The organism is Lentzea aerocolonigenes (genome assembly GCF_000974445.1).
Classification (GTDB): Bacteria; Actinomycetota; Actinomycetes; order Mycobacteriales; family Pseudonocardiaceae; genus Lentzea; species Lentzea aerocolonigenes.
This window is the reverse complement of sequence record NZ_BBOJ01000027.1, coordinates 1-55,920: the sequence shown is the minus strand read 5'-3', so window position 1 is coordinate 55,920 and position 55,920 is coordinate 1. Positions and strand designations below refer to the sequence as shown.

Here is a 55,920-nt window from a genome sequence, read left to right as displayed (position 1 = left end):
GCGAGGCCGAACTGCGTGCGCTGGCAGCCGCGGGCGTGGTGCTCGGCGCGGACGACGACGGCCCGCGCGACCTGCTGGACGACGTCGACCGGGAAGCGTTGCGGACGGCGTTGCTCGGTGACGCCGGTGTCGGGGAGGTGCTCGACGAACTGTGGCCGCCGCTGACCCCGGCGGACGTGGTGCGGGGTCCGTGGAGCGCCGCGGACGTGCCGTTGCTGGACGAGGCCGCCGCGCTCGTCGGCGAGAGCGTGCCGGTGTTCGGGCACGTCGTGGTCGACGAGGCGCAGGAGCTGTCCGAGATGGCCTGGCGGATGCTGGTGCGCCGCTGCCCGTCGGGGTCGATGACCGTCGTGGGGGACCTGGCGCAGACCGGGAGCGCGGCGGGCGCGACGTCGTGGGAGCGGGTGCCGGGACCGCGCCGGCTCGCGCAGCTGACCGTCAACTACCGCACCCCGGCGGAGATCATGACGGTCGCGGCGGAGTTGCTCGCGCGGCACCACCCGGCACTGCGGCCACCGCGGTCGGTCCGGGAGAGCGGTGAGCTGCCGTGGCGTCTTCAGGCCGCGGACGTGCCGGGCGCGCTCGCCGCGGTGATCGACGAGCACACCGACGGTCAGCTGGCGATCATCACGCTCGATGCCGGCGGACTGGCGGACGCGCTGTCGTTGCCGGTGCCGCCGGACCTCACCGGCAAGGTCGTGCTGCTGACGCCGGACGAGGCGAAGGGCCTGGAGTTCGACGTGGTCGTCATCGCCGACCCCGCGGCCGTGCTCGCGGCCGGGCCCAACGACCTCTACGTGGCCATGACGCGGGCCACCCGGACGTTGGGCGTGGTGCACCCCGGGCCGGTGCCGCCCGAGCTCAGCTCGCTGGTGGTGCGGTGAGGCTCAGGACGCCACCTTGGTCAGCAGCTCCTCGACGCACGGGTCGTCGAGCGACTCCACGATGTGCTGCCACAGCAACAGGTTCGTCTCTGCCCACTTGGAATACGTCGCGGCGGCCTCCGCGTCGTAGAAGTAGTAGCCCTCGTCGGCCTTGGACACCTGCTCGCCCACGATCTTGTACGCGAGCTCCTTGAGCGTGATCCCGTTCTCCTGCAAGTACTTGTGCGCGAGCACGACCGGCGTGACGGGCAGCGCCTTGAACAGCGTGTCCGCGTCCGACAACGCCTGCGCCTCCAGCGAGATGTCCCTGTGGCGGGTGCGCATCTCGGCCTCGACGACGATCTTCTCGATCCACTCGATGTCGCCGAGACACACGCCGGAGACGAAGAGGATCTTGCGGCGCAACGCCTCGCCGTCGGTCGGCAGCGAGTTGCGGCGGACCATGTAGTTCAGGTCGTGCACCAGCGCGGCGACCTCGACGACGTCTCGCGCGGCGCCGTTGCGTCCGGCGAAGTGCACGGACTTGTCGCGGACGAAGCTCACGTGGTGCCAGCCGTGGAACTGCAGCTTCGCGGCCAGGTCCTCGCACAGCCGCCTCACGCGCTGCTCCACGTCCGCGATGACAGACCTCGGAATCGTTGTGCGCGTACGCATCATCAGCCCTCCCACCGGGTGGGCTGATGGTAGGCGTGTCACAGGCCCCCGCGCGGGGCTTCACAGGTGGTTCGTCAGATCCTCCAAGCGGTCCTCGACCGGCACGTGCCGGTGGCTGATCCCGGTGTCCGGGTCGTAGCTGAGGCTCCACGGCGTGACGGCGCGCGACTTGACCAGGAACGTCATGGTCCCATCCGCCGCGCGCGGGATGCGGTGGAACTCGTGCGCGAGCAACGTGCCGGTGGTGCCCTCGGCGCACTGGGTGCGGTCCGTGAGCTCCGTGGCGACGACCGTGCGGCCGCCGACACCGAGCCGGACTGCGAAACGTTCGTGCAGGTAGGCGCCACTCAGGATGGTGGTGCAGAAGTGGTAGCGGTGGTTGTGGACCGAGTCCGCGTACCCGGTCCGCCAGTCCGACAGCGGCTTGTACTCGTGCAGCCAGAACGTGAACGGTTCGTCCCGTTCGTCCCGCAGGCACCACGCGAAGTGCGTCGTCGTCTCCCGTGAATGCGCGATCACCCAGGTCGCCTGCTGCGGGGTGAGGCCGTCGATGTGCTCGCGCAGCTCCTTGCGCAGCTGCGGACGGGTCGCCCACTCGCGGAACCACGCGCCGACGTCGGTCCAGTGATCGACGACAGGGAATTCGGCGCGCTTCACCCGGGCGGCGAGCTCCTCGAGCGCGGACAACCCGGTGAACTCGGCTAGCAAGATCGATCAGCTCCTCAACTGAGCGGATGCGGAGAATTCGCGACGGAATGCGTGGAACTTCTCTTCGAGTTCCGCGAACCCGTCTTTGGTGAGTGTTTCGCCGGTGATCTTCTCGAACAACGCCAGGAAGTCGGTTCTCGTGGTTCCCGGCGTGATGACGAAGTGATAGCCGGCCTTGGAATTGCTGATCCGCAGGAACTCCGCGCGTTCCATCGCGTACAGGAAGGAGCTCTCGGTGAACCTGAGAGTCCGCGGATACGGCCTCGGGACTCCGGCGGTGTTGCTGTAGAGCGTGATCCAGGCGCAGTCGTCGAACAGTTCGAGCCGGTCCTGCGGCGGGTCCGAAACGATCGTGACGTCGATCCTGCTGCACCGGCTGCGCGCCACGAACAGCCCGACGAGCCCGATGCCGATCTGTTCCTTGAGCTGCGCGGCGATCTCGTCGTAGTCGCCGTCCGCGCCCGCGTTGCGCAGGAGGTACCGCGCGCGCCCGCTGATCGCGTTGTCGTCGCGCGGGTCCGCCAGCACGGCCCTGAGCTCGCATTCCGTCTGCGACAACAGGACCCTGCCCGCCGCGTACCGCCCGGCGAACCCGCGGAAGCAGTACAGCCGCGTCCGCTCCAGGTCCTGCATCATCAGCTGGTTGAAGACGGGAGACGGCTTGGCCGTCGGCTCGAACACGTGGCTGGGGAAGAACTCCCTGTCCAGCAGCCGGTACTCCTCGCTGAGCTCCTTGAGCGCCCGGCGGCTCTCCTCGACGACCGGCGCCAGAAGTGCCTTCTGCGCCGCTTTCGACGTGACGAGCGTCTGCGTGAAGCTCACGACCGCCGATATGAGCGTGCCGGTGCCCAGTGCGGTGAGGAAGTTTCTAGGTGCCCCGGAATCCATTTGACTGGAAATGGCCAGACACGTTCCCGACGTGACGACGAGTATGAGGAGGAGCAACCCGGTCCGAGTCCAGAACAACTCCGAGATCAGGTTGCTGCGGATGCCTCCGGCCTCCGCGGACACGTGTCCCACCTCCTGGGTCACCTCAACGGCCGCTACCCGAACGGACGAATGCAGTCGGTGTCCGATCAAGTGCGCGGAGTTACTGTACGCGTCGGTCAAAAGATAAGGAAGCTGCTATTCGTGCGACATTTAGTCCCGGAATAACCGCCCTTGAGCGCAGTCGTCGGCCCGTACTCGTGCGCTTCGGTGACACCCCGTCGCTGATCGCTGGAGAACGAGTCGGATGAGGGTGACCCGGCCCCTCGGAGCACCCACGCTGCGTAGGCCCGGCCCACGCAGCCCGGCCTGCTACACCCGGCTCACAACCATCCGAATACGCTCACCGACCATGCGTAATGTCCTGCTCATCGCGTCCCTGGCGCTCGTCGCGGCCGCCGGCCTGTCCGGCTGCGGCAGCTCGGCCCAGCCCTCCGCGGGCGCGCCGTCGGCCCCCTGCAAGGCCGACGACTTCAAGGTCACCGGTGCCTTCGGTGCGGCGCCCAAGGTCGAGATCCCGGCCTGCAAGCCCACCGACGAGCTCATCATCAAGGACCTGGTGCAGGGCACCGGCGCCGAGGTGAAGGCGGGCACGACGGCCTCGGTCAACTACCAGCTCACGACGTTCTCCGACAAGAAGGTGCTGGACAGCTCCTTCGAGCGCGGGCAGCCGTTCGACGTGGAGAACGTCGGCCAGGCGCCGGTCATCGACGGCTGGAACGAGGGCATCGTCGGGCTCAAGGAGAAGGGCCGGCGCCTGCTGGTCGTCCCGCCGGCCAAGGGCTACGGCAAGGGCGGGCAGGGCATCAAGCCGAACGAGACCCTCGTGTTCGTGATCGACGGCGTGAAGGTCACCCCCGCCGCGTAGACGTGCGACGGTTCGGGGGTCCGCAGGGCGCACCCCCGAACCACCGGCGCTAGTCCGGCACGATCTCCAGCTCGCTGTGGAACCCGCCGTCGGAGCGGCCGCACGGTCCGCAGAACATCGAGTAGTGGAACTGGAAGTTGAGGTTCGCGGTGCCCGGCCTGCCGCCGACCTGCACCCTGAACGTGCAGTTGCCCCACAGGTCGTACTTGATGTTCTTCACCAGGTTGCCCTGGACCGTGGAGTGCCAGTGGTAGTCCACCGGAATGTTCGGGTGCGAGTCGCTGTACGAAAGCTGGTTGTGGCCGGCCGTGCAGTTCATGGTGCTGGTGGCGATGGCCTGCACCGCCGCGGAGATTCGGAATGACCACGGCATCGGCACCGCACAACCCGCGTGCATGTTCGCCTGTGCGGTGAAGTGACCGTTGTTGTCGGTGGCCTCGAAGTACTCCGCGCTTTGCGTGAACGTGTGGTAGTGGTCCGCGCTCGCGGTTCCGGCCAGCAGCGTGATGGCGGCCAGCGCACTCGAAGCGATCGCGATCAGTTCACGGCTGAGTTTCCTCACTGTTCAGGTTCCCCTCCGACGATCTCACCCTGATGGCTCGCCAGCGGTATCCGTCCTGGTCAGCGCGCTCCGCCGTGAACTCGACGGCCTCGCCTTCCCGGAGGCTCCGATAGCCTCCGGTGGACGTGTTCCGATCGCCCGGGTCAATGCTCGAAAAATGAACCCAGACCGGACCGTCGAATTCCGGTGAAACGATTGCCCCCCAGCCTTCGTCCGCATGCCACTGAAGCACTCGGCCGCGGCTCGGCTGTTCCCCACTCGCCGTCATGCGGGCCGTTCTATGCTTCCGCCGGCTTCCCCGTGAACGAAGCTAACGGGCGGATGAGGGCAGTTCAACGAAAACGGGCGCGGCATCACTCGAACGTGGCACGTCCACGAAGGAATCGAGAAAGTTCTTCGCGTGACCGGAAATGCGAAACGGCCCTCCGGCGGTCGGAGGGCCGTTCCGGCGTGAAGTCACGGCAGGAGCAGCAGCTTCCCGGTCGTCTTGCGCGACTGCAGGTCCGTGTGCGCCTGCGCCGCCTCCTCCAGCTTGTACCGGCCGCCGATCCGCAGTGACAGCGTCCCGTCGGCGATCGCGGCGAACAGATCAGAGGCGCGCCACTCGAACTCGGCGCGGTCGAGCAGGTAGGCGCCGGTCGAGGGCCGCGTGAGGTACACCGACCCCGCCTGGTTCAGCCGCTGCGGGTCCACCGGCGGCACCGGCCCGGACGACGCCCCGAACAGCGCCAGCATGCCGCGCGGCTTCAACGACGCGAGCGACTGGTCGAACGTGTCCTTCCCGACCCCGTCGTAGACGACGTCGACCTTGTCGATCTGCGACGCGAAGTCGCCGTACCGCAGCACCTCGTCGGCCCCGGCCTCGCGGGCCAGCGCCTCCTTCTCGTCGGTCGACACGGTCCCGATCACGTGGGCGCCGCGCGACTTCGCCCACTGCGTCAGCAGCAACCCGACACCACCGGCCGCCGCGTGCACCAGCACCCGGTCGCCCTCCTTGACCGCGTAGGTCGAGAAGACGAGGTAGTGCGCGGTGATGCCCTGCAACAGCGCGGCCGCCGCCCGTTCGACGTCGAGCTCGTCCGGCACCTTCACCGCGGCCGACGCCGGCACGACTACCTCGGACGCGTAGCTGCCCAGCACGGACATCCACGCCACCCGGTCGCCGACGGCGAAGTCGGGGGAGTTCGACACGACGACCTCGCCCGCGCCCTCCAGTCCCAAAGCGGTGGGCAGCGGCACCTGGTACTGGCCGCTGCGCTGGTAGGTGTCGATGTAGTTGACGCCCGCCGCGCCCACCCGCACCAGCAGCTCGCCGTCACCGGGCACGGGCGACGGCACGTCCGTGAACTCCAGCACCTCGGGGCCGCCGGCCGAACGCACCACCACTGCCTTGGGCATCTGTCCTCCTTGATCGACTCACCCGGCTCAACCCCGGCCGTGACGACGTTGTTCCCGTTCCCACGACCTGGGAACCACGGTGCCGTCAGTCCTCGCCCAGCGCCACCCGGCGCGCGAGCCCGAGCGGCAGCGCGCCGGATCCCGCGATCCGGTCGTGGAAGTCGCGCAACGACCCCAGCCCCGCGGCGAGGTAGTCGTCCCGGATCAGGTCGATCTCCAGCGCGCCGGTCAGGTACGACGGCGCCTGCGTCGGCCACGCGCAGTACCTCTTCACCTCGCCCGCCGCCGTGCCCGGTGTCAGTGCCGTGCGCGCCACCATGAACGCCTCGGCCTCGTCCGGCGTCATGTCCCCGCAGTGCAGCGCGGTGTCGACGACCATCCGCGCCGCGCGGAACAGCCGCGCCTCGACGTGGCCCATCAACGCCCCTCGCGTCGTGTAGTAGCCGACCGAGCGCAGCAGTTTCTCCGAGTACAGCGCCCAGCCCTCGGAGAAGTACGGCGTGCGGAACACCTTCCGCAGCGGGTGCGCCGGGCCCTGCGCCGCGACCCAGGCGGAGTGCCAGTGGTGGCCGGGGTAGGCCTCGTGCACCGAGATCGTCGGCAGCTGCGAGCGCGCGTTGGTGCGCAGCCGTTGCGTGATCTGCTCGTCCGTCGCGTTGTCCGGCGTGTACGGCACGAAGAAGTAGCCGCCGCGGTTGGAGGTCAGCGGCGGCGGGCCGACGTAGCTCGCGACCGCCATGATCGCCCGCTGGAACGGCGGTGACGGCACCACCTGGCACTCCTCGCCGTCCGGCAGCGTCACGAGCGAGTGCTCGACCAGTGCCGCGCGGGCCCGTGCCGTCTCCGCCTCGTACTCGGCGCGCATCGCCTCCAGCGTCGGCGGGTGGTCGTCCTGCAACGCGCTCATCGCCGTGCGCCAGTCCGCGGAGCCCGCCAGCTCGACCAGCTCCGCCTCCAGCGCGGCGTAGGCGTCCTGCCCGCGCTGGTGCAGCTCCGGTGCGCCGTAGCCGAGCAACTCCTTGTCCTGCAACACCGTCGAGTAGAGCTTCTCGCCCATGCGCCAGTCGCCGGTCGCCCGCAGGAGGAGTTCGTCGAGGAACGCCGCGTACCGGTCGAACGCCTCGGCGGCGGGCACGGCGGCGTCCACCAGCTGAGCGCGCAGCTGGGGTGTGGACACCTGCTGCGGCAGCGAGTCCAGCACGAACGAACGCCCGGTCCGCACCTGGTCGCGCGCCCGCTTCACGACCAGCGGCGACGCGAGCGCCGGTCGAGGTTCGCCTCGGCGGCGGCGAACACCGACGGCACCTCGCGCAGCTTCGCGATCGCGGTGGCGACGAGCTCGTCCTCGGGCAGCAACCGGTGCAGGAACGGACCCAGCAGTCCGAAGAAGACCATCCCGGAGTACTCCTGGGGGTCGCGCCGCCAGCCGGGCCACGCCTCCAGTGCGAGCGATCCGCGCAGCACCGACAGCGCGAGATCGCGGTCGACCGACCTCGGCAACGGCTCCAGCCGCGCCATCCAGGCGCCCTTCTCCCTGGCCCGCTGCTCGAACGCCGCCGAGGAGAAGTCCCCGAACGTCGAGTAGTGCTCCAGCGAGCCGACCTGCGCCGCGTGAGCCGGGTGGTGGTCGAAGTACCACGAGAGGAACGACGTGAGCGTGTCGGTGGTCACCGCACTGAAGCTACCCGCTGGTTTTACAGTGTGGGGGTGTCTGATCAAACCACTCAGAAGCGCATCGCCGAGTTCGTGAAGGCCCACGGCAAGCCGGGTACGGCGGTCAAAGCGGTCGTGGAGCCGATCGGCAGGGCCGGCGCGCGGATCGTGCTGGTCGGTGCGGACGGCGCCATGGGCGACGTGATGGCCGCGGACGTCGAGTCCGCCACCAAGGCCGTCGAAGCCGTCGACAACGTCGAGCAGGCCGAATGGGACCGCGAGACGACCGCCGGCACCAAGATCGGTCCCGCGCACCGCCGCAAGATGGCCTCGATGCAGTCATGAAGGTGGTGCTGGCGTCCTGCGCCGCACTGCCGGAGGGTGACGGCGACGAGGCCGCGCTCATCGCCGCCCTGGTGCGCGACGGCGTCGACGTGACGTGGCAGCCGTGGGGCACCGACGTCTCGGGCGCCGACCTCGTCGTGCTGCGCACCACCTGGGACTACCCCGAGCGCCTCGACGACTTCCTGGCGTGGTGCTCCGCAGTGCCCGCGCTGGCGAACTCCGTGTCGGTGGTCCGCTGGAACACCGACAAGTCCTACCTGGTCGAGCTCGCGGCCCACGGCGTCCCCGTCGTGCCCACGGCCGTCGTCGAACCGGGCTCGTCGCCGGTGTGGCCGGACGGCGAGTTCGTGGTGAAGCCGGCGATCGGCGCGGGCTCGCGCGGGGCAGCCCGGTTCACCTCACCCTCCGCGGCCCAGGCACACCTCGAAGCCCTTGGCGTCAAAGCACTCGTGCAGCCCTACCAGTCCAGTGTGGACGAGCACGGCGAGACGGCACTCGTGTTCTTCGCGGGCGAGTACTCCCACTCGTTCCACAAAGGACCGATGCTGGCCCAGGGCCTGGCCGAGTCGGAGTCGGGCCTGTACGTCGAGGAGAGGCTGCGCGCGATCGAACCGTCCGTGCCGCAGCTCGAGCTCGCCGAGCACGTGCTGGACGTGGCCGCCGAGCTGCTCGCGTTGTCGCGCAAGGACTTCCTCTACGCCCGCGTGGACGTGGTCGAGGGTGCCGAGGGCGAGCCGCTGCTGCTGGAGCTGGAACTGACCGAGCCGTCGCTGGGGTTCAAGCACACCGGCGAGGAGGCCGCGTCGCGGTTGAGCGCCGCGATCAGGTCACGCGTCTAGGCAGGGTGCGTCGCGGGCGATGCCGGCCGGCGGGCCGCGCGGTGGTGGTTCGCCGTGGTCGGGTCACGCGCCCAACTCCGGTGTGCCGCGGGCGATGCCGGCCAGCACGTCCAGTGCGGTGGAGAGCCGGTCGAGAGGCGGGGACGCCAAGGCGAGCCGCACCGCGTTGGGTGCCTTGCCGACCGCGAACGCCGACGCCGGCGTCACCGCGATGCCCTCCCGCGCGGCGGCGGCGACGAACGTGTCGGCGCGCCACGGCGGTGGCAGCTCCCACCAGCAGTGGTAGGCGCGTGGATCGGCGCGCACGTCCAGCTTCGCCGCGACGAGCCGTTGCCGCGCCGTCGCGTCCGCTCTCTTGGCTTGCTGGATGGTGGCCGCGGTGCCGTCGGTGATGTGGTGCACCGCCACGTCGAGAGCGAACCGCGGCGCCGTCCAGCCGCCACCTCGCGCGGCGGCGGCGATCCGGTCGCCGAGCGCCGCTGGCGGGACGACGAAACCGAGCGTCAATCCCGGTGCGATCCGCTTGGACAGGCTGTCGACGACGACCGTGCGGTCCGGGGCGAGCGCGGCCAACGGCGGCTCGTCGCACAGGAACGTGTAGACGCAGTCCTCGATCAGGGGCAGGTCCAGTTCCTCCAGCACCGCGACGACTTCCGCCCGGCGTTCGGCGGGCATCGTGACGCCGAGCGGGTTGTGCAGGGCCGGCTGCAGGTAGACGGCCCGCACCGCCGCCGTCCGCACGGCGTCCGGCACCACCCCGTGGTCGTCCATCTCCAACGGCACCAACGTGATCCCCAGCCGACCGGCGATCGTGCGCACCACCGGATAGGTCAGGGCCTCGACACCGAGCCGCCCGCCGACCGGCACGAGCGCTGCGATGCTCGCCGCCAGTGACTGCTTTCCGTTGCCGGTGAACAGGATCTGTTCTGGTGACGGACGCCATTCGTCGCGTGCCAACAGCTCTGCGGCCGCGGCTCGGGCGGAGGGCGTGCCGGTCACCCCGCTCGGTCGCAACGCGTCCGCCAGGACGTCGGGCCGCAGGATCGTGCTCAGGCCGGCCGACAGCAGTGCCGCCTGCTCCGGCAACACCGGGAAGTTCAGCTGGAGGTCCACCGGCGCGCTACCGGGATCGGCGAGGGCGGGTTCCGCCGCGCGTGCCCGGACGAACGTGCCCCGGCCGACCTCGCCGGTGATCAGCCCGCGCCGCGCCAGCTCGCCGTACACCCGTGCCGCCGTGGAGTTCGCGATCCGGTGGCGCCTGGCGAACGCGCGTTGTGGCGGCAGTCGCTCGCCTGGCCGCAGCCGCCCGCGAGCGATGTCCGCGGCGATGGCGTCCGCGATCCGCCGGAAGTCGTCCACAGGCGCCCCAATTGCACCGAGAGCAATGTTTTGATTGTACCGAGCGAAGGTCCTGGTTACGGTCGGGATCATGACCACCGCGACCGTCAACGGCATCACCATCGGCTACGACGACGAGGGCGGCGGCGATCCGTTGGTCCTGGTCCACGGCCACCCGTTCGACCGCTCGATGTGGCGCCCGCAGGTCGAGCACTTCGCAGCGACCCACCGGGTGATCGCCGCCGACCTGCGCGGCTACGGCGAGAGCACGGTCGTCCCCGGCACCACGCCGCTGGACGTCTTCGCGACCGACATCGCCGCGCTGCTCACCCACCTCGGGATCGACCGGTTCGTGCTCGGCGGCCTGTCGATGGGCGGCCAGATCGTCATGGAATGCGCCCGCCGGTTCCCCGAGCGCATCAAGGGCCTGATCTTCGCCGACACGTTCGCCCAACCCGAAACGGAGGAGGGGCGCCGGAACCGCAACGCGATGGCGGACCGGCTGCTGCACGAGGGCATGTCCGGCTACGCGACCGAAGTGCTGTGGAAGATGGTGGCGCCGCACAACACCGCCGCCGGCGAGCACGTGTCGAAGATGATGCACAACGCACCGCCGGAGGGCGCGGCGGCAGCGCTCAGGGGCCGCGCCGAAAGGCCCGACTACACCGGAACCCTCGAAGCCGTCACCGTGCCGACCCTGATCGTGGTCGGCAGTGATGACGAGTACACGCCCGTGAAGGACGCCGAGTACCTGCGCGACAGGGTTCCAGGTTCGACGCTGGTCGTGGTCGACGGCGCCGCGCACATGCCGAACCTGGAACGCCCCGAGGTGTTCAACGAAGCGGTGGCGGGACTTCTAGCGCAGACCTGACCCGATGCCGGTCAGCCCGCGGACCTCCATCTCCGCCTGCTTCGCGGGGTCGGCGGGCTCCTTGCTGAGGATCGTGCCCAGGAACCCGGCCAGGAACGACAGCGGGATCGCCACGATGCCGGGGTTCGAGAGCGGGAAGAACGCGAAGTCGGCGTCCGGGAACACCGACGACTTCGAGCCGGAGATGGCGGGGGAGAAGGCGATGAGCAGCACGCACGAGGTGAGGCCGCCGTACATGCTCCACAACGTGCCGCGCGTGTTGAACCGCTTCCAGAACATGGAGTACAGCAGCGTCGGCAGGTTCGCGGAAGCCGCCAGCGCGAAGGCCAGAGCGACCAGGAAGGCAACGTTCTGACCGTTGGCCGCGATCCCGCCGGCGATCGCGAGCACGCCGACGCACACCGCGGTGATGCGAGCGACGCGCACCTCGTCGCGCGGGTCCGCCTCACCGTGCTTGATGACGTTCGCGTACACGTCGTGCGCGAACGAGGCGGAAGCGGTCAGCGTCAGGCCTGCGACCACGGCGAGGATCGTGGCGAACGCCACCGCGCACACGATGCCGAGCAGCACCGTGCCACCGACCTGGAACGCCAGCAGCGGCGCCGCGGAGTTCTCGCCACCGGGAGCACCGGTGATCTTGTCCGTGCCGACCAGGGCCATCGCGCCGAAGCCGATGACCAGGGTGCACGAGTAGAAGATCGCCACCATCCACGTCGCCCACACGACCGACCTGCGTGCCTCACGCGCGTTCGGCACCGTGTAGAAGCGCATCAGGACGTGGGGGAGAGACGCGGTGCCGAGGAGCAGCGCGAGCGCCAGCGAAATGAAGTCGATCTTCGACAGGCCCGATGCGCCGTACTTCACACCAGGAGAGAGAACGGCCTCGCCCAGCGGCGACTTCTGGGTCGCGCGGTCGAGCATGGCGGAGAAGTCGAAACCGAACTTGCCGATCAGGAAGATCGTCATCAGTGACACGCAGAGGATCAGCATGACGGCCTTGATGATCTGCACCCACGTCGTGCCCTTCATGCCGCCGACCAGCACGTACAGCACCATGACGATGCCCACGACCGCGATGATGATCGCCTGGCCGACCTTGCTGTGCACGTCCAGCAGCAGCGCCATCAGGCCGCCGGCGCCCGCCATCTGGGCGATCATGTAGAAGATCGAGATCACCAGCGTCGCGTTCGCCGCCGCCGCGCGCACCGGGCGCTGGCGCATGCGGAACGCCATCACGTCACCCATCGTGAAGCGGCCGGTGTTGCGCAGCCGTTCCGAGATGAGCATCAGGCCGATCAGCCAGGCGACTACCCACCCGATCGAGTACATGAAGCCGTCGTAGCCGTTCACGGCGATCGCGCCGGAGATGCCCAGGAACGACGCGGCGGAGAGGAAGTCACCGGAGAGCGCGATGCCGTTCTGAGTACCCGTGAAGCTGCTGCCCGCCGCGTAGTAGTCCGACGCACTCACGTTCCGCGTCGACGCCCGATAGACGATGTAGAGCGTCAGCAGAACGAAGATGCCGAAGACCGACAGGTTGATTGCGGTGTTCGCCCCGGTCACGCGAGCTCCTCATCGGTTTCGGCCAGCGCGCGCACCTTCTCGACCTGCGGGTCGAGCCTCCTCTTGGAGTAACGGGCGTACGCCATTGTGATCACGATCGTCGTGACGATCTGGAGAAATCCCATCGTCAGGCCCACGTTCACTGTTCCGAACAGAGGAGTGCGCATGAAGTCCGCGGCGTAGGCCGAAAGCAATACGAAGGTGACGTACCAGGTGAGGAACAGCAGCGTTGCGGGGAGAATAAATCGCGTCACCCGGCGCTTCAGCGCGAGAAATTCCTCATTCGTTTGGATGGCACCGAAGTCCGGCTCACCGTCACCATCTATGAGCAATGAGTGATGAGGTTCTGCAAAGGTGGCGAAACCGGGGGTGGCCGGGCGTGACACGGAGGGCAGCGCCTTCGTCATCAACCGCTCGCATTCGTTACGGGGAGTGCCCGGCGAGGCTTCGCGCACAGGGCGCGTCCGATCCGGGGGTGGGAGGCGCAAGCGTAACCACGCGTGGCGACGAGTCAATCCCCTGAGCTGTGACGACCACCCCAAGGGGTGGGCTGTCACGGTGGGTGATCAGTCGTGCACGCCCGAGGTCGTTGTCGCGTCACGCTCTCTGGCCTACTATCCGCTAACACCCGATACGGCCGATCTGGATATCGAGCTGCGGGTGACTCAAGTCGCGGGGATTCACCAGGCCAGGAGGTAGCCGATAGTGGGGCACTTCGAGCGCGCCTTGGGGATCATTTCGTGAATGTCGAGTGGAGAAAGATCAGCGACTGGCGCAACTGGCGCCTCCCGGTCAAGCTCGGTGTGGTGCTCCTGGTGCCCGTCGCGGTGGCCGTGGGCGCGGGCGCACTGCAGATCTCCGGTTACGTCGACCGGTCGAACAACTACGTGCAGATGCAGGGTCTCGTCCGGCTCCGGTCGGATCTCGCGCCTTTGATCTCCAGCGTCCAGCAGGAACGCACGCTCGCCGCGCAGAGCACGACCAGCGGTTCCGGCGTGGGCGCCTACCAGAACCAGATCAGCGCCACCGACAACGCCGCGGCGACCGTGCGCCGCCGCGTCGACCGCACCGAGGGCCTGAGCGACGTCGCGCGCAACCGCTTCAACGAGCTCGGCGGCCAGCTGGAGACGTTGAAGAACCTGCGGGAGAAGGTCGCGCAGGGCGGCGACGGCGGCGACCCGTCCGGCGGCACCACCGGCTACACCGCGGTCGTGAAGTCGTTGCTGGACTTCGAACAGGCGCTCATCAGCCAGTTCGGCGACGAGGCCATCGCGGGCACCGCGCTCGCGCTGCACAACATGGTCATCGCGCAGGAGCAGGTCTCGCTGCAGCACGCGGTCGTCCTGGCCGGGATCGGCCGGACCAAGCTGCTCGGCCCCGAGGTCCGCGTGCTGGAACAGTCCGACATCCGGCTCCAGGACCGCCTCAGCGACTTCCAGGCCGTCGGCACGACCGAACAGCGCCGCGCCTACGACCAGACCGTGACCGGTGCCGTCGTCGCGAACCGCACCGCGCTCGTCGAACGCGCGCTCACCCAGCCCGACGGCGTCCCCGCGCCGGCCACGCGCGCCGGGCAGCCCAAGCCGCCGCCCTCGTTCGGCATCGCCGTCGAGGACTGGAACAAGGCGTCCGGCACCACCATCCGGCTGATGGAACAGGTCGTCCGCCAGCTGCAGGACGAGCTCGCGAACTCCGCCGCCGCGCTCCAGGACGACACGTCCAACAAGGCGGGCGCCGCCGCGGTCATCCTGCTCGCGATGCTGCTGATCGCCGGCACGCTCGGCTTCGTCATCGGCCGCTACCTGCTGCGGTCGCTGTCCGAGCTGCGGCACTCCGCGCTCGACGTGGCGCACCACCACCTCCCGGAGGTCGTCGCGGCGATCCGCGCCGACCGCAAGCCGGACACCGAGATCGAACCGGTGCCCGTGCACACCGTCGAGGAGTTCGGCCAGCTGGCGCGCGCGTTCGACGCCGTGCACGAGATGGCGATCCGTTCCGCCGTCGAGCAGTCGTCGCTGCGGTCGGGCATGAAGAACATCTTCGTCAACCTGTCGCGCCGCTCACAGGGGCTCGTCGAACGCCAGCTCAAGCTCATGGAGGAGCTGGAGCGCCACGAGGAGAACCCCGAGCAGCTCGCCAACCTCTTCAAGCTCGACCACCTCGCGACGCGCATGCGCCGCAACAACGAGAACCTCATGGTGCTGTCCGGCACCGACGTCGCGCGCCGGTTCCACCAGCCGGTCCCGCTGGCCGACGTGCTGCGCGCCGCCGCGTCGGAGATCGAGCACTACCAGCGCGTCGTGGTGAAGTCGACCCCGTCGGTGGAGATCGTCGGCTATGCGGCCAGCGACCTCGTCCGCCTCGTCGCGGAGCTGCTGGACAACGCCACCGCGTTCTCCGCGCCCAGCACGCAGGTCATGATCGGCTCGCGGATCGACCAGCAGGGTTCCGTGCTGGTCGAGGTCGCCGGCCAGGGCATCGGCATGGGCCCCGCCGAGCTGACCGAGGCCAACGAACGTCTTTCCTCTGGTACAGAGGATGATGTGCCGGTTTCGCGCCAGATGGGCCTCTTCGTCGTCGGTCGCCTCGCCGGCCGTCACGGCATCACGGTCCGGCTGCGCGCCCCCGGAGAGGGCCGTGAGGGCCTGCGGGCGTTCGTGCTCGTGCCCTCGGAGCTCGTGCGTGCGCAGGAGGAGGCTCCCGCGCCCGCCCAGCCGCGGCACGCCGCGCTGCCGCAGCCGAAGCCCGCTCTCGCCAAGCAACCGCACGTCGTCGTGAAGACCCCGAACCTGGCACCACCGCCCGCGCCCGCACCGGCCATCGAGCACCCTCGAGAGTCGGCAGAGTGGACCTCGTTCCGCGGCGCGGCGATCGACGAGGCACCGCAGCAGCGCAACCCGCGCCCGGAGCCCGTCGCCGCCCCGAAACCCGTGCCTGTTGAGACACCGAACGAGACGACGTCCTCCTGGTTCTCAGGTGGCGCCGTCCAGGACGAACCGGTCAACGGTGACCAATCGTCCCCACCTGCGTCGTCACCGTCCGTAGTGGCGTCGTGGTTCGGCAAGAAGCCCGGCGGAACGGTCTGGGAACAGGCCGGCGACCCCGCCACGGACGCCGGCGAGACCGATGCCGGGTTGCCGAAACGCGCGCCGCGTAAGAATCTGCTCCCCGACCTCGCCGCACGTCCCGAGAACGGCACCCGCCCTGCCGCCGGCCCGAAGCGCGATCCGGAACGAGCACGAGGCTTCCTCGCGAGCTACCAGACAGGCCTGCGCCAGGCCCCGCTGGGAGGCAACGGGAACGGAAACGGCCAGGGGAACGGCCAGCACAACGGGGAGAAGACATGAGCACGCCGCAGTCGCGCCAGGTTGACCAGTTCGGCTGGCTCATCACGAACTTCACCGATCGCGTGCCCGGTGTCGCGCACGCGATCGTGATCTCGGTGGACGGTCTGCTCCTCACGAAGTCGACAGGCCTTCCGCCGGACCGCGCGGAACAGCTCGCCGCCATCGCATCGGGTGTCGCGGCGCTCACGACGAGCGCCTCGCGGTGTTTCGAGGGTGGCGGAGTGTTGCGCACGGTGATCGAGATGGACTACGGGATCATGCTTCTCATGTCCATTCGAGACGGGTCTTGTTTGGCGGTTCTCGCCGCCCCCGACAGCGACGTCGGCCAAGTGGCCTACGAGATGACCGTGGTCGTCGACCAGGTGGGCCAGATCCTCACTCCCGAACTGCGAGCTCAGCTGCACAGCGTGAGGTGATCATGAGTTCGGCCGCTGACGCGCACCGACGACGCAGGCGGGCCCAGCCGCCCGCCGAACAGACGTTCGCCGACCTGATGAACGGGTTTTCCCTGGACTCGGGCCGCAAACGAGCGCGCACGTCCGCCCCGGTGCCAGAGCGGGAAGCAACTCCCGTTGTACCGCAAGAGGTTGGTGTTGCGACCTTCGAGCCCACTGTCCGTGAGCCCGAGGACGCCTCGATCGTTCGTGCATATGCCTGGACGGGAGGGCGCACTCGGTCGAACATCAACCTCGAGATCGAGACACTTGTCTCCGCCAATGATCAGAGTCGGCAGTCTGCAGGTATCTTGCAGGCTGAGCACCAACACGTCGTCGAGTTGTGCCGCTCGCCGCGATCCGTCGCGGAAGTGGCCGCGCTGATGCGGCTCCCGCTCGGAGTCGTCAAGGTGCTGCTCGGCGACATGGCGGAACGAGGTCTGGTGGACGTGCACCAGACCGCTTCCGCAGGCGGTGACACGCCGGACCTCGGGTTGATGGAGAGAGTGCTGAGTGGACTACGTCGGCTCTAGATTTCCCGACTTCGGGCCCCCTGGGCCGCCTGGTCGGGAGCTGACTTCGGCCAAGATCGTCGTCGCAGGTGGCTTCGGCGTCGGCAAGAGCACCTTCATCAGGTCGATCATCGAGAACGATCTGCTGACCATGACCGCGCTCCCACCGGAGCGCGCGGGCCTGGTCACCGAGCTGGTGCGCATCCAGTTCGGCCGGGTGTGGCTCGACCCCGGCCTCGCGCTGCACCTGTTCGTGGCCCCGCAGTGGCAGGACCCGCGCGCCGGCTGGAACGACGTCGTGCGCGGCGCCGTCGGTGCCGTGGTGCTGTTCGACGTGATGCGCCCCGCGGACTCCGTGGACGCGATGAGGTACTTCGAGGACCATCGGATCCCGTACGTGCTGGCGTTGAACAACGTGCACGCGTCTGTCCGGTCGGACGTGAAGGCGATCATCCACGGAATGGGCATCGGCCGCGACGTTCCGGTGGTGAACTGCGATCCGCGCGTGCGGCTCTCCGTGCGGGAGACGCTGATCTCGCTGACGGAACACGCCAAGCTGGACCGGTGGCGCCGCCGGCCGGGGCCCGACGAGACGACGCCGCTCGCGCCTGTCTGCTGACTTGGAGCTCCTCCAAGGGGTAGCTCTTTCCGGTTGTTCGGCCCCGAGCGAGTGGTGCTCGGGGCCGTCGTCCTCCTAGCGTGTGCACCGGTGGTCGTCGTCTCTGTGGCGATGGCGGCCGCACGTGCAACACTGAAACTGTGGGTCGACCGGAGTCAGAGAGCCAGGCAAGGGGTGAGGCAATGACCACTGCGCGGCGTCTGGACGGTTACACCCTGGACGACTGGGAGAGTCTTGACCCCCAAGAAGGCCGTCGCATCGAACTGGTCGACGGGCGGTTCGTGGTGACCCCCGCCCCGGCGTACAAGCATCAGCGGGTGGGCGACAGGCTGGTGCGGATTCTCGACGACGCTGTCTTCTCCGAGGGGATGGAAGCGGTCACTGCCGTTGGCGTCCGGGTCAGCGAGCACTTCGGTTACATCCCGGACGTGGTGGTGTCGACTGAGCGCGTTGAGACCGTGTCCGTCGACGTCGCGAACGTCGCGCTGGTGGTCGAGATCGTCAGCCCGTCCACGAAGAAGAGCGATCGCCTGGAAAAGCCCGCAGCTCTGGCCGCGGCCGGCGTGCCCGCGTACTGGCGAGTCGAGCTCGACGGTGTGGAAGGTCCGGTCATCTACTGCCATCGGCTGAATGACGGCGTCTACTCGGACGTCGTGACGTTGACGCCGGGCAGCCAGCAGTCAGTGCTCGTCGCGGGCACGATCTCGGTCACGTTCGACCCTGCCGATCTCCACAAGCCTCGTCGCTGAACGAGCCGGGCAGTTCCGGGTGTTCCCGCCTGCTGACCAGCTTGGAGCTGTTCCATGCCTGCCTCTTTCAGGGCTTTTTGAGCTGAAACGATAGAGCTGAGGGTTCCGGCCTCCTAGCTTTTCCGCATGCCCAAAAGAGAGTCGAACGTCGTGGGCCGCGAGTTCGGCAACGGTCTTCGCGCAGCCATCGCCAAAACCGGTCTGACGCAACGCAAACTCGCAGAAGAGCTGGACTGGGACGAGTCGAAGATCTCCGACGCGGTCAACGGCAAAGGCGGCATCGACCTGCACGAGGTCGAGGTGCTGCTCGCCTACTGCCGGCTTCCGCTCGGGGAGAGGAAGCACCTGCTGGCGTTGTTCCTGGAGGCGGGGGAGAAGGGATTCATCCTGTTCCCCGAGGACGGCGTTCCGGACCAGGTGCGCACGCTCATCAACCACGAGAAGGAGTCCACGGAGATCGTCGCGTGGTCGATGATCGTGGTGCCGGGCCTGCTTCAAACTCCCGAGTACGCCTACATCGTCACCGAAGCCTCGCCTGTCGAGGCGGAGGACGTTCCGAAGGTCGCGGCGGCCAGGATCGCACGTGCTGAGATCCTCAGGCCGGGTCGGACGTTCACCTTCTACGTGCACGAGCAGGCCTTGTGGCTGCCGGTGGGTGGCGAGGAGGTGTGGCGTGAGCAGTTGGCCCACCTGCTGCGGATGTCGGTGCGCCAGTACATCAACTTCCACGTGATCCCGAGGTCGGTCGGCGCGCACGCGGGCATTGCCGGCGACTTCCGGGTGATGAAGTTCCCGAAGTACCCGCCGCTCGTCTTCCTGGACACCCTGAACTGCGGTTTGTTCTTCGACGACAAGGAAACAGTCGCACTGTACGAGGACAGGGTGAAGCGGCTCGCAGCCGTTGCCCTGAATCGGGAAGAATCGAGGGCGGTGATCGACAACATCTTGGAGGGCCTCCAATGACCAACTGGCGCAAAAGCAGCTACAGCGGCACCGCCGACAACTGCGTGGAGGTCGGACGCGGCGTCGGCATCCGGGACAGCAAGGCACCGGCCACCCACCTGCCGGTGGCGGCGGAATCCTGGTCGATCTTCCTGACCGAGGTGAAGCTCCAGCCGTAACCTGCCACCCGTGTGGATCAAACGGGTGCGGGCCTTCGTCGCGGACGACAACCTCGACCTCTACCTCCTGGCGCTGGTCGGTCTCGTCTTCACCTTGCTGGGCATCACGGGGCTCGTCGGCCTCGACAAACTCGCGTCCGCTGTGCTCGCGCTGCTGGCCATCCTTGCGTTCTCGCAGATCAAGTCGAGGAAGCTGACCCAGCAGATCAACCGGGCACGGGCGGGGTCGGTCGTGCTACGAGCAGAGTTCCCTCCGGACCTGATCGACCGCCGCGCCGCCGCGTCCGACGTCCTCCTCGTCGGACTGACCATGACCAGGACCGTGCAGGGCATGCGCACCGACCTGCCGGGCATCCTCAAATCCGGTGGGCGCGTGCGGGTGCTGGTGCTCGACCCAGCCGACGAGGCGCTGATGATGACCGCCGACCGCCACCGGTCGCACCCGCAGGGCGTCGAGCAGCTGCGCGCCAGGATCCGGACGACGCTGGACGACCTCACCGCGGTGCGGGAGCGGCACGGCGGCCGGCTGGAGATCAGGGTGCTGTCGAGCATTCCGTCCGCGGGCTTCAACTGCCTCGACGTGCAGAGGCCGAACGGGATCGTCTGCGTGCAGCACTACGAGTTCCACCCGGAGGGCGAGGCGGGGCCGATCGTGGTGCTGTCGAAGGAGGACGCGCCCTGGTACCGGCACTTCGCCGACGAGGCCGAGCGGCTGTGGGAGTCCGGCGCGGACTGGTCCCGGCGAGTCCGTTGACAAGATCGCTACGATAGTTTCAGTGTCGACCGAAAGGGATCACTGAGATGAGCGTGGGCAGGGAAACCCGGCTGTCCGCCTGGATCGAGCGGTTCGCGGCGCACTTCGCCGAGGAGGGCATTCCGCTGATCGGCGGCCGCATCCTCGGCTACCTGCTGGTCTGCCAGCCGGTCGAACGCACCGCCGCCGAGCTCTCCCAGGAGCTGGAGGCCAGCAGCGGGTCGATCAGCACGAACCTGAAGTACCTCGTCAACGTCGGCCTGGTGACCAAGCGGACCCGGCGCGGCAGGCAGGCCGCCGAGTACCGGATCAACGAGAAGGCCTGGTCGGAGTTCGTGCAGCGCAAGCTCAGGGCGATCGCCAGTGTCCAGACGCTGACCGACGACGGCATGCGGCTGCTCAGCGGCGACCCGGAGCGTGCGATGCGGCTGCGGACCGTCGACCACCTCTACGGTTGGCTCTCAGAGGAACTTCCCGCTTTGTGGGAGCGCAGGCCCGCGTCACCGAAGTAGCGTGGGTGCCATGTGGCACCCGTTTCGCGACGACGTCGAGTACTACGAGGAACGAGCCAGGGGACTGCTCGCCTCCGCGTGGGACGGCGTGCCGGGCGCACTCGAGGTGTTCGACGACGTTCCGCTGACGGAGGAGGGCGCGCACACCGTCCTCGCCCAGGCCCACGGGTGTGCGGACTGGAAGGCGTTCAAGGCGCACATCCGCAAGCCGCGTCCGTTCGCCCGCGCCTACCAGGCCATCGAGATGCAGAACGCCGGTGAGCTCAAGGCGATCATCACGCGCGATCCGTGGCTCGTGAAAGCCAGTGGTACCAACGGGAACGACCTGCTCGGGCTCGCCGCGGCCAAGTGCGACGAACGCCTGGTCGAGGTGCTGCTGAGCGACGGCGCGGACGTCAACCACCAGAACGTCCACGGCTGGACGGCGTTGCACCAGGCCGCGTACGCGAACCTCCCGCAGATGGCCGAACTTCTGCTCAACGCAGGCGCACGAACAGATCTGGAGGCACGCGGCGAGGGCGGCACACCGCTCACGGTCGCGTTGTTCTGGGGCAACAGGGAAACCGCGGAACTGCTGGGCGTGCACCCGCCGAACCTGCGCACGGCGGCCGGTCTCGGCAACCTCGACCTCGCCACCGAACCGGAGGCGAAACGCGGCTACTACCGGCCGCACAGCGGTTTCCCGCGCTGGTGGCCGACCGACGACCCGCAGGAAGTTCTCGACGAGGCGTTGTCGTGGGCCGCCCGCAACGACCGCGTCGAGGTCTTCGGCGACCTGCTCAAGCGCGGCGCCAGGATCGACGCGGACGTCTACCGCGGCACAGCGCTCGCGTGGGCGGCGTGGTGCGGCCTGGAGAACGCGACGCGGACCCTCCTGGACCTGGGCGCGAATCCCAACCAGCGCACCGGTTTCGGCGGTCCCATGCACGGCGAGGGCGTCACGGCGCTGCACCTCGCGGCCGAACGCGGCCACCTGCCGGTCATCCGCATCCTGCTGGACGCGGGCGCCGACAGGACCATCAAGGACGTGAACTTCGAAGCCACACCGGCGAACTGGGCCGGGCACAACTCCCAGGGCGACGCTCAGGCCTTGCTGAGCGCCTGATCGGCGGGCAGCTCGACCTCGTGGGTGCGCTCGCGGCTGGACGTCCACAACGACGCCGTGGCGATCACGACCGCGCCGGCACCCAGCACGTGGAGCGACACGAGCACCTCGGGCACACCCGTCCAGTACTGGACCATGCCGAGCGCGCCCTGGGCGAGCACGACACCGACGAGCGTCCAATACGTGCGGGTGCGCGTGAAGAACCCGACGGCGATCAGCAGGCCCAGGAACAGGAACAGCAGGTCCGCGTGGATCTGCGCGAGCGTGGCGACCTCGACGCCCAGGCGCGGCGTCGACGCGTCACCGGCGTGCGGCCCGGCGGCCGTCACCCAGGTGCCCGCGAGCAGCAGCGCGCCCAGCACGGCGGCCATGACGACCTGGAGCTTCATCAACGGGGCCGGCACCAGCAGACGGGCGGGACCATCGCCCTCGGACAGCGAGCTCACGAGCAGCACCGCCAGCCAAACCAGGACCATCGAGATCATGAAGTGGACCGACACCGTGTACCAGGCCAGTCCGGCCAGCACGGTGATGCCGCCGACGACCGCCTGCAACGCCACCCCGCCGAGCTGGATCAGCGACAGCGTCAGCACCCGCTTGCGCCGCGGCAGGTTGAACCACGCGGCGAGCACGCACAGGCCCGCGATGACGCCGACGACACCGGTCAGCGTCCGGTTGCCGAACTCGACCCACTGGTGCAGCGCCGCGACCTCGGGGTGCTGCACGGGGACGACGCTGCCCTCGACGCACTGCGGCCACGTCGGGCAGCCGAGGCCCGAGCCGGTCACGCGGACGATCGACCCGGTGACCGCGATTCCGGCCTGCGCGACGACGACGGCAATCGCGAACGCGCGCTGCCAGGAAACGAGGAAGGCGGTCAGCTTCGACACGCCCTGATGGTAGGCCCGCTCAGGTAAGACGAGTCGTCCGGGTCGCCAGTGCCCCGGCCACAACACCCCAGGCCACGAGCACTGCGACGGGGCCCACACCGGGCGCCGTGCCGTACACCACAGCACTTTCCAGCGCTTCCGCCAGCGCGGCGGACGGCAGCAGGTGCACGAACCCCACGGGGACCGACAAGGCCACGCCACCGACCATCAGCAGCACGAACCAGATGATGTTCGCCAGCGCCAGCACGATCTCCGCGCGCAGCGCCCCGCCCAGCAACACGCCAAGCGCGCCGAACGTCAATGTGCCGAGGACGAGCAGCAACACGATCCACGGCAGGCCGGACAGCGGGAACTTCCAGCCGAGAACCAGTGCGGTGACCGCCAGCAATGCAACCTGGAGCGCTGCGACGACCAGCGCGCCGCACACCCGTCCGGTCACGAGCAGCCAGCGCGGCAACGCCGAGGCCGCCAGCCGCTTGAGCACGCCGTAGCGCCGGTCGAAGCCCAGCGCGATGGCCTGCCCGGTGAACGCGGACGAGATGATCGCCAGCGCGAAGATCCGCGCGGCAGCCGAACCCACGCGCGGTTCCGGCATCGGGATCACCGACATCAGGCTGAGAGCGATGAGCAACGCCAGCGGGATGATCACCGTCAGCAGGATCTGCTCGCCGTTGCGCAACGTCAGCAACGCCTCGGTGCGCGCGTGCACGAACAGCATCTTCGGCAACGACCCGCGGCCGGGAGCCGGCTTGAACGTGCCGGGAGCGAAGGTGGTCACGAACGCAGCTCCCTGCCGGTCAGCTCCAGGAAAACGTCTTCGAGGCTGCGCTTGGCCACCGTCAGCTCCTCGGCCAGCACCCCCTGCTGCGCGCACCACGACGTGACGGTCGACACGACCTGCGGGTCGATCAACCCCTCCACGACGTACGCGCCCTTCGTCGCCTCGCGCACCTTCAGCCCCTCGGGCAGTGCGGCGGACAGCAACGACGTGTCGAGACCCGGCCTGGCGCGGAACCGCAGCTGCTGGTCGTCCGGCCGGTTCGCGGTCAGCTCGGCGGGGGAGCCCTGCGCGACGACCTTGCCCTCGTCGATGATCACGACGTTGTCGGCCAGCGCCTCGGCCTCGTCCATGAGGTGCGTCGTCAGCAGCACGGCCACGCCGTCTTCTTTGAGAGCGCCCACGAGGTCCCACACCAGACGGCGTGCCTGCGGGTCCATGCCCGCGGTCGGCTCGTCCAGGAACACGAGCTCCGGGCGTCCGATCAACGCGCACGCGAGCGACAACCGTTGCTGCTGGCCGCCGGAGAGCCTCTTGTACGGGGTGCGGGCCGCGGCGCCGAGCCCGAGGACGTCGATCAGCCACTTCGGATCGAGCGGGTTCTTCGCGCACGCCGCCACGAGGTTCAGCATCTCCGCGGCGCGGATGCCGGGATAGCCACCGCCGCCCTGGGGCATCACGCCGATTCGCGGCCGCAGCGCCTCGTCGCCGGGCGGGAGACCGAGCACGCGCACCGTGCCGTCGTCGGCGGAGCGGAACCCCTCGCAGATCTCGACGGTCGTCGTCTTGCCGGCGCCGTTGGGCCCGAGCAGGGCGAGAACGGTGCCGGGGTGCTGAACGAGGTCGAGGCCGTCAACGGCGGTCTTCGAGCCGTACTTCTTGACCAGCCCCGACACTTCCACCGCAGGCTGGGGATTCGGGCTCACGAACGGCAAGCCTAGGCGGTCCCCCCGATCCACACGCGGGGACCCTCCGTCCTGTCCTGCAGTACGCGGGGACGCCGCGTACTGCAGGAGAGTACGAAAGCTCCCCGCGTACTTTCCTGAAGAGGGGGTGGGGCTGTCCCTACCCCGGGTACTCAGGGACACCTCAGGGTTTGCTCGGGGGAGTTCCCCATTGGTTGATCAACGCCGCCGCAAGAGACTTTTGACGTGATCGAGTCGGGGGCGAAAAGACGGGGACTTGTGGTCGGGGGACTGGTGTTCTCACTGGTCCCGATTTTTTACCTGCATGTCGTGTCGGCGGGTCAGCTCAACCCGGTCACGGATGTCATCAGCGACTACGTGTTCGTCCGCAACGGCACCGAATGGCTCGCGGCGACGTCTCTTAGCCTCGCCGCCGTTTCGGCGTTGCTCGCCGTCAACCTGCGGGGTGTAGGCAGGTCAGCGCAGTGGCTGATCGGGACGTGGGCCGCCGGCCTGACCGTCGCGACGATCTTCCCGACCGACCCGACGGGAGCGCCGACCTCGTTGTCCGGCTACGTCCACCGGTACGCCGGCGCCGTGATGTTCGTGGCGTTGCCCGCGGCCGGAGTGCTCATCGCCCGCAAATTTCCGGCCCTGCTCGGTATCGCAATAACGGCGAGCGTGTCGAGCGCGGCGTTTCTGGTCAGCCACGTTTCGTTCGCCGGTTTCGAGGCGCGCGGGCTGACCGAACGCGTTTTGTTCGCATCCCTTTACGGACTTCTTTTCGCCATCGCGGCACTACAGGTGAGGCGCACGACATGACCATGCTGGCCATCACGCTCGCCGTGCTCGGTGCCGTGTGCTTCGCGCTCGCCGCACGTCTTCAGCACGACGCGGTCGCCGAGACCGGTGCCCGCGTCAGCGTCCTGCGCCAGCCGCGCTGGCTCGGCGGGCTCGCGCTGCTCGTCGCGGGTGCCGGGGTGCACGCGGCCGCGCTCGGCATGGCGCCGCTCACCGTCGTGCAGCCGATCGGCGTGCTCGCGATCGGCATGACCGCGTTGCTCGACCGCCGGTTCCGCGAGCTTCCGGCGATCCTCATCACGACCGTGAGCGTGGGTGCGTTCGTGTTCCTCGCGTCCGGCAGTGCGACCGCAACGCAGGTCGTGCCCGATGCGGAGCTCACGGCCGGATTCGTGGTCCTCGGCGCGGTTGCGGTCCCCGGAATCATTGCTGCGCTCACGACGAACGCGCGCGTTCGTGCCGTGGCGTTCGCTTCAGCAGGAGGCGTGGCGTACGCGTACGTGTCCGTGCTCATGCGCGCCGTCTCGCAGTCGGTGCAGCAAGGCGGTTTCGGGCTCTCGCACATCGCGTCCGTGCTCGGCATCGCGCTCTCGCTCGCCGTCGGTGGCTGGCTCGTCCAGCACGCCTACGCGGGCGGACCCCCTCATCTCGCCGTCGCCTGCCTGACCGTGGTGGACCCGCTGGTCGCGGTCGGCATCGGCGCCTTCCTCCTCGGCGAAGCCGCGCACCTGTCCGTGTGGACCGGTGCCGCGCTGATCGCCTGCGCGCTCGCCGCCGCCAGCGGTGTGTTCGCACTCGCTCGTCAACCACACCAGGTCAAGACTCGAACGGAGCTTCTCGTGAACACCTCCAGCGCGCTGCGCATCGTCATCGCCGCCGACACGTTCCCGCCGGACGTCAACGGTGCCGCGCGCTTCGCGCAGCGCCTGGCGGTCGGTCTCGCCGAGAACGGCCACGACGTCCACGTCGTCGCCCCGGACTCGCCCAAGGCCACCGAGATCCCCGGCGTCACGGTCCACCGGCTGCGGTCGCACCGGCTGCCGTTCTACCCGGACTTCCGCTTCTGCCTGCCGTGGCAGGCCGCCAAGGAGGCCGACGAGCTGATCAAGTCGTTGAAGCCGGACGTGGTGCACGTCCAGGCGCACTTCGTGGTGGGCCGGTTCGTCCTGAACTCCGCCGTCGCCCAGGGCATCCCGACGCTCGCCACGAACCACTTCATGCCGGAGAACCTGTTCAGCCACGCGCACGTGCCGGCGTTCCTGCAGGGCCTGTCGCGCAAGTGGGCCTACCGCGACCTGGCGCGGGTGTTCGGCCGGGCCGACATCGTCACCGCGCCGACGCCGCGGGCCGTGCAGCTGTTGCACGAGAGCGGTTTCCCGGAACGCGCGGTGCCGGTGTCGTGCGGCATCGACATCTCCCGCTACCAGCGTTCCGTGACGCACAACGACCGGCCGACCGCGCTGTTCGTCGGGCGGCTGGACGAGGAGAAGCGCGTCGACGAGTTCCTGCGGGCGCTGGCCCGTGTGCCCGGCGCGTTCGGTGAGATCGTCGGCGACGGCACCTGCCGCGCCGAGTGGGAGCTGCTGGCCCGCGACCTGGAGATCACCGACCGCGTGAAGTTCCACGGTTTCGTGTCCGAGGACGACCTGCTCGACGCGTACGCCCGCTGCGACCTGTTCGTCATGCCCGGTGTCGCCGAACTGCAGAGCCTCGCCACCATGGAGGCCATGGCCGCGGGCAAGCCGGTCATCGCCGCGAACGCCATGGCGCTGCCGCACCTCGTGCACCCCGGCCGCAACGGCTGGCTGTTCGAGCCCGGTGACGTGAACCAGCTGGCCCAGCGCCTGCACACGCTCGTCCACGACGCGCCGATGCGGGCTCGCATGGGCGCCACCAGCAGCGAGATCATCTCGCACCACGCGCTGGCGGCGACCCTGGAGCGCTTCGAGGGCCTCTACGCACGAGCGATGGGCCACACCACGCCGATCATCGCACTGGCGGCCTGAGCTTCTGCTCGATCCGTTGCGCGACAACCAGTCCGGTGTGGGAGAGGGTGAGCTCTGAGGGGTGCTCGCCCTCTCCCCTGATGAGGAACCGGTAGAGCGAGGCGTGGCCCTCCAGCCGTTCGCGCAACACCGCCGGGACGTCGCAGCCGTCCGGGTAGATCGCCGGAATCGCCTCGGTGACGAGCTGTTCGCGGATCCGGCGCCGTTCCCCCCGCGGCACGTACCAGGACGTGATCAGCAGCAGCGTCAGGCCGAACGCCAGCGCCGTGCCGATCACCGCCTGCCGGCCCCAGCCCGACGGCCCGAGGACCAGCAGCACGTCCGCGAGCGCGAGGTAGCCCAAGCCGTAGATCACGGCCCAGCCGGCGGTCGCGGCGGCGGGAGGCTCGGCGCGTTCCGTGCCCCAGACACCCTCGACACGGCGCCAGCGTTGCAGCGACTTCCCTCCGGACAACGCCATCCAGACCCCGAACGCTCCACAGAGGACGGACATCGGGATCACCAGCCACGGCTTGGTGTGCAGCTCGAACCGCCAGATCGCCCAGACGCCCGCTGCCGCCACCAGCACCACCGCCGCCTGCTTCCAGCGGCGCTTGACGATCTCCAGCGGCCGGAAGTCGGCCAGCACCGCGAGCGGTGTGCGGATCGGCGCGGGCAGCGAGCCCAGGACGAGCAGCGCCGTGACGACGAACGCCACACCGGCGAGGGTGACCGTGCCGGTCGTGATCTCCTCGCGGTTGTCCGGCAACCGGTCGGCGGCTATCGCCACCAGCGGGATCACCGGTGACAGCAGCACCAGTCCGTGCAGGAGTGTGCCGCTGCGCAGTGCGGCGTAACCGAAAGCGGCGAGGAGACTGGCCGCGCCGATCGCCGCGCCGGGCCCCGCGGCCCACGTCGGCAGCACGCCGAACAACGCCATCACGACCAGCGCGCCGCCGACCGCGAGGCCGAGCAGCCCCAGGAACTGCGCGAGGTTGCCGCCCCTGGTCAGGCCGGTGATCGTCCAGTACGGCAGCAGTGCCGCGCCGCGGAGCGTGCGGGTGACCGGGCGTGCGGCGGCGAGCCCCGACCGTTCGGAGTCGGCGACCGTGACCGCGACAGCCGCGGCGGTGGCTGCCGTGCGGATCATCTGGTCCGACGCGGCCTCCTGGGTGAGCGGCTCGCGGCCGATGCCCGCGCGGTCGAAGGCGGTGAGCGCCGACATGCCCAGCGAGACCGTGTGCTCCTCCGGGTACTCGAGCCTCCGGAGCAGGTCCGCGTGTTCTTCCAGGAAGAGCTCACCTCGTGAACGCTTGTCCGCGCCGTCGCCGCGATCGGCGATGATGGCGGCCCTCAGCCGGGGGAGCTCCTCGCAGATGATCCGCCAGTGCAGGCCCCACGCGGCGAGTTCGGCGAGCTTCATCGACGAAGGCGACAGCTCGTGGTCCGCCTCGTAGATGCCCGCGAGCTCCTTCTTGGCCTCCTCGGCGCACGCGGCGACCCGCACGGGCAGCTCAGGCCCGAACATCGCCGCGATGACCTGGTCCACCACAGCCGCCGCGCGCTCTTCCGCCGTGCGCTGGTCGTTCTCCGGCCGCCCGAGCGTGTCCATCCGCCGCAGCCGCCGCGGGTCGAACAGCACCCGGCACAGCATCGTGGCGCCGTCCAGCCGGCCCCAGATCCAGTCGTTGACCCGCCACGACCGCTTGAGGAACCCGGAGAACCGCGAGAGCGACGCCCCGCCCGCCTTGTCGTCGGCCGTGATCGACTGCTGCGCGAACGCGTTGCGCGTCTGCAGCGACACCTGCACGAGCTCGACCGGCGTGTCCAGCCCCGTCGACGCGTCGTCGGACAGGCACGTGCCGGCGATCTCCAGCGCCAGCAGGCGGCTCAGCCACCGCTGGTCGTCACCGAGCCCGGCTTCCCGGGTGGTGGCGGGTGCGTTCAGAAGGGCCCGCCAGCACAGGAGTCCGCCGAGCTTGAGCCGGTGCTCGTCGAGCTCGGTGATCACCCGCTGCGCCCCGGCGACGATCCGCCCGATCTCGGTGACCTGCGCCCTGACCTCCAGCCCGAGGTGCCCGTCGATCATGTGCTCGTGGTAGCTCGCGAGCCTGCCGGTCCAGTACTCCTCGCCGAGCGAGTCCGACGGCTTCCACGCGAACAGCTCCTCACGCAGCCTGCGCAGCTCGGCCCGCACCTGGTGCAGTTCCCTGCGCGCCTTGGCGATCGCGTCCGCACTGCCGTCCGGCGCCACCCACACGAGCCGCTTGAGCAGGTCGAGTGCCGACGCCCCAAGACGTTCGGCCATCGTGATGCCCCACTCCCAGCCCGTGTCCTCACGGCACACGAGATCCGGCAGCTTCACACCGGGCACGTACGGCAGCACCCCGTACGTCTTCTTCCACTTGCGCTGCGCGATCTCCGCGGCCCGGCGCGCCCGCTCGAACGACCAGTTGGCCGGATTCCCCTTGGGCAGCGCGAACTGCTGAGCCGTCACCTGCCGGGCGGCGAGCCGGATCTCGATGTCCTCGTAGTGCCCGAAGAGCTTGTCCGCCAACGAGTAGACCTCGTCGACCACGTTCTCCTGGTTGGCGTGCAACCGTTCCAGCAACGCCATCCGCCCACCCCGGCTGCTCGCGGCCCGCCGGTTGTGCTCCTCGATCTTCTCCACGTACGTCCGCCCGGCCTGGCTCGACATGGCGCTGAGCAACTTGGCACCAGAGCTGACCGTGGTCATCACCTTGGCGGGAGAGTCGGCCTGAGGCTCGGACCCCAACGGCTCGGCGTGCGGGAACACCAGCAACATGACCCGCCGCACGGGCCCGTCCGCCGGCATGCGATCGATGGCTTCGAGCGCTTCCTTGGTGGGCGTGTTGACCAGAACACCGCCGTCGACCGCGAACCTGCTGCGATCGCCCCCGTTCGCCCAGCTGGCAACGTCCGCCATGTCGGGCTTGTCCGGCGTCGCCTGCCCACCGACAGGAATGAAGCTCGGCTCGAACGCGAACGGAAAACTGGCACTGCTGCGCGCCGCGAGCGCGAGCTGCAGCACCCGCTCGTTCAACGTCTCGGCCGTGAAGTCGTCCCGCGTCTTGTCCGAAACCCAGTTGTACGGGTCGCGGCGGAACGAGAACGACCCTTGGTGCACCGACTGCGTGAGCGGCTGCCCCAGGTCGTCGTAGGTGATGGTCGGCACGCCACCCAGCAGCGTGGTGGTGATCCTGAGGTCGATGGGCCGCTCGTTGGGCTCGGTGGGTTCGAAGTCGGTGGTGAGGTGGGCAAGGGCCTCCTGCAGCCTCGGCAGGAAGAACTCATCGCCCTTGAGAAGACTGGCCGGCTCGCCTTTGAACGGCGCCCTGAGCAGCTGCTCCATCCTGCCTTGCTCAGCCCAGAGATCCCTCAGCCTGCTGAGATCGGCCTGCTTGTTGACCTGGGACAACGCCAGCGCGGCCCCGTTGATCCCGCCCGCGGACGTGCCGGCGATGACGTCAGCTCTGGCGGTGCACCCGACGAGGTCGAGCAACGGCTGGTACGTGGTCCCCGGCCTGGTCAGACGGTCGAGCTCCAGAACCACGCCGCCCATCCAGACCGCGAGACTCACGCCCCCGTTGAGCACTACGGCGAACCGGACCTCTTCCCGCGACATCTGCTGCTCGGACATGTCGCCTCACCCCCTCCGGCTTGGATCTTCCCCCTGCTGAGTAGTCGTCCGCCGACTGGGTGTGGTTACTGGACCGGTTGGGTGTGTTCGGGTCGGCTTGGGCTTGCGCGGGTCGGTTTTCGTGGTTCGGCGCGGGTTCCAGCGGGGTGGTCACCTTTGCTGGTGCGGTCGCCTTGTGTTGGTGGTCGCGTTGGGTCGTATGACGAGCCGGGTCATTTCATCGCCGCTTCGCGACGATGACGCAACCAAAGCTCGTCATACGACCGAAGCGACCACCAACGCAGGGCGATGCCGACCCACCAGGAAGTGACGTCAGGCCCGGTCGTGAAGCGTGATCCGATACCCGTCGGGGTCGGCAAACGTGAACGTCCGCCCAAACGGCCCGTCAATCGGCGCGGCAACGATGGTGTGACCATCAGCCGCGAGGGTGTCGTGAATCGCCTGAACGTCCGTGGCGTGAAGCCAGGCCGCGATCCCGACCCCGGGCTGAGCGCCAAGTTCCGTGCCAGGAACAACCTCGCGGAGCGCGAACGCGATCGGCTGGGTCTCGAAGACGACGGCGTGCGGAGGCCCGGCCGGCGAGCGGACCAGCCCCAGGTACCGCTCGTAGAACGCCTGCGAAACGGAGAGGTCGCGAGCCTGCAGCGAGATGAAGTCAGGACCAGTGACGGGCATGTGATGCTCCTCGATACAAAATCCATGTCAGTTTTCTGACACGAACCAACCTATGTCAGGATACTGACATGAGTCAAGACGGCGTCGACCTCAACACGTCACTCGGCTACCTGCTGAAGGAGGCGTCGAGCGCCCTGCGCGTGGCCATGGAGGAAGTGCTGCGGCCGCTGGGGATGAACGTGACGCACTACGCCTGTCTGGAGCTGCTGGCTCAGCGGGAAGGCTTGTCCAACTCCGAGCTCGCGCGGGGTGCGTTCGTGACCCGGCAGACGATGAACGTGCTGCTCCAAGCCCTGGAACGGGACGGAGAAGTGACCAGGGAGGCGCCCGTCGGGAAGGTCCTGCCGACGCGCCTCACGCCCAAAGGGCGGCAGAACCTCGAGAAGGCGACCGCGGCCGTCAGGTCCGTCGAGCTCAGGATGCTGGCCGGGCTGACGAACGACGAGCAGTCAACCGCCCTGCACATCCTCCGGAGCATGATCCATTCCCTGCGCGACAGCGACAACGCATGATCACGCCGGGTCGGACTTCAGGAACGGTCCGACCCGCTTGCGGGCGATCAGGACGCACACCGCGAACGTGATCACCGCGCCCGCAACCGCCTGCGGCACCGTGTAGGCGCGGCCGTCGAAAGCCGAACCGGTGGGCGGCAGGATCACCGCGATCACCGCCGAGGTGACCATCGCGAACGTGCGGAACTTCGGTCCCACCACCGCTGTGGCCAACGGCAGCGCGGCCCACAGCACGTACCAGGGTTGCAGCACCGGGCCGAGCACCAGGATCGCGCCCAGTGCCGCGCCCAGGCCGTTCATCGCCTTGATCCGACCCTTGAAGCTGCGCCACAGCAGGATCACCGTGATCACGACGGAGATGCCCTGGCCCAGCAGGCGGGTCAGCGAGATCATCGCTTCGGTGTGGTTGCCGAGGCCGAGCATGATTCCGGTGCCCGCGCCGAGGAAGCCCAGCGCGGTCGGGGGCGACATCCACGACTTCACGGTCGACGCCACGTTCAGCGTCGAGATCCAGCCGAAGCCGAAGCCCGTGCCCAGGCAGATCGCGACCACGCCCACGGCGGCTATGACGGTCATGATCCCGGCCACCAGCGCCAGGTGCTTGAGCTGGCCGCCCAGCTTGCGCGCCACCAGCACGCCCAGGAAGCCCAGGGCCGCGAGCGCCGGGACCTTCACCATCGCGCCGCACACGATGACCGCGGCGCCCAGGGTGATCCACGTCCACTTCAACGGTTCCAGGCCGCGCATCGCCAGTTCGAACCCGACCAGCATCAGGCCCAGGGCCAGGCCGTCGTTGTGGACGCCGATGACGATGTGGAACAGCACCAGCGGGTTCAGTGCGCCCAGCCACAGCGCGCCGACCGGGGGCACGCCGAAGCGGGCGGCCAGCCGGGGGAGTGCCCACACGATCATCACCAGGCCGCACAGCACCAGCAGGCGGTGCACGAACACGCCCGACACGACGTGGTCGCCGGTCAGCATCGCGGTCAGCCGGCCGAACGCGAGGAACAGCGGTCCGTACGGCGCCGGCGTCTCGCGCCAGATGTTCGGCACACCGCGCGTGAGCACGTGGTCGACGCCGAGAGCGTTGGCCGGGCCCAGCACGTACGGATCCAACCCACGTGCGGCGATCTCGCTCTGCGCCAGGTACGAGTACACGTCGCGGGAGAACATCGGCACGCAGAAGACCAGCGGCACGGTCCACATCAGCAACGTGCGGTCCATCTGGCCGCGCGAGATCAGGCGCGGTCTGCCGGGGCGGACGAACCGGCCCAGCGCCAGCCAGGCCGACACGATCATGAAGATGCCGGTCCAGACGACCCCCATCGCGACTGAAGGCATCCGCGAGAAGAGCCCGAGCACGGGCACGCCGTACAGCGGTGAGTAGATGGGCGCGGCGCCGCCACCGAGCGACCCGACGGTCAGGAGCAACGCGCCGATGGTGCCCCAGCGGCGGACGATGTCCAGCTGGCGACGCTCTCGACCGTTCAAGAGGTCGCTCTCCGGAGTCGTGGCTCCGCCGTTGGTGGGCATGGCCAGAGGGTATCCAGCCCGTCTCAGCCGTGAGTCAGGTCACCCTGTGACCGCGATCTTTGCGACCTCCGGCTAAATACGCAACACTGGTGTTGTGAAAAACGCCGAGACCCACCTTGACGCCGTGCAACAGCACGACGGCAAGACTCGGCGCGCCGTCGCCAGGCTTCTGCTGGAGCAGGGTCCGGTCACCGCGGCGGCTGTCGCCGAGGAACTGGGCATCAGCCCCACGGCCGTGCGCCGTCACATCGACGCACTGCTCGCGGACGGCGAGGCGATCACGAGGGACGCACCCCGCCAGACCCAGCGCGGTCGTGGCCGTCCCGCGAAGCTCTTCCTGCTGACTGACGCCGGACGTGCCCGGTTCGGCCACGCCTACGACGACCTCGCGGTCGCCGCGATCAGGTTCCTCGCCCAGACGGGTGGGGAAGAAGCGGTCAAGGCGTTCGCGCAGAGTCGTGTCGACGCGCTCGTCGAGGGGCACCGAGCGGCGATCGTGGCCCAGGCCACACCCGCCGAACGGGCCAAGGCCCTCGCGGCCGCGCTGACCAGGGAGGGCTACGCTGCGTCGGCACGTCACGTCGGCGTGGGCGAGCAGTTGTGCCAGCACCACTGCCCGGTAGCCCACGTGGCGGCTGAGTTCCCCCAGCTGTGCGAGACCGAGACGGAAGCTTTCGCGAACCTCCTCGGTTCTCATGTTCAGCGCCTCGCGACGATCGCAAGCGGCCACGCCGTGTGCACGACGCACATCCCGAACGTTCAACCCGGCTCTGCCGGAAAGCTCATCCCAGATGATGGAGGGGAGCCCGCATGACTGCCGCTGCCGAGCAGCGCACGCCCACCACGGTGCAGTCTCCGCTCACGCAGGAAGAGACCATCGCGTCTCTCGGCAACTACGAGTTCGGCTGGGCCGACTCGGACACTGCCGGCGCGAGCGCCCGCCGAGGCCTCAACGAGGACGTCGTTCGCGACATCTCGGCGAAGAAGGACGAGCCCGAGTGGATGCTCGACTACCGGTTGAAGGCGCTGAAGCTCTTCGACCTCAAGCCGATGCCGAACTGGGGCGCCGACCTCTCTGGGATCGACTTCGACACGATCAAGTACTTCGTGCGCTCCACCGAGAAGCAGGCCCAGAGCTGGGAAGACCTGCCCGAGGACATCAAGAACACCTACGACCGCCTGGGCATCCCGGAGGCCGAGAAGCAGCGCCTCGTCGCCGGTGTCGCCGCCCAGTACGAGTCCGAGGTCGTCTACCACAAGATCCGCGAGGACCTCGAGGAACAGGGCGTCATCTTCCTCGACACGGACTCGGGTCTGCGTGAGCACCCGGAGCTGTTCAAGGAGTACTTCGGCTCGGTCATCCCGGCCGGTGACAACAAGTTCTCCGCGCTCAACGGAGCGGTGTGGTCCGGCGGCTCGTTCATCTACGTGCCGAAGGGCGTGCACGTCGAGATCCCGCTGCAGGCCTACTTCCGGATCAACACCGAGAACATGGGCCAGTTCGAGCGCACGCTGATCATCGTCGACGAGGGTGCGTACGTGCACTACGTCGAGGGCTGCACCGCGCCGATCTACTCGTCCGACTCGCTGCACTCGGCCGTCGTCGAGATCATCGTGAAGAAGGGCGGCCGCTGCCGCTACACGACGATCCAGAACTGGTCGAACAACGTCTACAACCTGGTCACCAAGCGCGCCAAGGCAGAAGAGGGCGCGACCATGGAGTGGATCGACGGCAACATCGGTTCCAAGGTGACCATGAAGTACCCGGCCGTCTTCCTGATGGGCGAGCACGCCAAGGGCGAGGTCCTCTCGATCGCGTTCGCGGGCGAGGGCCAGCACCAGGACGCCGGCGCGAAGATGGTCCACCTGGCGCCGCACACCTCCTCGACCATCGTGTCGAAGTCGGTGGCGCGTGGCGGTGGCCGCACCTCGTACCGCGGCCTGGTCCAGGTCAACAAGCGGGCGCACCACTCGAAGTCCACGGTGAAGTGCGACGCGCTGCTGGTCGACACCATCAGCCGTTCGGACACCTACCCGTACGTCGACGTCCGCGAGGACGACGTCGCGATGGGCCACGAGGCCACGGTCTCGAAGGTCTCCGAGGACCAGCTGTTCTACCTGATGTCGCGCGGCCTGAACGAGGACGAGGCCATGGCGATGATCGTGCGCGGGTTCGTCGAGCCCATCGCGCGCGAGCTCCCCATGGAGTACGCCCTCGAGCTCAACCGCCTGATCGAACTGCAGATGGAAGGGGCCGTCGGCTGACATGGCCGCCCTGTCGACTCAACCTCACTCCCACGGTGCCGTTGTTCCTGTCACCTCGCGCGCGGAGCACTTCACGTCCTACGACGTGAACGCGTTCGAGGTGCCGGGCGGTCGTGAGGAGATCTGGCGCTTCACGCCTCTCAAGCGTCTCGCTGGCCTTCACAGCGGTGCTGCGGCAACGGGTTCCGCTGCCGTTGAGGTGAACGCTCCCGAAGGCGTCACCGTCGAGACCGTCGGTCGCGACGACGAGCGCCTCGGCAAGGCCGGCGTTCCCGGTGACCGCATCGCGGCGCAGGCGTACACGTCGTTCGAGAACGCCACCGTCGTGACGCTGCCCGGCGACGCGAAGTCCGAGCCCACGACCGTGACCATCACGGGCGCCGGTTCCGGGCAGGTCGCCTACGGCCACGTCGTGGTCAAGGCGTCGCAGTTCGCCGAGGGCACGGTCGTCCTGGACTACCGCGGATCCGGTGCGTACGCCGAGAACGTCGAGTTCCTCGTCGCGGACGGCGCGCACCTCCAGGTGATCGCGATCCACGACTGGGCCGACGACGCGGTGCACGTCTCGCAGCACCACGTGAAGCTCGGTCGCGACGCGTCCGTCAAGCACACGGTCGTGACCCTGGGCGGCGACGTCGTCCGCGTCACCCCGGTCGTGCAGTACGCGGGCAAGGGCGGCGACGCGGAGCTGCAGGGGCTGTACTTCGCGGACGCGGGTCAGCACCAGGAGCACCGGCCGTTCATCGACCACTCGCAGCCGAACTGCCGCAGCAACGTGGTCTACAAGGGCGCGCTGCAGGGCGAGGGCGCGCACACCGTGTGGATCGGCGACGTGCTGATCCGCGTGGCGGCCGAGGGCACCGAGACCTTCGAGCTCAACCGCAACCTGGTGCTCACCGACGGCGCGCGTGCCGACTCGGTGCCGAACCTGGAGATCGAGACCGGCGAGATCGAGGGTGCGGGCCACGCCAGCGCCACCGGCCGGTTCGACGACGAGCAGCTGTTCTACCTGCAGGCGCGCGGCATTCCGGAGGAGCAGGCACGTCGTCTCGTCGTGCGCGGCTTCTTCCAGGAGCTGATCGCGAAGATCTCCGTCCCCGAGGTGCGCGAGCGTCTCGAGGCCGCCATCGAGGCAGAGCTCGAGGCGGTCGGGGCGTGATCCGGGTGTGTGCACTGTCCGAACTGGACGAACGCAAGCCTTTCGCCACCGAGGTCGACGACACCGCGATCGTCTTGGTGCGCAAGGGCGAGCGGGTGCACGCGCTGGCGGACGAGTGCTCGCACGCCGCGGTGTCGTTGAGTGAGGGCGAGGTCTCCCGCAAGGGGATCGAGTGCTGGTTGCACGGGTCGTGCTTCGACCTCGAGACCGGCAAGCCCTCCTCGCTGCCCGCCACCGAACCGGTCGACGTCTACGCCGTCGACATCCGTGACGGAGACGTCTTCGTCGATGTCACCGCCACCACGAACTGACTTCAGCACCAGGAGATTTAGGTAGTCATGGCCACGCTTGAGATCAAGGACCTGCACGTCTCGGTCGTCAGCGAGGACGCCCCCAAGGAGATCCTCAAGGGCGTCGACCTGACGATCAAGGCGGGCGAGACCCACGCCATCATGGGCCCCAACGGCTCCGGCAAGTCCACGCTGTCGTACGCGATCGCCGGTCACCCGAAGTACACGATCACCTCGGGCACCGTCACGCTCGACGGCGAGGACGTCCTGGAGATGTCCGTCGACGAGCGCGCCCGCGCGGGCCTGTTCCTCGCGATGCAGTACCCGGTCGAGGTGCCCGGCGTCTCGATGTCGAACTTCCTGCGCACCGCCGCCACCGCCGTCCGCGGCGAGGCCCCGAACCTCCGCCACTGGGTGAAGGAGGTCAAGGGTGCGATGGCCGACCTCGACATCGACCCGGCGTTCGCCGAGCGTTCGGTGAACGAGGGCTTCTCCGGCGGTGAGAAGAAGCGCCACGAGATCCTGCAGCTGGGCCTGCTCCAGCCGAAGGTCGCGATCCTCGACGAGACCGACTCCGGTCTGGACGTCGACGCGCTGCGCGTGGTGTCCGAGGGCGTCAACCGCTACAAGGCCTCCGGTGAGGTCGGCGTCATGCTGATCACGCACTACACCCGGATCCTCAAGTACATCTCGCCCGACTTCGTGCACGTGTTCGCGAACGGCCGCATCGTCGAGTCCGGCGGTCCGGAGCTCGCGGACCAGCTCGAGTCCGAGGGTTACGTGAAGTACACCGGCAAGGCGGAAGCAGCCAGCCTTTCCTGACGTTGAGGGTTGTGAGAGGAGGCGCTGTGACCACCACCGCAGCACCACTGGACGTAACCGCTCTGAGGGCGGACTTCCCGATCCTGTCTCGCACCGTTCGTGACGGGAAGCGCCTGGTCTACCTGGACTCCGGCGCCACCTCGCAACGCCCGACGCAGGTTCTGGACGCGGAAAAGGCGTTCCTGCAGCAGCACAACGCCGCTGTGCACCGCGGTGCCCACCAGCTCGCGGAGGAAGCGACCGACGCGTACGAGGGTGCGCGTCAGCGCATCGCGGACTTCGTCGGCGCCGACTTCGGCGAGCTGGTGTTCACCAAGAACGCCACCGAGGGCTTCAACCTCGTGGCGTACGCGATGGGCAACGCCGCCACGTCCGGCCCCGAGGCCGCGCGTTTCGTCGTCGGTCCCGGCGACGAGATCGTCGTGACCGAGATGGAGCACCACGCGAACCTCGTGCCGTGGCAGCAGCTCGCGCAACGCACCGGTGCCACGCTGAAGTGGTTCGAGCTCACGCAGGACGGTCGTCTCGACCTGTCCGATGTGGACAGCGTGATCACGCCGCGCACCAAGGTCGTGGCGTTCACGCACCAGTCGAACGTGACCGGCGTGATCAACCCGGTCGACGTGCTCGTCGCGGCGGCTCAACGCGTCGGTGCGCTGACCGTGCTGGACGCGTGCCAGTCCGTTCCGCACGGCCCGGTCGACTTCCACGCGCTGGGAGTGGACTTCGCGTCGTTCTCCGGCCACAAGATGCTCGGCCCGTCCGGCATCGGTGTCCTCTACGGACGTCGTGAGCTGCTGGAGGCGTTGCCTCCCTTCATCACCGGCGGCTCGATGATCGAGCTGGTGAAGATGGAGGGCTCGACGTTCGCCCCGCCGCCGCAGCGCTTCGAGGCCGGTTCGCCGATGACGTCCCAGGCCGTCGGTCTGGGTGCCGCGGTGGACTACCTCAGCGTCGTCGGCATGGAGCGGATCCACGCGCACGAGCACGCGCTGACCGTTGCGGCGCTGGAAGGTCTGTCGGGCATCAAGGGTGTCCGGCTGCTCGGCCCGCAGGACGCGGTCGACCGCGGCGGCGCCGTGCCGTTCGAGATCGAGGGCGTCCACCCGCACGACGCCGGCCAGGTGCTGGACAGCCTGGGCATCGCGGTCCGCGTCGGCCACCACTGCGCGTGGCCGCTGCACCGCTGCCTGAACGCCCAGTCCTCCGTGCGCGCGTCGTTCTACCTGTACAACACGCTGGACGAGGTCGACGCACTGGTCGACGGCGTCCGCGAGGCGCAGAAGTTCTTCGGGGTGGCCTGATGCAGCTCCAGCAGATGTACCAGGAGATCATCCTGGACCACTACAAGAACCCGCACGGCCGCGGCCTGCGCGACCCGTACGACGCCGAGTCGTTCCAGGTCAACCCGACCTGCGGCGACGAGGTGACGCTGCGGGTGCACGTCGTCGACGACGTGGTGCAGGACGTCTCCTACGACGGCCAGGGCTGCTCGATCAGCCAGGCCTCGACGTCGGTGTTGACCGACCTCGTCGTGGGTAAGCCGGTGGGCGAGGCCTTCAAGAAGATGGACGCGTTCGTCGAGCTCATGCAGGGCCGCGGCCAGGTCGAGCCGGACGAGGACGTCCTGGAAGACGGCATCGCGTTCGCCGGTGTCGCGAAGTACCCGGCACGCGTGAAGTGCGCGCTGCTGGGCTGGATGGCGTTCAAGGACGCAGTCGCACGAAGCCAGGGAGCAGCATGAGCACCGAGTCGGAAGAGGTCGTTCGCGGCGCGGAAGGCATGCCGGTCTTCGAGCCGAAGGCCGACGTCGCCGCACTGGACGACGTGGAAGAGGCGATGCGCGACGTCGTGGACCCGGAGCTCGGCATCAACGTCGTCGACCTCGGTCTCGTCTACGACATCCACATCGACGAGAAGAACGTCGCCACCATCGACATGACGCTCACCTCGGCGGCCTGCCCGCTGACCGACGTCATCGAGGACCAGACCCGTGCGGCCCTGACCGGCGGTACGGGAGGCGGCCTGGTGTCGGACTTCCGCATCAACTGGGTGTGGATGCCGCCGTGGGGCCCGGAGAAGATCACCGACGACGGCCGCGAGCAGTTGCGGGCGTTGGGCTTCACCGTCTGATTCCTGAATTTTGTCGAACGGCGCGCATCCCCCAGGCTGCGCGCCATTCGCCATTCGGGCCACCAGGGGAGCGACCCGGTGCCAGGATGCGTGGCCGGGCAGGTGAAACGCTCACAGGTTTTCTGTACGGCGCTGCTCAGGCCACTATGTCCGGAGGCCACGAGGAGGCGGTGGGTGTGTCGGTGCTGGTGCGTCTGCTGGGCGAGTTCAGCGCTGAAGCCGACGGGCAGCCGGTGGATCTGGGCACACCGAGACAGCGGTGCGTGCTGGCGGCTCTGGCGGTCGACGCCGGGCGGGTCGTACCGGTCGACAGGGTGGTCGAGCGGGTCTGGGGCGCCGACGCGGAACCACGGACGCGGTCGACGTTGCACAACTACATCTCCCGGCTGCGCCGTGCGTTGAGCGGCCCCGACGGCGTGACCATCGTGCGCCGCTCCGGTGGCTACGCCCTGTCGGAGCCCGTGACGGACCTGCACAGGTTCCGCGACCTGCGTGCCGCGGCCGATGCGGAAGCCGACGACGAGCAGACGGCTCAACTGCTGACTCGCGCGCTGCAGTTGTGGCGCGGACACGCGTTGACCGGCGTGCACGGTGAGTGGGCCGAAGCGGAAGGCGACCGGCTCGAGCAGGAACGGCTGGCCGCGCAGCACGAGCTGACCACCGTGCGGCTGCGCCTGGGCCAGGGCGTCGACCTGGTGGTCGAGCTCGCCGCACGAGCCGCCGAACACCCGTTGGACGAGCTGGTCGCGGGCCAGTTCATGCTGGCGCTGCACCAGGCAGGACGCACCGCGGACGCTCTGGAGCACCACCAACGGCTGAGGAAACGGCTGGTCGAGGAACTGGGCGCCGATCCCAGCCCCGCGCTCCAGGAGGTGCACCAGCGGATCCTGACCGCCGATCCCGCGCTGTCCCTCGTCGCGACGGGAACGCGTCCACCCCGGGTGGTGCCCGCCCAGCTGTCGGCCGCACCGACACGGTTCGCCGGCCGCGTGGCCCAGCTGGCCGAGCTCGACCGCGCCCTCACCACCGCGATCAGCGGCACCGGCGGCATCGGCAAGACCTGGCTCGCTCTCACGTGGGCACACCTGAACCTGCACCGCTTCCCGGACGGGCAGCTGGCGGTGGACCTGCGCGGCTTCAGCCCCGGTGATCCCAAGGACGCCACCGACGTGCTCGCCGGCTTCCTGACCGCACTGGGTGTCGACCGCAGGCACCAGCCGCAGGACCCGGACGCCCTCGCCGCGCTCTACCGCAGTCACACGGCCGGCAAACGGATGCTGGTCCTGCTGGACAACGCCGCCGCTCCCGACCAGGTCGTGCCGCTGCTGCCCGGCGGAAGCTCCTGCACCGTCCTGATCACCAGCCGCCACCGGCTCACCGCACTGCTCACCCGTCACGGCGCACACCCCGTCAACCTCGACGTGCTGACCGACACCGAAGCCCGCGCCCTGTTGAGCACGGCGATCGATGACGGCGAAGCGATCACCGAACTGATCGGCCTGTGCGGTGGGCTCCCGCTGGCGCTCGGACTGGTCGCCGCCCGCATCCGCAGCCAGCCGGACCTGCTGCACGACCTCGTCACCGAACTGCGCGACCTCGGCCTGGCCGCCCTGGACTCCGACGACCCCGACGCGAGCCTGCCCACCGTCCTGTCGTGGTCCCTGCGGCACCTCACCGACCAGCAACGCACCCTGTTCGGACTGCTGGGCATCGCACCGGGTCCCGACACCACCCTGCCCGCCGCGGCCGCTCTCACCGGCCTGCCCCCGGCCGCGGCGCGCAAGGCGTTGTCGGCGCTGGAGGAAGCGTCGTTGCTGGAACGGCGGCCGCACGGGCGGTACGGCATGCACGACCTGGTCCAGGAGTACGCCGCCACCATCGCTCACGAACTGCCCGGCCACGTGCGGGAAGCGGCCCTGACGCGGGTGATGGACTTCCACCTGCACACCGCCCACGCCGCCGACCGCCTCCTGGAACCGCACCGCCAGCCCGTGGAACTCGACCCACCGGCCGTCCAGCCGCACCCGCTGCCCGACGCCGCCGCCGCGATGGCCTGGCTGCAGGCCGAATACGCCACGCTGCTGGCCACCCAGCGCACCGCGATCTCCCGCGGCGACCACCACACCGTCTGGCACCTCGCCCGGACGATGGACACCTTCCACCTCCGCCGCGGGTACGTGCACGACGCGATCGCCGTGTGGCGAGCGGCCCTGGACGCCGCACAGCACCTGCCGGATCCCGCCACCCGCAGCCGCGCCTTCAGAAACCTCGGCCGCGCCCACGCCCGGCTGGGCTCGTACGAAGAGGCCATCGGTCACCTGGACCAGGCTCTCGCCGTGGCCGCGCGGCACCGAGACGTTCCCGAACACGCGCTCACCCACCGGGTGCTCGCCGTGATCTGGGGAGAACGGGGTGACGACCGGCGCGCCATGGACCACGCTCGTCGCGCCCTCGACCTCTACCGCACCATCGACGCGCCGGTGTGGGAAGCCCACGCGCTCAACGCGGTGGGCTGGCACGCCGCGAACCTGGGCGACTTCGGCACCGCCCACGACCACTGCAACGCCGCCTTCGCCCTGTACCAACGCCACCGCGACGCCACTGGTGAGGGTGCCAACCAGCACAGTCTCGGGTTCATCGCCCACGGCCTCGGCGACCACCGGCAGTCGGTCGCCCACTACCTCCAGGCCCTCACGCTGTTCAGGGGGATGGGCAACGACTACGTGGCGGCGGAACTGCTCGACAAGATCGGCCGGCCCCACCTCGCCCTCGGGCACCACGACCAGGCCCGCGAAGCGTGGCGCGAAGCAGTGGAGCTGTACCGGCGACAAGGCCGCGACGACGCCGCCGAGCGCGTGCAACGCCAACTCGACGATCTCGACGGGAATCCACTATCTGGAACGCGCTTAAATGCGTTGCACGGCCGTCCGCCCGTCACATAACTTGGGCCCATCAACACAGCGAGAGATCAACCGGAGGAAGACATGCTTGCCAAGGCGGAGCTTGCGGGATGGCGAATTCTCGCCCTCATCGCCGGCGGTCTGCTGGCGGTGGCGTGGGGCTCCACGCCATGACCTGATCCCCAGGTCATGACCTCGGAGCCGCCCACGGGAAACCCTGGGCGGTTTTCTTTTTGCAACCCAACAATGCCGACGAGCTTCGGAAGCGGAACGGATTCCAAACCCGTTTCCCGAGGGTTCGACTCCTTCCGTCGGTGCTGCCAGAAAAACACGCGGTCGTGGTGAACTCGGCGGACACGTCGGTCTTCCAAACCGAAGCAGAGGGTTCGATGCCCTCCGGCCGCTCGCTCGAAGTGGATCTAGCCCAACTGGTAGAGGCACATGGTTGAGGGCCATGACAGTCGGGGTTCGACTCCCCGGATCCGCACGCCCCTGTAGCCCAACGGAAGAGGCAACGCGCTCAGAACGCGTCCAGTCCAGGTTCGAATCCCGGTGGGGGCACGCAGACAACTGAACAACGGGGGACGCGCCGGTGCGCAGACGATCCTTGCAAGATCGCCGTGGAGGGTTCGACACCCTCGTCTTCCACTTCCGTCCCGTAGCTCAGCCGGTGAGAGCGTCCGTCTGATACGCGGCAGGTCCCAGGTTCAAGTCCTGGCGGGACGACCAACGTACAAAGGAAGCCGTGGATCACAGCAGCAGACCGATCTCCGCGGCCGGCGCCCTGTTCTTCGACGAGGCAGGGCGCGTCCTGCTCGTCGAACCGACCTACAAGCCGAACTGGGACATCCCCGGCGGCGTGATCGAACACGGCGAGACTCCGCGCGAAGCCTGCAAACGCGAGGTCGAGGAAGAGCTGGGCCTCGTCAGGGAACCCGGCCGCCTGCTCGTGGTCGACTGGGCACCGCGCGACGACGACCGCGTGCTCTTCGTGTTCGAAGGCGGCGTTCTCACCGCTCAGGACGAAATCCGGCTCCAGGCCGAAGAGCTGAAGTCGTACGAGTTCGTGCCGCCGGAAGAGGCCGGGCGACGCCTGATCCCCAGGCTCGCGCGCCGCGTCACCCAAGCGCTGCGAGCCCGGGAGTCAGGCGAGACCCGTTATCTCGAACACGGCGTCAGCCTGCCGGGCTCAAGGCCGGAAGGTCCCCGTTGAACGGCTGAAGCGCGGTGCGACGGTGTGCTGCCCGGACGAGGGCGCTGCCGAGGAGCACGTGACTGATCATGATCGGGTAGATCACGGCGCGCTCGAACAGTCCGATGTTCCACAGCCAGCCGGTCAGCGCGTTGGCCATGAAGGCGGGGAACGCGACCAGGCCCACCATCCCCAGCAGGACGCTCGCGACGCCGCGGCCCCGGCTCAGGCCGATCCGGGCACCACTGGCTCCGACGACGACCGCCATCAGGTTTCCCGCGACCATCACGCTCTGTGCGCCGAGGGTGTGGAACGCGATCAGTCCGTTCGCCACGTTCTCGTTGGATCCCTGGAAGATCCCCACGAGGGACACACCGACACCGGACAGGACCGCCAGCGCGATGATCGCTGTCGGCCGCACACCCTTGCGCGCGTCGAAGGTGAGGAACGCGCCGATGACGAGCATCACGCCGTAGAGGACCCAGCCGATGTCCATGGCGGCTCCCAGCGGGGAGTTGCCGACCTGTCCGAACGCGACCTCGCTCGGACCTGTCAGGCCCAGGTGGCTGACCCAGTTGTACAGCGGCGAGTAGTGCGGTTCCTGCCACGCCGCCGCCGTGACGAGTTCCTCGGCCCACGACACCAGCGGGCCGAGGAAGATCAGGAGTGCTCCGGCGCGGGCGGCGGGACCGGAGCGGACGATCGGCCTCACGCGAGTGCCATTCCCGGGACACGGGCGCGGATGGCGTTCATGGTCGCCTCGTCGGAGACGCCCTGCCAGTCGTAGCGCGGGGTGTAAGGGGCGGTGAGGGCTCGCACGTCGTCATCGGTGAGGTCGACGTCCAGCGACGCGATCGCGTCGTCGATCTGCGCGATCGACCCGGCGCCGACCAGCGGAGCGGTGACCACCGGCTGGCGGTGCAGCCAGGCCAGTGCGACGGCCGCGCGACTCACGCCGTGGGCGGCCGCGACCTTGCCGACGGCGTCGACGATGGCGCGGTTCGACGCTTCCTGCTCCGGGGAGTAGAGGAGGTCCGCGTAAGCGGCGTCGGTTTCGGAACGGGCGGTGGACCTCGCGTCGTCCCAGCCGCGGGCGAGCCGGCCGCGGGCGAGAGGGCTCCAGATGATGGTCCCGACCCCCTCGTCCAGGCAGAGCGGGATCATCTCGCGTTCTTCCTCGCGGGCGAGCAGGTTGTAGTGGTTCTGCATGGAGGAGAACCACGTCCAGCCGTGCAGCTTCTGCAGGTGCAGGGCCTTCGCGAACTCCCAGGCGAACATCGACGACGCCCCGAGGTAGCGCACCTTGCCGGCCTTCACGAGGTCGTGCAGTGCTTCGAGGGTCTCCTCGAGCGGCGTCGAGTGATCGTTGCGGTGCACCTGGTAGAGGTCGATGTGGTCGGTGCCGAGCCGGCGCAGCGAGTGGTCGACCTCGGTCATGACCGCCTTGCGGGACAAGCCTTTCCCGTTCGGGCCTGGGCGCATCGGGTGGCGCAGCTTGGTCGCGATCACGACGTCGTCGCGGTTCGCGAAGTCGCGCAGCGCACGTCCGAGGATCTCCTCGCTGGAGCCGTTCGAGTACATGTTCGCGGTGTCGAAGAAGTTGATGCCCGCGTCCAGAGCGTGCCTGATCAGGGGGCGGGCGTCGGCTTCGCCGAGTGACCAGACGGGGTGGCCGTTTCCGGGTTCGCCGTAGGTCATCGCGCCGATCGCGACGGGGGAGACGTCGAGGCCCGTGCTCCCGAGCTTCACATAACGCATGGAGGGTGCCTTCCGAGAGGCCGAACTCGCGGAGGATCCTCCGCAAGTGGCCGCAAAACTAGCGGAGGATCCTCCGCGAGTCAATCGGAGGGCATCATTGGGCCATGACCGACGAGACGCCGAGCACCTACGGCACGCAGCGCAAAGCCGCCGCGCGCAACCGTGTCGCGATCATCGAGGCTGCTCACGAGCTGTTCGCGGACAACCCGCTGGTGCCGTTGAGCGAGGTCGCCAAACGCGCCGGGGTCGGAGCGGGGACGCTGTACCGCCACTTCCCGACCCGCGAAGACCTGATCCTCGCGGCTTACCAGCACGACATCGAACGTCTGACCATCGCCGCCGACGAGGTGCTGGCGCGTCACTCGTCGGCCAAGGCCGCGTTCGTCGAGTGGTTCGAGACGCTGTCGGCCTACATCCGCATCAAGCACGGTCTCGGTGACGCGCTGCACGGCGCCGCGGCCCAGGAAATGATCGACGCCTCGTGGGGGCCCGCCACCGCGGCCGTGACGAAGCTGGTCGACGCCTGCGTGGCCGAGGGCGCCATCGCCCCCGGCCACGACCCGGCGGACATCATCATGCTCATGAGCTTCTTGTGGCGCGTCCCTAACAACGACGACGGCGTGACCCAGGGCCGGCGTCTGATCGCCGCCGTCTTCTCGGGCCTGAAGGAATCGCCGCAGCCCTTCGAGGCTCAGGCGTAGACGCGTTCCACGAACGACGCCAGCTGGTCCTCCGGCAGGTGCCGGGCGAGGTCCGCCTCCGACACCATGCCCACCAGCCGGTGGTTGTCGATCACCGGCAACCGCCGGATCTGGTTGTCTCCCATCGTCTCCAGCACGTGCGCCAGCGAGTCGTCCGCGTCGACCCAGTGCACGTGCCCGCCGAACTCGCTCACGCGGGTCGTCGCCAGGTCCATCCCGGCGGCGACGGCCCTGATCACGATGTCGCGGTCGGTGATGATTCCGTGCAGCCGGTCGTCCTTGCCGCAGATCGGCAGGGATCCGACGTCGAGGTCCCGCATCATGCGGGCGGCCTCGACGAGGCTCGCGTCCTCGTTCACGCACTGCACTCCGGGGTGCATGATCTCGCGTGCTGTGGTCACAACCTCCTCCTTTTCTCGCCCGTCCACAGGATCCGCCCGGCCGAACCACCCTGCAGGGTGGACCGCTGAACGGCCTAGACCCTTGCGGGCTCAACGGCCCAAAGTGCTACTCTCTGTGGTCCTACGGTTACGCAGTTGCTATCTCCGGGGGCCCGCGATGAGGCTGTTGGCGGAACTGACCGACGATCCCTGGAGCGGCCTTTCACCGTCCGTGTACGAGACGGGCAGGCTCGTCGCCCTCGCGCCCTGGTTGACCGGCCACGAGGCCAGGGTCCGGTACCTCCTCGACACCCAGCACGCCGACGGCACGTGGGGCGGTCCCGGTGAATACGCCCTGGTCCCGACGTTGAGCGTGGTCGACGCGCTCCAGGACCACCCGGCGGCACGCAGAGGACTCCAGGCGCTCCGCACACTCCTGACCCGTCCGCTGAAGCTGCCGGACACGGTCGCGGTCGAGCTCATCGTCCCCGCCCTCGCCGAGAGACTCGGGCTGCGCACACCGCTCGACCCGCGTCCGCTGCACGCGCTGAGACAACGTCCGCTGCCCGAAAAGCTCTGGCACACCCTGGAGATCTTCGGCCCGCGCCCCGAGGTGACCGCCGTCGACGGCATCGTCGCGGCGAGCCCCGCCGCCACCGCGGTTCAGCTGGGAGGTCCCAGACCGGGCAGGAGCCTCGACTACCTCGAAGCCGTCCAGCGCAGGCACGGCGGACCCGTCCCGGCCGGTGTGCCGGTTCCGCTGTTCGAACGTTCCTGGATCATCGTCGCGCTGAAGTCCGCCGGTCTCGACGTCCCGGACGCGATGACGGACCAGATCAGGGCCGCGTTCACCCGGCACGGCGCGGCCGGCGGACCCGGACTTCCCGCCGACGCCGACGACACCGCCACCGCACTGCACGCCCTGGCGTTGTGCGACAGCCCGCGCCCCACCGAAACCCTCGCCCGCTACCGCGAAGCACGGCACTTCGCCTGCTTCCCGAACGAGCGCACACCGTCGACCAGTACGAACGCCCACGCACTCCAGGCGATCGGCCACGACCGGCAACTGGAGGAGTGGCTGCGCGACATGCAGGAACGCGGCGGCTACTGGCTCGACAAGTGGCACGCCTCGCCGTACTACGCCACGGCGTGCGTCACGAACGCCTTGCGGGGCAACGACAAGGCCGTCGACTGGGTCCTGAGCACGCAGAACGCCGACGGCTCGTGGGGCCGTTGGGAAGGCACCTACGAGGAAACCGCCTACGCCATCCGGATCCTGTCCCACTCGCGCGCCGACGTCAGCAGGGCGATCACCCGCGGCGCGAAGTTCATGCAGGAGTGGGGAAACCGCCCGCACCCGCCGCTGTGGCACGACAAAGACCTCTACACCCCGACGAGAATCGTGCGGGCCGAAGGTCTGGCCGCGCTCCACCTCGCGTGCGCGGTGTGCCGATGAACCGGGCCGAGCTGAGGTTCACGCTGCGGCTGATCCCGTTCCTGGACTCGGTGGAGGGCTTCGAGGACGGCCTGGTCAAGCTCGCGGACCGGCGTTGGCTCGCCTGGCACCCGGACGTCGTGTCGGCGTTGTTCCGCAACGACCGCGCCCTGCGCCACCCGCCGAGCCGCACGCTGAGTCCGTTGCTGGGCAACCGATCCGTGCTCTGGCTGGACGGCGCCGAGCACACCGCGTACCGCCGCACCCTCACACCCCTGTTGCGCGGCAACAGGTATCAGGCGCTGGTCGACGAGGTGGTCGAACGTGCGATCGCCGAGCTGCCGAGCGATCCCGTCGGTCTCGCCGCCTGGACGCGCACCCTCACGCTGCGGATCATCGGCCGCATCGTCTTCGGCGTCGACGACGACGAGCTGCTGGCCGCGTTCACCCGCTGGCTGGACCGCCGTCTCGGCAGCCGTGTCCGCACGCTCGCGCACCGCTACCTCGCCCGCGGCACCACCAGGTTCGACCCGGACCTCGACCGGATGCTGCTGCACCGCGCCCGCACCGCCGAACCACCGGCGCTCGCCGCCTGCCTGCCCGAGGAGGACCTGCGCGACCAGGTCGTCTCCCTGCTGTTCGCGGGCCACGAGACGACAGCGTCCGCGACCGCGTGGACGTTGTACTGGATCGACCGCACGCCCGGTCTGGCCGAAGAGCTCACCGACGAGGCGTTGCTCGACGCCACGATCGCCGAGTCGCTGCGGCTGTCCCCGCCCGCGACGCTCGCCGGCAACCGGATGAGCGGCGAAGGCATGGTGATCACCCCGAGCATCTACCTCGCGCACCGCCGGGCCGCGACCTATGCCGATCCGCACGTCTTCGACCCCGGCCGCGCCCAACCACCACCAGGCGCGTTCTTCCCGTTCGGCGGGGGAGTGCGGCGCTGTCCCGGCAAGGACCTGGCACTGCTGGAGATCCGCACGATCGTCACGGCTCTGCTGCGGCACCGGCACGTCCGGCTCAGCCCGGCCGACTGCACACCCCAGCTGCGGGGCGCCGCGATGGCACCGCCGCCGAGCCTCGCGATGGTGGCCACGTGCCGGCGTTGACCTACCTCCACCGGCTGGAACACCCGTTCGGCACGCACTACGCGTGCTGCGCGGCCTGGGGTGCCTGCTACGCGACGAGGTTCGACCTCGCCGTCGTGATCGCGGTGCTCGCGAACTTCGTCGCGATCATCTCCGGCAACCCGCTCAACGCCTACGCCGACGTCCGCAACGACATCCACACCGCCGAGAAACGCCATCTGGCCCAGGCGGTGCAGGAGATCGGCGCCGGCAGGGTCCTCGCGCTGGCGATCTTCGAGATGGTCTTCGCGCTCGCGCTGGCGATCGCGGTGTCGTGGAGGGTGGCGATCGGTGTCGGGCTGATCCTGGTGCTGTACCTGGCTTACAACCTCGAACCGGTCAGGCTGAAACGGCGCGGGTACTCCGGCCCGGTGGTGCTGGCGATCGCCGCCGGTCTGCTGCCGAGCGTGACCGCCTACGCGGCAGCCGGGGGACAGGCTGATCCCGCGGTGTGGCTGGTCTTCTCCGGCGTCGCCGCGCTCGCGACCGGCCGGGCGCTGTGGTGGGCCGTTCCCGACCGCGCCGGCGACGCCCGCGTCGGCTCACGAACCCCGGCCGTCGCGTACGGCACGAGACACGCGATCAACGCGACCACGCAGCTCACGGTCGGCGGGTTGCTGCTGGTCGGAGGCGGTCTGTGGTTCCGGTTCGGGCTGGTGTGGGCTGCGGTGGGCGTGGCGGCGTGCTCGGCGTTCCTGATCGCACGGGACATGCCGACGGCCAGGCAGCAGCTGCGGTACGGCATGTCCATGGCCGTCATGGCGACGATCGTGCTGGCGACGATCCCTTTGCTCGCCTAGTTCTTGCGCGCGAGCCCGCCGCATCCCTGGAAGTTCTCCGGGTTGCGGTCCTGCACCTCGCCGGGATCCGGTTCCCACAACGGAATCGGCACCACACCCGGCGACAGGATCTCCATGCCGTCGAAGAGCTGCACGACCTGTTCCGGGTAGCGGAACGTGAACGCGGGCAACGGCTGGTCCTCGTACATCGCGCCGAAAAGCCCCACCGCGGCCAGCATGAACGGGTCGCGGCACGTGTGCGACAGCCCGAGGTAGCTCCCCGGCGCCAACGCGTCCATGTACCCGGCCAGCACCTTGTGCGGTTCGGCGCTGTCCGGGACGAAGTGCAGCACGTCCAGCACCAGCACGGCGACCGGCTCCGACAGGTCCAGCGTCGTGCGGACCTCCGCCGAGCCGAGCACCTCGTCCGGGTCGCAGAGGTCCGCGCACAGGTAGGAGACGTTCGGGTGGTTCGCGACGAGCTCACGGCCCTCGCTCGCCACGGCCGGGTCGATCTCGACGTACACCACGCGCGCGTCGGGCGCGACGAGGTGCACGTTGTCCGCGGTGGGCAGGCCGGAACCGAGGTCGAGGAACTGGCGCACGCCCAGTGAGGTCAGTCTCCTGACGACTCTGCCCAGGTACGAGCGGTGCGTGCGGCACAGGTACGGCAGGTGCGGCGCCGCGGACACGAGGTGGGCCGCCAGCTCCTGGTCGGCCTCCGTGTTGTGGGTGCCACCGAGCCAGTAATCCCTGACCCGTGCGGTGTTGGGTTTCTCCGGACCGTTCACTCCCGGTGCCCAGATGGGGGTGGCCACGTGCACTAACTACCGGATCCCGGCTTGGAGGCACACCAAGCCGACCCGAGGTGTACACGATCGTATTAATCGCAGTCGAATGGATCTCAGACCGGCGAGGTCTGCGCCACGAGAAACCCCACGACGTCGTCCAGCCTGCCGCGACGCGCGAACGCCCTGCGCTGCCTCGCCGCGCCCGTGCCGTCGAGCAGCAACCGGTCGATGCCGTCGCTGACCATCTCGTAGTCGCCGGAGAACTCCAGCGCCGGCCGCACCCACCGCAGCAACGACGCGGCGATCGTGGACGCGGGCGTCGGCGAACCGGTCACCGGGTCGATGCCGAAGCCCGCCAGGCCGTCGCGCGCCGCACGCCACATCGCGACCTTCAGCAGGTGCGGCGGGATCTTCTCGGGCGCGGCACCGGAAGTCAGCGCCGTGGTGGCGATTCCCCGCACGAGGGCGGCCATCAGCACCGCTTCCTCCACCGTCGGCGCGACGTCGGACACCCGGAGCTCGAGCGTTGGGTGGCGGGCGGAGAGCCGCACGTCCCAGTAGAGCATCCCGGCGTCCATCGCCGCGCCGCTCGCGACGATCTCCTCCCGTGCCGCGTAGTACTCGGCCGCGGAGTCGAAGTGCGGCGGCGCACCCGAAGTGGGCCAACGGTTCCAGACCACGTAACGCCAGCTCGCGTACCCGGTGTCGCCGTCGAGCCAGTACGGGGAGTTGGCACCGAGCGCCAGCAGGGTCGGCAACCACGGCCGCAGGTGGTTGCTCACGAAGATCTTCGACTCGTCGTCGGGGAGCCCGACGTGCACGTGACAGCCGCAGATCGCGAGGTCGTTGGTGAGCGCGCCCATCTCCTGCGCCATCCGGTGGTAGCGCGGGGAGTTCGTCAACGGCGTGGGCATCGTGAGGCCCAGCACCGGCGTTCCGGTCGCGGCGAGCCTGGCGTCGTGCCGCGCGGCCCGTTCGATCAACGCACGCCGCGCCACGGCGAGCTCGTCCCGCAGCACGCCCATGTCCGTGCAGATGCCGCTGGCCGATTCCACCTGGTACTGCGCGATTTCCGGCTGCAGGTCGACCTGGTAGCGGTCTGCTCCGGTGAGCACTTCGTTGGCACGGTTGGCCAAGTGGCCCGTGGAAGCCTCGACGAGAACGAATTCTTCTTCCACCCCAACGGTGAGGAGGCCGTCCATGCTCGTGCGTTGCGCGGGTACCGATTGAGTTCTGCTGCCGACCTGCACGCCGAACCTCCTGTGCGCTGTGTAGCGACAACGATGCTATGAGTGATCAGCTCGTCGCACAGGAGGCGTTTGGTTGTACTTGTTCAACTCACCGCGCGTTGCACGGCACCACGCAGCACGTCACGTCGTTCACTGCCTGGGCGTCCCATGACCCAGCTGGACCCGGCGAGCGACTTCGCGTGCTCCTTGACTGGTGCCAGCAACCGCGACACCTCGCGATACGACCCCACTGACCCCGCGGCACAGATAAGGGTCGCAAGAGAGAGGGTGATGTGTCGTCCCTCCGCCGTGTACGGCTTGTCGAGCAAACGGGCGGACAACGGCACCGTTTCGTCGAGCCCGGCGAGGACGAGGAAGTCGTCGCCGCCCACGTGCCCGACCTGCACGCCGGGGAACGCGTGCGCGAGCTCGGCCAGGTCGTGCCCGATCTCGCGGATCAGGTCGTCGCCCGCCGCGAACCCGACCGTGTCGTTGACCAGCTTGAAGCTGTCGACGTCCAGCCACGACACGGCGAAGATCTCGCCGAGCCCGATGCGCCGGTCGACCTCCTTCGCGATCGCGTCGCTGCCGGGCAGCCGGGTCAGCGGGCTCAACGCCGCGGCCTGCTCGACCTTGAGCTCGGCGACACCGCGCACAACGTCCGCAACGCGCACAACACCCATGCACCGCTCGTTGTGGTCCACGACGATGAGGTCGTCGTTCGTGCGTTCACGGTTCGCACCGGCCACGACGTCGAGCAGGTCGAGCGCCGATGACTCGGTACTGATGATGTGGGGCTTGTCCGCGAGGCGTGCGGCTTCTCGCTTCGCATGCAGTGCATGCCCGTACGGCCCGGTAACGGCGAGAAGGAACCTGTTGCGGTCCACGGACCACTTGGGGCGACCCTCGTCGTCGACGAGCACCACGCCCGTGACGGCCGGTTGGCTCGCCAGCACCTCACGCACCTCTTCGCTCGTGGCGTGTTCCGGCAACGTGGTGGCGGGGTGCAAGAAGTCGGTCACCCTGGGGCCGGCGCTCCGGCGGATCTCACCCGTCTCCGTCACGGCCTCCGGCGCGATGCGGGCGTTCACCGCAGGTCTTCGCTGCGGCGGCGCGAGCATGTTGCCCTGCGCGTGCCCGACGCCGAGTTTGCGCAGGTAGGTCAGCTCGGCCTCGGTCTCCACCCCCTCGGCGACGACCTGGCCGCCCGTGTACTCGCCCAGGTGCACCAACGACCGCACCAGCGCACCGCGCGCGGCGTCGTCGGGCAACGTCCGGACGATCTCGCGGTCGAGCTTGATGAAGTCCGGCGCGGCGCTCGTGAGCAGGCCGAGCGGCACGTCGCCCTCGCCCACGCAGTCGAGCGCGATGCGGAAGCCGTTGTTGCGCAACGTCTGCAGGCCGCGGGCGAGCCGGGCGCGGTTGGCCCGCGAGTACGGTTCGCCCACCTCGACGACGATGCTGTCGGGGGAGCGGCGGGCGTCCCTGAGCGCGCCGTAGAGCGGCGCCATGATCTCGGGCTTGTCCGCCACCGTGATCGCGAGCAGGTTGACGTGCAACGGCAGCATGAGGTCGAAGTCGGCCGCGGAACGAATGGCGCGGCAGGCGAGGCCGACGTCGGCGTTCGCCAGCAGACCGGCCTGGAAGGCGGCCTGGAGAAGATCCTGCACGCTGCCGTCGTGCGGCCTGGCGAGAGCCTCCACCGCGACGACGCCCCCGGTGTTCAGGTTGAACAGCGGCTGGAAGGCGAACCTGACGTCATCCAGCAATGCGGGCACGTCTCAAATCGTGCAGGCACGAATGAACAGCTCCAAGCGGGTTCACCAGGTGTTCATCATCTTGGCGCGAAGACGCCACGGTGCCGCGCGGAACAACGCCGCCATCGCGGCCGCCGTACCGCGTACGTCCTCACGGCCGGACAGGTAGGCACGCTGCAGTTCTTCTTCGAGTTGGAAGAACAGCTCGAAGAAGTCCCTCGTCTCGTTGGCGTCCATGCGGAGCAGCGCTTCCAGGCCACGCCTGCGCAGTGCATGCACCACGCGCGCGTTGCGGGACCATATGACGTGCTTGGGGTCGTCGCCGGCCTTGATGGCCTGGGCGACCTTCGGGGCGAGGCTCAGCGAGGTGGCGACGCTGTAACCGGTCGCCGGGTGGATGAAGCCTGCTGCTGCGCCGAACGCACGGCCGTTGGCTCTCGGTGCGTCCAGAGGGAAGCGGACGCGTTCCTCCTGCAGGCCTGGTTCGAGCCTGCGGTGGAGACGTTCGCGCAGCTCGCCGAGGGGTATGCCGGGCCGGCGGGCCAGGCAGGTCTCCTCCACGAGGCGCCGGTTGCCGCCGAGCGGGACCTCGTAGAGGAACGTGTCGCCGTCGCGCCAGTCCATCAGCGTCGTATCGGTCCTGTCCGACTCGATGACCGTGCCTACGGCCGTTTGCTCGGCACGGCCCTTGCGCGCGCCGGTGGCGTTGAACGTGTACCGCGCATCGGTGGGGCGCTTCAGGACCGTGACCGTGTCGGGGAGTTCGTGCAGCCGTGCATTGTCGAGGACGACATAGGTGCGTGGGATCAGATGCTCTTCATGCGCGTAGGCACGCACCACCGTGCTCGTAGCGGCTACCGGTGTGTGTAGGGGGAGCTCGTCGGCCCACGCGCCGTAGGTGGCCGTCCACACACGGTCCTGGCGATCGACGATCGCGGTGTCGAGACCTTCGTGCGCGCACGCGCGGGCGAGCGCGCGACCTGCCGGGCCGCCACCGATCACAAGGACGTCGTACACAGGTCCATGATTGACCTTGTGGCCAAGACCTTCCGTCAGACCCTCATCCGCCGTGTCGGCAACGTCGTCGTGAGTCGCGCAGTCTCTCTCGGGATCGCTCCCTCCTACTACGTGCTGCTGACTATCCGCGGCCGCCGCAGTGGTCAGGAACGGACGATCCCCATCCGCCTGATGCGCCACGACGGGCAGGAGTGGCTTGTCGCGCCGTACGGCGTTCGCGACTGGGTGCGCAACGCACGGGCAGCCGGCGAAGCGGTCCTGCGAAGGGGACGCAGGTCACGTTCAGTTCGTTTGACGGAGGTTTCCGCGGCCGTCGCGGCGCCCGTGCTGGCCGCATACGTGCGCAAGGAGCCCGTGACGAGGCCTTTCTTCGACGCGAAGGTCGGTGACGCCGTCTCGGCGTTCGAAGCGGAGGCCGGCCGCCATCCGGTCTTCCAGGTCACGAACATGCAGGTCAGCGGCGGTGCGGGCGCTTAGGTGACCCCCCGATTTGGAGATCGAAACACCCCCGTGTAATGTTCTCCAAGTCAGAGCGACACGGGCCGGAAAACAAGCCGGAACGAGCCTGACAAACACAAAGCCCCGGAAGTAAACCAGCGAAAAGCTGGTGTGACTGCGG

Annotated in this window: 57 protein-coding genes and 4 tRNA genes (1 of these 61 only partly in view); 37 read left to right on the top strand and 24 right to left on the bottom strand. The window is 68.9% G+C overall.

The window, feature by feature from the left end; genetic code table 11:
* A protein-coding gene (locus AOM45_RS41030) for a HelD family protein (protein WP_030470301.1) crosses the window boundary here: on the top strand, positions 1–884 show its final stretch. It extends 1,063 nt beyond the left edge of the window; the window shows 884 of its 1,947 coding nt (coding positions 1,064–1,947); its start codon lies off the left edge, out of view; it ends in the stop codon at positions 882–884.
* Between the two features lie 3 nt (positions 885–887).
* Here the strand turns inward: AOM45_RS41030 and AOM45_RS41025 are convergent, their stop codons facing one another.
* From AOM45_RS41025 to AOM45_RS41015, 3 genes are read right to left on the bottom strand one after another with little or no spacing between them, the layout of a single operon-like run.
* Positions 888–1,538, bottom strand: a complete 651-nt coding sequence (locus tag AOM45_RS41025; RefSeq protein WP_030470302.1) for an HD domain-containing protein — start codon at positions 1,536–1,538, stop codon at positions 888–890.
* A 60-nt stretch (positions 1,539–1,598) separates the two neighbouring features.
* Positions 1,599–2,246, bottom strand: coding sequence for a hypothetical protein (locus AOM45_RS41020; RefSeq protein WP_035911907.1), 648 nt, complete (start codon positions 2,244–2,246; stop codon positions 1,599–1,601).
* Positions 2,247–2,252: 6 nt separating this feature from the next.
* A complete protein-coding gene (locus AOM45_RS41015) occupies positions 2,253–3,257 on the bottom strand; it encodes a hypothetical protein (RefSeq protein ID WP_156094105.1) in 1,005 nt (334 codons plus the stop codon).
* 328 nt (positions 3,258–3,585) lie between these two features.
* On the opposite strand from AOM45_RS41015, the gene AOM45_RS41010 reads away from it, so the two are divergent.
* Complete coding sequence (locus tag AOM45_RS41010) at positions 3,586–4,101, top strand: FKBP-type peptidyl-prolyl cis-trans isomerase (protein WP_030470305.1); 516 nt, start codon at positions 3,586–3,588, stop codon at positions 4,099–4,101.
* Between the two features lie 49 nt (positions 4,102–4,150).
* Here AOM45_RS41010 and AOM45_RS41005 read toward each other — a convergent pair whose 3' ends face one another.
* The 5 genes from AOM45_RS41005 to AOM45_RS53260 form a co-directional block, all read right to left on the bottom strand.
* Positions 4,151–4,663, bottom strand: a complete 513-nt coding sequence (locus tag AOM45_RS41005; protein WP_030470306.1) for a hypothetical protein — start codon at positions 4,661–4,663, stop codon at positions 4,151–4,153.
* On the bottom strand, positions 4,644–4,931 hold the full coding sequence (locus AOM45_RS50180; RefSeq protein ID WP_081902421.1) for a cold-shock protein: 288 nt from the start codon (positions 4,929–4,931) through the stop codon (positions 4,644–4,646). The genes AOM45_RS41005 and AOM45_RS50180 overlap by 20 nt, the downstream gene beginning before the upstream one ends.
* Positions 4,932–5,119: 188 nt before the next feature.
* Complete coding sequence (locus tag AOM45_RS41000; RefSeq protein WP_030470307.1) at positions 5,120–6,061, bottom strand: quinone oxidoreductase family protein; 942 nt, start codon at positions 6,059–6,061, stop codon at positions 5,120–5,122.
* Between the two features lie 85 nt (positions 6,062–6,146).
* Positions 6,147–7,304: a DUF885 domain-containing protein gene (locus AOM45_RS40995; protein WP_236704020.1), complete on the bottom strand. Its 1,158-nt coding sequence runs from the start codon at positions 7,302–7,304 to the stop codon at positions 6,147–6,149.
* A complete protein-coding gene (locus tag AOM45_RS53260; protein WP_236704019.1) occupies positions 7,301–7,732 on the bottom strand; it encodes a DUF885 domain-containing protein in 432 nt (143 codons plus the stop codon). The genes AOM45_RS40995 and AOM45_RS53260 overlap by 4 nt, the downstream gene beginning before the upstream one ends.
* 36 nt (positions 7,733–7,768) lie before the next feature.
* Between AOM45_RS53260 and AOM45_RS40990 the strand changes: the two genes are divergently transcribed.
* Entirely contained in the window at positions 7,769–8,059 is a 291-nt protein-coding gene (locus AOM45_RS40990) for a hypothetical protein (protein WP_030470308.1), read from the top strand.
* Positions 8,056–8,898 (top strand): ATP-grasp domain-containing protein, encoded by an 843-nt coding sequence (locus tag AOM45_RS40985; RefSeq protein ID WP_030470309.1) that lies wholly within the window; start codon positions 8,056–8,058, stop codon positions 8,896–8,898. The genes AOM45_RS40990 and AOM45_RS40985 overlap by 4 nt, the downstream gene beginning before the upstream one ends.
* A gap of 63 nt (positions 8,899–8,961) precedes the next feature.
* Here AOM45_RS40985 and AOM45_RS40980 read toward each other — a convergent pair whose 3' ends face one another.
* Entirely contained in the window at positions 8,962–10,257 is a 1,296-nt protein-coding gene (locus AOM45_RS40980; protein WP_030470310.1) for an aminotransferase-like domain-containing protein, read from the bottom strand.
* 70 nt (positions 10,258–10,327) lie between these two features.
* On the opposite strand from AOM45_RS40980, the gene AOM45_RS40975 reads away from it, so the two are divergent.
* Positions 10,328–11,107: an alpha/beta fold hydrolase gene (locus AOM45_RS40975; RefSeq protein ID WP_030470311.1), complete on the top strand. Its 780-nt coding sequence runs from the start codon at positions 10,328–10,330 to the stop codon at positions 11,105–11,107.
* On the opposite strand, the gene AOM45_RS40970 is transcribed toward AOM45_RS40975, so the two are convergent.
* Together AOM45_RS40970 and AOM45_RS40965 are read right to left on the bottom strand one after the other, a co-directional pair.
* Positions 11,093–12,670 carry a monocarboxylic acid transporter gene (locus AOM45_RS40970; RefSeq protein WP_030470312.1) on the bottom strand — a complete coding sequence of 526 codons (1,578 nt, stop codon included), beginning with the start codon at positions 12,668–12,670 and terminating at the stop codon, positions 11,093–11,095. The genes AOM45_RS40975 and AOM45_RS40970 overlap by 15 nt on opposite strands.
* On the bottom strand, positions 12,667–13,077 hold the full coding sequence (locus AOM45_RS40965) for a DUF485 domain-containing protein (RefSeq protein WP_030470313.1): 411 nt from the start codon (positions 13,075–13,077) through the stop codon (positions 12,667–12,669). The genes AOM45_RS40970 and AOM45_RS40965 overlap by 4 nt, the downstream gene beginning before the upstream one ends.
* A 333-nt stretch (positions 13,078–13,410) precedes the next feature.
* On the opposite strand from AOM45_RS40965, the gene AOM45_RS40960 reads away from it, so the two are divergent.
* The 10 genes from AOM45_RS40960 to AOM45_RS40920 all read left to right on the top strand — a co-directional run bounded on the left by AOM45_RS40960 (position 13,411) and on the right by AOM45_RS40920 (position 21,823).
* The gene (locus tag AOM45_RS40960; RefSeq protein ID WP_059362955.1) at positions 13,411–16,017 is read left to right on the top strand and encodes a nitrate- and nitrite sensing domain-containing protein; all 2,607 of its coding nucleotides are present in this window, start codon (positions 13,411–13,413) and stop codon (positions 16,015–16,017) included.
* A complete protein-coding gene (locus tag AOM45_RS40955) occupies positions 16,014–16,433 on the top strand; it encodes a roadblock/LC7 domain-containing protein (RefSeq protein WP_030470315.1) in 420 nt (139 codons plus the stop codon). Before AOM45_RS40960 ends, AOM45_RS40955 begins: the two co-directional genes overlap by 4 nt.
* Positions 16,434–16,435: 2 nt before the next feature.
* Positions 16,436–16,984 carry a DUF742 domain-containing protein gene (locus AOM45_RS48980; RefSeq protein WP_030470316.1) on the top strand — a complete coding sequence of 183 codons (549 nt, stop codon included), beginning with the start codon at positions 16,436–16,438 and terminating at the stop codon, positions 16,982–16,984.
* Entirely contained in the window at positions 16,965–17,582 is a 618-nt protein-coding gene (locus AOM45_RS40945) for a GTP-binding protein (RefSeq protein ID WP_051784147.1), read from the top strand. The genes AOM45_RS48980 and AOM45_RS40945 overlap by 20 nt, the downstream gene beginning before the upstream one ends.
* Before the next feature lie 182 nt (positions 17,583–17,764).
* Positions 17,765–18,331: a Uma2 family endonuclease gene (locus AOM45_RS40940; protein WP_051784148.1), complete on the top strand. Its 567-nt coding sequence runs from the start codon at positions 17,765–17,767 to the stop codon at positions 18,329–18,331.
* Positions 18,332–18,457: 126 nt separating this feature from the next.
* A complete protein-coding gene (locus AOM45_RS40935; protein WP_059362953.1) occupies positions 18,458–19,294 on the top strand; it encodes a helix-turn-helix domain-containing protein in 837 nt (278 codons plus the stop codon).
* Positions 19,291–19,452 carry a DUF397 domain-containing protein gene (locus tag AOM45_RS50175; protein WP_081902422.1) on the top strand — a complete coding sequence of 54 codons (162 nt, stop codon included), beginning with the start codon at positions 19,291–19,293 and terminating at the stop codon, positions 19,450–19,452. The genes AOM45_RS40935 and AOM45_RS50175 overlap by 4 nt, the downstream gene beginning before the upstream one ends.
* Positions 19,453–19,462: 10 nt before the next feature.
* A complete protein-coding gene (locus AOM45_RS40930) occupies positions 19,463–20,206 on the top strand; it encodes a DUF5919 domain-containing protein (RefSeq protein ID WP_035911915.1) in 744 nt (247 codons plus the stop codon).
* A 47-nt stretch (positions 20,207–20,253) separates the two neighbouring features.
* The gene (locus tag AOM45_RS40925) at positions 20,254–20,718 is read left to right on the top strand and encodes a GbsR/MarR family transcriptional regulator (protein ID WP_030470320.1); all 465 of its coding nucleotides are present in this window, start codon (positions 20,254–20,256) and stop codon (positions 20,716–20,718) included.
* 10 nt (positions 20,719–20,728) lie between these two features.
* A complete protein-coding gene (locus AOM45_RS40920; RefSeq protein ID WP_081902429.1) occupies positions 20,729–21,823 on the top strand; it encodes an ankyrin repeat domain-containing protein in 1,095 nt (364 codons plus the stop codon).
* Here AOM45_RS40920 and AOM45_RS40915 read toward each other — a convergent pair.
* The 3 genes from AOM45_RS40915 to AOM45_RS40905 are packed head-to-tail and all read right to left on the bottom strand — an operon-like array spanning position 21,802 to position 24,417.
* Entirely contained in the window at positions 21,802–22,713 is a 912-nt protein-coding gene (locus AOM45_RS40915; protein WP_030470322.1) for a COX15/CtaA family protein, read from the bottom strand. The genes AOM45_RS40920 and AOM45_RS40915 overlap by 22 nt on opposite strands.
* A 19-nt stretch (positions 22,714–22,732) precedes the next feature.
* Positions 22,733–23,491 carry an ABC transporter permease gene (locus AOM45_RS40910; protein ID WP_030470323.1) on the bottom strand — a complete coding sequence of 253 codons (759 nt, stop codon included), beginning with the start codon at positions 23,489–23,491 and terminating at the stop codon, positions 22,733–22,735.
* Positions 23,488–24,417, bottom strand: coding sequence for an ABC transporter ATP-binding protein (locus AOM45_RS40905; RefSeq protein ID WP_174517959.1), 930 nt, complete (start codon positions 24,415–24,417; stop codon positions 23,488–23,490). Before AOM45_RS40905 ends, AOM45_RS40910 begins: the two co-directional genes overlap by 4 nt.
* 225 nt (positions 24,418–24,642) lie before the next feature.
* On the opposite strand from AOM45_RS40905, the gene AOM45_RS40900 reads away from it, so the two are divergent.
* Positions 24,643–25,218 carry a DUF998 domain-containing protein gene (locus AOM45_RS40900; RefSeq protein WP_051784150.1) on the top strand — a complete coding sequence of 192 codons (576 nt, stop codon included), beginning with the start codon at positions 24,643–24,645 and terminating at the stop codon, positions 25,216–25,218.
* On the top strand, positions 25,215–27,203 hold the full coding sequence (locus AOM45_RS40895; protein WP_030470326.1) for a glycosyltransferase: 1,989 nt from the start codon (positions 25,215–25,217) through the stop codon (positions 27,201–27,203). The genes AOM45_RS40900 and AOM45_RS40895 overlap by 4 nt, the downstream gene beginning before the upstream one ends.
* Here the strand turns inward: AOM45_RS40895 and AOM45_RS40890 are convergent.
* Both AOM45_RS40890 and AOM45_RS40885 read right to left on the bottom strand, forming a co-directional pair.
* Positions 27,184–30,843, bottom strand: a complete 3,660-nt coding sequence (locus AOM45_RS40890; RefSeq protein WP_156094107.1) for a patatin-like protein — start codon at positions 30,841–30,843, stop codon at positions 27,184–27,186. The two genes, AOM45_RS40895 and AOM45_RS40890, sit on opposite strands and share 20 nt — an antisense overlap.
* 312 nt (positions 30,844–31,155) lie before the next feature.
* Complete coding sequence (locus tag AOM45_RS40885) at positions 31,156–31,518, bottom strand: VOC family protein (protein ID WP_030470328.1); 363 nt, start codon at positions 31,516–31,518, stop codon at positions 31,156–31,158.
* A gap of 68 nt (positions 31,519–31,586) precedes the next feature.
* Between AOM45_RS40885 and AOM45_RS40880 the strand changes: the two genes are divergently transcribed.
* Positions 31,587–32,030 carry a MarR family winged helix-turn-helix transcriptional regulator gene (locus tag AOM45_RS40880; RefSeq protein ID WP_030470329.1) on the top strand — a complete coding sequence of 148 codons (444 nt, stop codon included), beginning with the start codon at positions 31,587–31,589 and terminating at the stop codon, positions 32,028–32,030.
* On the opposite strand, the gene mptB is transcribed toward AOM45_RS40880, so the two are convergent.
* The gene (mptB, locus tag AOM45_RS40875) at positions 32,031–33,563 is read right to left on the bottom strand and encodes a polyprenol phosphomannose-dependent alpha 1,6 mannosyltransferase MptB (protein ID WP_030470330.1); all 1,533 of its coding nucleotides are present in this window, start codon (positions 33,561–33,563) and stop codon (positions 32,031–32,033) included. It lies immediately after the preceding gene.
* A gap of 124 nt (positions 33,564–33,687) precedes the next feature.
* Between mptB and AOM45_RS40870 the strand changes: the two genes are divergently transcribed.
* The 14 genes from AOM45_RS40870 to AOM45_RS40805 all read left to right on the top strand — a co-directional run bounded on the left by AOM45_RS40870 (position 33,688) and on the right by AOM45_RS40805 (position 44,345).
* Positions 33,688–34,377: a helix-turn-helix transcriptional regulator gene (locus AOM45_RS40870; protein ID WP_236704017.1), complete on the top strand. Its 690-nt coding sequence runs from the start codon at positions 33,688–33,690 to the stop codon at positions 34,375–34,377.
* Complete coding sequence (sufB, locus tag AOM45_RS40865) at positions 34,374–35,828, top strand: Fe-S cluster assembly protein SufB (RefSeq protein WP_030470332.1); 1,455 nt, start codon at positions 34,374–34,376, stop codon at positions 35,826–35,828. The genes AOM45_RS40870 and sufB overlap by 4 nt, the downstream gene beginning before the upstream one ends.
* Before the next feature lies 1 nt (position 35,829).
* On the top strand, positions 35,830–36,987 hold the full coding sequence (sufD, locus tag AOM45_RS40860; protein WP_030470333.1) for a Fe-S cluster assembly protein SufD: 1,158 nt from the start codon (positions 35,830–35,832) through the stop codon (positions 36,985–36,987).
* Positions 36,984–37,298, top strand: a complete 315-nt coding sequence (locus tag AOM45_RS40855) for a non-heme iron oxygenase ferredoxin subunit (RefSeq protein WP_030470334.1) — start codon at positions 36,984–36,986, stop codon at positions 37,296–37,298. The genes sufD and AOM45_RS40855 overlap by 4 nt, the downstream gene beginning before the upstream one ends.
* A gap of 27 nt (positions 37,299–37,325) precedes the next feature.
* Positions 37,326–38,099 carry a Fe-S cluster assembly ATPase SufC gene (gene sufC / locus AOM45_RS40850; protein ID WP_030470335.1) on the top strand — a complete coding sequence of 258 codons (774 nt, stop codon included), beginning with the start codon at positions 37,326–37,328 and terminating at the stop codon, positions 38,097–38,099.
* Between the two features lie 26 nt (positions 38,100–38,125).
* A complete protein-coding gene (locus tag AOM45_RS40845) occupies positions 38,126–39,403 on the top strand; it encodes a cysteine desulfurase (RefSeq protein WP_030470336.1) in 1,278 nt (425 codons plus the stop codon).
* Complete coding sequence (gene sufU, locus AOM45_RS40840) at positions 39,403–39,843, top strand: Fe-S cluster assembly sulfur transfer protein SufU (protein WP_030470337.1); 441 nt, start codon at positions 39,403–39,405, stop codon at positions 39,841–39,843. The genes AOM45_RS40845 and sufU overlap by 1 nt, the downstream gene beginning before the upstream one ends.
* Positions 39,840–40,232 carry a metal-sulfur cluster assembly factor gene (locus AOM45_RS40835; protein WP_030470338.1) on the top strand — a complete coding sequence of 131 codons (393 nt, stop codon included), beginning with the start codon at positions 39,840–39,842 and terminating at the stop codon, positions 40,230–40,232. The genes sufU and AOM45_RS40835 overlap by 4 nt, the downstream gene beginning before the upstream one ends.
* A 146-nt stretch (positions 40,233–40,378) precedes the next feature.
* The gene (locus tag AOM45_RS40830; protein ID WP_081902423.1) at positions 40,379–43,174 is read left to right on the top strand and encodes an AfsR/SARP family transcriptional regulator; all 2,796 of its coding nucleotides are present in this window, start codon (positions 40,379–40,381) and stop codon (positions 43,172–43,174) included.
* Positions 43,175–43,464: 290 nt separating this feature from the next.
* Positions 43,465–43,537: transfer RNA gene (locus tag AOM45_RS40825), tRNA-Gly, on the top strand.
* An 8-nt stretch (positions 43,538–43,545) separates the two neighbouring features.
* Positions 43,546–43,619: transfer RNA gene (locus AOM45_RS40820), tRNA-Leu, on the top strand.
* Between the two features lies 1 nt (position 43,620).
* A tRNA-Leu gene (locus AOM45_RS40815) sits at positions 43,621–43,693 on the top strand.
* Positions 43,694–43,784: 91 nt separating this feature from the next.
* Positions 43,785–43,861, top strand: a tRNA-Ile gene (locus AOM45_RS40810).
* A gap of 16 nt (positions 43,862–43,877) precedes the next feature.
* The gene (locus AOM45_RS40805; protein ID WP_030470340.1) at positions 43,878–44,345 is read left to right on the top strand and encodes an NUDIX domain-containing protein; all 468 of its coding nucleotides are present in this window, start codon (positions 43,878–43,880) and stop codon (positions 44,343–44,345) included.
* Here the strand turns inward: AOM45_RS40805 and AOM45_RS40800 are convergent.
* The gene (locus tag AOM45_RS40800) at positions 44,308–45,036 is read right to left on the bottom strand and encodes a DUF998 domain-containing protein (RefSeq protein ID WP_030470341.1); all 729 of its coding nucleotides are present in this window, start codon (positions 45,034–45,036) and stop codon (positions 44,308–44,310) included. The genes AOM45_RS40805 and AOM45_RS40800 overlap by 38 nt on opposite strands.
* Positions 45,033–46,082 carry an aldo/keto reductase gene (locus tag AOM45_RS40795; RefSeq protein WP_030470342.1) on the bottom strand — a complete coding sequence of 350 codons (1,050 nt, stop codon included), beginning with the start codon at positions 46,080–46,082 and terminating at the stop codon, positions 45,033–45,035. The genes AOM45_RS40800 and AOM45_RS40795 overlap by 4 nt, the downstream gene beginning before the upstream one ends.
* 104 nt (positions 46,083–46,186) lie before the next feature.
* On the opposite strand from AOM45_RS40795, the gene AOM45_RS40790 reads away from it, so the two are divergent.
* Positions 46,187–46,783, top strand: a complete 597-nt coding sequence (locus AOM45_RS40790; protein WP_030470343.1) for a TetR/AcrR family transcriptional regulator — start codon at positions 46,187–46,189, stop codon at positions 46,781–46,783.
* Here AOM45_RS40790 and AOM45_RS40785 read toward each other — a convergent pair.
* Positions 46,774–47,184: a CBS domain-containing protein gene (locus AOM45_RS40785; protein WP_030470344.1), complete on the bottom strand. Its 411-nt coding sequence runs from the start codon at positions 47,182–47,184 to the stop codon at positions 46,774–46,776. The two genes, AOM45_RS40790 and AOM45_RS40785, sit on opposite strands and share 10 nt — an antisense overlap.
* Positions 47,185–47,341: 157 nt before the next feature.
* Between AOM45_RS40785 and AOM45_RS40780 the strand changes: the two genes are divergently transcribed.
* The 3 genes from AOM45_RS40780 to AOM45_RS40770 are packed head-to-tail and all read left to right on the top strand — an operon-like array spanning position 47,342 to position 50,528.
* Positions 47,342–48,619: a prenyltransferase/squalene oxidase repeat-containing protein gene (locus tag AOM45_RS40780; protein WP_051784151.1), complete on the top strand. Its 1,278-nt coding sequence runs from the start codon at positions 47,342–47,344 to the stop codon at positions 48,617–48,619.
* Positions 48,616–49,710, top strand: coding sequence for a cytochrome P450 (locus tag AOM45_RS40775; protein WP_030470346.1), 1,095 nt, complete (start codon positions 48,616–48,618; stop codon positions 49,708–49,710). Before AOM45_RS40780 ends, AOM45_RS40775 begins: the two co-directional genes overlap by 4 nt.
* Positions 49,698–50,528 carry a UbiA prenyltransferase family protein gene (locus AOM45_RS40770; RefSeq protein ID WP_030470347.1) on the top strand — a complete coding sequence of 277 codons (831 nt, stop codon included), beginning with the start codon at positions 49,698–49,700 and terminating at the stop codon, positions 50,526–50,528. Before AOM45_RS40775 ends, AOM45_RS40770 begins: the two co-directional genes overlap by 13 nt.
* Here the strand turns inward: AOM45_RS40770 and AOM45_RS40765 are convergent.
* The 4 genes from AOM45_RS40765 to AOM45_RS40750 form a co-directional block, all read right to left on the bottom strand.
* A complete protein-coding gene (locus tag AOM45_RS40765) occupies positions 50,525–51,325 on the bottom strand; it encodes an SAM-dependent methyltransferase (protein WP_063757119.1) in 801 nt (266 codons plus the stop codon). The genes AOM45_RS40770 and AOM45_RS40765 overlap by 4 nt on opposite strands.
* An 86-nt stretch (positions 51,326–51,411) precedes the next feature.
* Positions 51,412–52,500 carry a carboxylate-amine ligase gene (locus AOM45_RS40760; protein ID WP_030470349.1) on the bottom strand — a complete coding sequence of 363 codons (1,089 nt, stop codon included), beginning with the start codon at positions 52,498–52,500 and terminating at the stop codon, positions 51,412–51,414.
* A 131-nt stretch (positions 52,501–52,631) separates the two neighbouring features.
* On the bottom strand, positions 52,632–54,305 hold the full coding sequence (locus AOM45_RS40755) for a GGDEF domain-containing protein (RefSeq protein WP_030470350.1): 1,674 nt from the start codon (positions 54,303–54,305) through the stop codon (positions 52,632–52,634).
* A 42-nt stretch (positions 54,306–54,347) separates the two neighbouring features.
* A complete protein-coding gene (locus tag AOM45_RS40750) occupies positions 54,348–55,301 on the bottom strand; it encodes a lycopene cyclase family protein (RefSeq protein WP_030470351.1) in 954 nt (317 codons plus the stop codon).
* Between the two features lie 18 nt (positions 55,302–55,319).
* On the opposite strand from AOM45_RS40750, the gene AOM45_RS40745 reads away from it, so the two are divergent.
* Entirely contained in the window at positions 55,320–55,778 is a 459-nt protein-coding gene (locus AOM45_RS40745; RefSeq protein ID WP_051784154.1) for a nitroreductase family deazaflavin-dependent oxidoreductase, read from the top strand.
* The last annotated feature ends 142 nt before the right edge of the window (positions 55,779–55,920 follow it).

Excerpts from the sequence above, each read along its gene's own strand:
- AOM45_RS41025 (WP_030470302.1), bottom strand. The coding sequence starts at position 1,538 with ATGCGTACGCGCACAACGATTCCGAGGTCTGTCATCGCGGACGTGGAG.
- AOM45_RS41010 (WP_030470305.1), top strand. The coding sequence starts at position 3,586 with ATGCGTAATGTCCTGCTCATCGCGTCCCTGGCGCTCGTCGCGGCCGCC.
- AOM45_RS50180 (WP_081902421.1), bottom strand. The coding sequence starts at position 4,931 with ATGACGGCGAGTGGGGAACAGCCGAGCCGCGGCCGAGTGCTTCAGTGG.
- AOM45_RS41000 (WP_030470307.1), bottom strand. The coding sequence starts at position 6,061 with ATGCCCAAGGCAGTGGTGGTGCGTTCGGCCGGCGGCCCCGAGGTGCTG.
- AOM45_RS40985 (WP_030470309.1), top strand. The coding sequence starts at position 8,056 with ATGAAGGTGGTGCTGGCGTCCTGCGCCGCACTGCCGGAGGGTGACGGC.
- AOM45_RS40975 (WP_030470311.1), top strand. The coding sequence starts at position 10,328 with ATGACCACCGCGACCGTCAACGGCATCACCATCGGCTACGACGACGAG.
- AOM45_RS40965 (WP_030470313.1), bottom strand. The coding sequence starts at position 13,077 with ATGACGAAGGCGCTGCCCTCCGTGTCACGCCCGGCCACCCCCGGTTTC.
- AOM45_RS40955 (WP_030470315.1), top strand. The coding sequence starts at position 16,014 with ATGAGCACGCCGCAGTCGCGCCAGGTTGACCAGTTCGGCTGGCTCATC.
- AOM45_RS48980 (WP_030470316.1), top strand. The coding sequence starts at position 16,436 with ATGAGTTCGGCCGCTGACGCGCACCGACGACGCAGGCGGGCCCAGCCG.
- AOM45_RS40940 (WP_051784148.1), top strand. The coding sequence starts at position 17,765 with ATGACCACTGCGCGGCGTCTGGACGGTTACACCCTGGACGACTGGGAG.
- AOM45_RS40935 (WP_059362953.1), top strand. The coding sequence starts at position 18,458 with ATGCCCAAAAGAGAGTCGAACGTCGTGGGCCGCGAGTTCGGCAACGGT.
- AOM45_RS50175 (WP_081902422.1), top strand. The coding sequence starts at position 19,291 with ATGACCAACTGGCGCAAAAGCAGCTACAGCGGCACCGCCGACAACTGC.
- AOM45_RS40925 (WP_030470320.1), top strand. The coding sequence starts at position 20,254 with ATGAGCGTGGGCAGGGAAACCCGGCTGTCCGCCTGGATCGAGCGGTTC.
- AOM45_RS40920 (WP_081902429.1), top strand. The coding sequence starts at position 20,729 with ATGTGGCACCCGTTTCGCGACGACGTCGAGTACTACGAGGAACGAGCC.
- AOM45_RS40895 (WP_030470326.1), top strand. The coding sequence starts at position 25,215 with ATGACCATGCTGGCCATCACGCTCGCCGTGCTCGGTGCCGTGTGCTTC.
- AOM45_RS40890 (WP_156094107.1), bottom strand. The coding sequence starts at position 30,843 with ATGTCCGAGCAGCAGATGTCGCGGGAAGAGGTCCGGTTCGCCGTAGTG.
- AOM45_RS40885 (WP_030470328.1), bottom strand. The coding sequence starts at position 31,518 with ATGCCCGTCACTGGTCCTGACTTCATCTCGCTGCAGGCTCGCGACCTC.
- AOM45_RS40880 (WP_030470329.1), top strand. The coding sequence starts at position 31,587 with ATGAGTCAAGACGGCGTCGACCTCAACACGTCACTCGGCTACCTGCTG.
- mptB (WP_030470330.1), bottom strand. The coding sequence starts at position 33,563 with ATGCCCACCAACGGCGGAGCCACGACTCCGGAGAGCGACCTCTTGAAC.
- sufB (WP_030470332.1), top strand. The coding sequence starts at position 34,374 with ATGACTGCCGCTGCCGAGCAGCGCACGCCCACCACGGTGCAGTCTCCG.
- sufD (WP_030470333.1), top strand. The coding sequence starts at position 35,830 with ATGGCCGCCCTGTCGACTCAACCTCACTCCCACGGTGCCGTTGTTCCT.
- sufC (WP_030470335.1), top strand. The coding sequence starts at position 37,326 with ATGGCCACGCTTGAGATCAAGGACCTGCACGTCTCGGTCGTCAGCGAG.
- sufU (WP_030470337.1), top strand. The coding sequence starts at position 39,403 with ATGCAGCTCCAGCAGATGTACCAGGAGATCATCCTGGACCACTACAAG.
- AOM45_RS40835 (WP_030470338.1), top strand. The coding sequence starts at position 39,840 with ATGAGCACCGAGTCGGAAGAGGTCGTTCGCGGCGCGGAAGGCATGCCG.
- AOM45_RS40830 (WP_081902423.1), top strand. The coding sequence starts at position 40,379 with ATGTCCGGAGGCCACGAGGAGGCGGTGGGTGTGTCGGTGCTGGTGCGT.
- AOM45_RS40795 (WP_030470342.1), bottom strand. The coding sequence starts at position 46,082 with ATGCGTTATGTGAAGCTCGGGAGCACGGGCCTCGACGTCTCCCCCGTC.
- AOM45_RS40790 (WP_030470343.1), top strand. The coding sequence starts at position 46,187 with ATGACCGACGAGACGCCGAGCACCTACGGCACGCAGCGCAAAGCCGCC.
- AOM45_RS40780 (WP_051784151.1), top strand. The coding sequence starts at position 47,342 with ATGAGGCTGTTGGCGGAACTGACCGACGATCCCTGGAGCGGCCTTTCA.
- AOM45_RS40775 (WP_030470346.1), top strand. The coding sequence starts at position 48,616 with ATGAACCGGGCCGAGCTGAGGTTCACGCTGCGGCTGATCCCGTTCCTG.
- AOM45_RS40760 (WP_030470349.1), bottom strand. The coding sequence starts at position 52,500 with ATGGACGGCCTCCTCACCGTTGGGGTGGAAGAAGAATTCGTTCTCGTC.